49 protein-coding genes, 2 pseudogenes and 1 other annotated feature (1 of these 52 running past the window's edge) are annotated in these 57,288 nt (G+C 65.1%); of the genes and pseudogenes, 31 read left to right on the top strand and 20 right to left on the bottom strand.

Annotated elements, in window-relative coordinates; translation table 11 throughout:
• The 16 genes from ACFVVI_RS06585 to ACFVVI_RS06660 form a co-directional block, all read left to right on the top strand.
• Positions 1 to 2, top strand: partial view of a nickel-dependent hydrogenase large subunit gene (locus tag ACFVVI_RS06585; protein WP_379314902.1) — a 2-nt sliver only. The gene continues 1,795 nt to the left of window position 1, outside the view; only 2 of the gene's 1,797 nt are visible here; its start codon lies off the left edge, out of view; its stop codon straddles the left edge of the window (only 2 of its three bases are visible, at positions 1 to 2).
• 5 nt (positions 3 to 7) lie between these two features.
• On the top strand, positions 8 to 937 hold the full coding sequence (locus ACFVVI_RS06590; RefSeq protein WP_378987316.1) for a NifU family protein: 930 nt from the start codon (positions 8 to 10) through the stop codon (positions 935 to 937).
• The gene (locus ACFVVI_RS06595; protein WP_378987313.1) at positions 934 to 1,566 is read left to right on the top strand and encodes a DUF5947 family protein; all 633 of its coding nucleotides are present in this window, start codon (positions 934 to 936) and stop codon (positions 1,564 to 1,566) included. The genes ACFVVI_RS06590 and ACFVVI_RS06595 overlap by 4 nt, the downstream gene beginning before the upstream one ends.
• Entirely contained in the window at positions 1,566 to 2,213 is a 648-nt protein-coding gene (locus ACFVVI_RS06600) for a DUF6084 family protein (protein WP_378987310.1), read from the top strand. Before ACFVVI_RS06595 ends, ACFVVI_RS06600 begins: the two co-directional genes overlap by 1 nt.
• Before the next feature lie 8 nt (positions 2,214 to 2,221).
• Complete coding sequence (locus ACFVVI_RS06605) at positions 2,222 to 3,544, top strand: hypothetical protein (protein WP_387444480.1); 1,323 nt, start codon at positions 2,222 to 2,224, stop codon at positions 3,542 to 3,544.
• Between the two features lie 15 nt (positions 3,545 to 3,559).
• Entirely contained in the window at positions 3,560 to 3,679 is a 120-nt protein-coding gene (locus tag ACFVVI_RS06610; RefSeq protein ID WP_378987304.1) for a DUF6893 family small protein, read from the top strand.
• A gap of 1 nt (position 3,680) precedes the next feature.
• Entirely contained in the window at positions 3,681 to 4,202 is a 522-nt protein-coding gene (locus ACFVVI_RS06615) for a hydrogenase maturation protease (protein ID WP_387443744.1), read from the top strand.
• Between the two features lie 3 nt (positions 4,203 to 4,205).
• Positions 4,206 to 4,448 carry a HypC/HybG/HupF family hydrogenase formation chaperone gene (locus ACFVVI_RS06620; protein WP_378627973.1) on the top strand — a complete coding sequence of 81 codons (243 nt, stop codon included), beginning with the start codon at positions 4,206 to 4,208 and terminating at the stop codon, positions 4,446 to 4,448.
• Positions 4,445 to 6,793, top strand: coding sequence for a carbamoyltransferase HypF (gene hypF / locus ACFVVI_RS06625; RefSeq protein WP_387443747.1), 2,349 nt, complete (start codon positions 4,445 to 4,447; stop codon positions 6,791 to 6,793). The genes ACFVVI_RS06620 and hypF overlap by 4 nt, the downstream gene beginning before the upstream one ends.
• Before the next feature lie 17 nt (positions 6,794 to 6,810).
• A complete protein-coding gene (locus tag ACFVVI_RS06630; protein WP_378987292.1) occupies positions 6,811 to 7,155 on the top strand; it encodes a HypC/HybG/HupF family hydrogenase formation chaperone in 345 nt (114 codons plus the stop codon).
• A complete protein-coding gene (gene hypD, locus ACFVVI_RS06635) occupies positions 7,152 to 8,264 on the top strand; it encodes a hydrogenase formation protein HypD (protein ID WP_378987289.1) in 1,113 nt (370 codons plus the stop codon). The genes ACFVVI_RS06630 and hypD overlap by 4 nt, the downstream gene beginning before the upstream one ends.
• Positions 8,257 to 9,330, top strand: coding sequence for a hydrogenase expression/formation protein HypE (hypE, locus tag ACFVVI_RS06640; RefSeq protein ID WP_387443749.1), 1,074 nt, complete (start codon positions 8,257 to 8,259; stop codon positions 9,328 to 9,330). The genes hypD and hypE overlap by 8 nt, the downstream gene beginning before the upstream one ends.
• Before the next feature lie 29 nt (positions 9,331 to 9,359).
• Positions 9,360 to 10,082, top strand: coding sequence for a DUF6390 family protein (locus ACFVVI_RS06645; RefSeq protein ID WP_387443751.1), 723 nt, complete (start codon positions 9,360 to 9,362; stop codon positions 10,080 to 10,082).
• Positions 10,083 to 10,344: 262 nt separating this feature from the next.
• Positions 10,345 to 10,662, top strand: coding sequence for a GYD domain-containing protein (locus tag ACFVVI_RS06650; protein WP_378627985.1), 318 nt, complete (start codon positions 10,345 to 10,347; stop codon positions 10,660 to 10,662).
• Positions 10,663 to 10,858: 196 nt separating this feature from the next.
• A complete protein-coding gene (locus tag ACFVVI_RS06655; RefSeq protein ID WP_378987280.1) occupies positions 10,859 to 11,491 on the top strand; it encodes an HAD family acid phosphatase in 633 nt (210 codons plus the stop codon).
• Positions 11,492 to 11,568: 77 nt separating this feature from the next.
• Complete coding sequence (locus tag ACFVVI_RS06660; RefSeq protein WP_387443753.1) at positions 11,569 to 12,000, top strand: hypothetical protein; 432 nt, start codon at positions 11,569 to 11,571, stop codon at positions 11,998 to 12,000.
• Here ACFVVI_RS06660 and ACFVVI_RS06665 read toward each other — a convergent pair.
• Positions 11,987 to 12,337, bottom strand: coding sequence for an acyl-CoA dehydrogenase C-terminal domain-containing protein (locus tag ACFVVI_RS06665; protein ID WP_387444482.1), 351 nt, complete (start codon positions 12,335 to 12,337; stop codon positions 11,987 to 11,989). The genes ACFVVI_RS06660 and ACFVVI_RS06665 overlap by 14 nt on opposite strands.
• On the opposite strand from ACFVVI_RS06665, the gene ACFVVI_RS06670 reads away from it, so the two are divergent.
• From ACFVVI_RS06670 to ACFVVI_RS06685, 4 genes are all read left to right on the top strand, one after another.
• Positions 12,267 to 12,413 (top strand): hypothetical protein, encoded by a 147-nt coding sequence (locus tag ACFVVI_RS06670; protein ID WP_387444497.1) that lies wholly within the window; start codon positions 12,267 to 12,269, stop codon positions 12,411 to 12,413. The two genes, ACFVVI_RS06665 and ACFVVI_RS06670, sit on opposite strands and share 71 nt — an antisense overlap.
• Before the next feature lie 98 nt (positions 12,414 to 12,511).
• On the top strand, positions 12,512 to 14,668 hold the full coding sequence (locus tag ACFVVI_RS06675) for an elongation factor G-like protein EF-G2 (RefSeq protein WP_387443755.1): 2,157 nt from the start codon (positions 12,512 to 12,514) through the stop codon (positions 14,666 to 14,668).
• Between the two features lie 281 nt (positions 14,669 to 14,949).
• Entirely contained in the window at positions 14,950 to 15,183 is a 234-nt protein-coding gene (locus ACFVVI_RS06680) for a hypothetical protein (RefSeq protein ID WP_387443758.1), read from the top strand.
• A gap of 520 nt (positions 15,184 to 15,703) precedes the next feature.
• Positions 15,704 to 16,360 carry a nitroreductase family protein gene (locus ACFVVI_RS06685; RefSeq protein ID WP_056817616.1) on the top strand — a complete coding sequence of 219 codons (657 nt, stop codon included), beginning with the start codon at positions 15,704 to 15,706 and terminating at the stop codon, positions 16,358 to 16,360.
• 258 nt (positions 16,361 to 16,618) lie between these two features.
• Here the strand turns inward: ACFVVI_RS06685 and ACFVVI_RS06690 are convergent, their stop codons facing one another.
• Positions 16,619 to 17,035, bottom strand: a complete 417-nt coding sequence (locus ACFVVI_RS06690; RefSeq protein WP_378987268.1) for a hypothetical protein — start codon at positions 17,033 to 17,035, stop codon at positions 16,619 to 16,621.
• Between the two features lie 727 nt (positions 17,036 to 17,762).
• Positions 17,763 to 18,682, bottom strand: a pseudogene (locus ACFVVI_RS06695) (IS5 family transposase).
• 1,541 nt (positions 18,683 to 20,223) lie between these two features.
• Between ACFVVI_RS06695 and ACFVVI_RS06700 the strand changes: the two are divergent.
• On the top strand, positions 20,224 to 22,107 hold the full coding sequence (locus tag ACFVVI_RS06700) for a hypothetical protein (protein ID WP_387443761.1): 1,884 nt from the start codon (positions 20,224 to 20,226) through the stop codon (positions 22,105 to 22,107).
• Between the two features lie 102 nt (positions 22,108 to 22,209).
• Here the strand turns inward: ACFVVI_RS06700 and ACFVVI_RS06705 are convergent, their stop codons facing one another.
• Positions 22,210 to 22,473 (bottom strand): hypothetical protein, encoded by a 264-nt coding sequence (locus ACFVVI_RS06705; RefSeq protein ID WP_387443763.1) that lies wholly within the window; start codon positions 22,471 to 22,473, stop codon positions 22,210 to 22,212.
• Between the two features lie 1,335 nt (positions 22,474 to 23,808).
• Between ACFVVI_RS06705 and ACFVVI_RS06710 the strand changes: the two genes are divergently transcribed.
• Entirely contained in the window at positions 23,809 to 24,726 is a 918-nt protein-coding gene (locus ACFVVI_RS06710) for a TIR domain-containing protein (RefSeq protein ID WP_387443765.1), read from the top strand.
• Between the two features lie 952 nt (positions 24,727 to 25,678).
• Here ACFVVI_RS06710 and ACFVVI_RS06715 read toward each other — a convergent pair.
• From ACFVVI_RS06715 to ACFVVI_RS06725, 3 genes are all read right to left on the bottom strand, one after another.
• Positions 25,679 to 25,909, bottom strand: coding sequence for a hypothetical protein (locus tag ACFVVI_RS06715; RefSeq protein WP_387443767.1), 231 nt, complete (start codon positions 25,907 to 25,909; stop codon positions 25,679 to 25,681).
• Positions 25,910 to 26,005: 96 nt separating this feature from the next.
• Positions 26,006 to 26,371, bottom strand: a complete 366-nt coding sequence (locus ACFVVI_RS06720) for a hypothetical protein (RefSeq protein WP_387443769.1) — start codon at positions 26,369 to 26,371, stop codon at positions 26,006 to 26,008.
• A gap of 438 nt (positions 26,372 to 26,809) precedes the next feature.
• Positions 26,810 to 27,934 (bottom strand): TIR domain-containing protein, encoded by a 1,125-nt coding sequence (locus ACFVVI_RS06725; RefSeq protein WP_387443771.1) that lies wholly within the window; start codon positions 27,932 to 27,934, stop codon positions 26,810 to 26,812.
• Positions 27,935 to 27,940: 6 nt separating this feature from the next.
• Between ACFVVI_RS06725 and ACFVVI_RS06730 the strand changes: the two genes are divergently transcribed.
• Complete coding sequence (locus ACFVVI_RS06730; RefSeq protein WP_387443773.1) at positions 27,941 to 28,585, top strand: WD40 repeat domain-containing protein; 645 nt, start codon at positions 27,941 to 27,943, stop codon at positions 28,583 to 28,585.
• Between the two features lie 2 nt (positions 28,586 to 28,587).
• The gene (locus ACFVVI_RS06735; RefSeq protein WP_387444484.1) at positions 28,588 to 28,875 is read left to right on the top strand and encodes a hypothetical protein; all 288 of its coding nucleotides are present in this window, start codon (positions 28,588 to 28,590) and stop codon (positions 28,873 to 28,875) included.
• A 102-nt stretch (positions 28,876 to 28,977) separates the two neighbouring features.
• On the opposite strand, the gene ACFVVI_RS06740 is transcribed toward ACFVVI_RS06735, so the two are convergent.
• Genes ACFVVI_RS06740 through ACFVVI_RS06760 form a run of 5 tightly spaced genes read right to left on the bottom strand, consistent with a single transcriptional unit; the run spans position 28,978 to position 39,009 of the window.
• The gene (locus ACFVVI_RS06740; protein WP_387443775.1) at positions 28,978 to 29,871 is read right to left on the bottom strand and encodes a DUF4231 domain-containing protein; all 894 of its coding nucleotides are present in this window, start codon (positions 29,869 to 29,871) and stop codon (positions 28,978 to 28,980) included.
• 43 nt (positions 29,872 to 29,914) lie between these two features.
• Positions 29,915 to 32,767: a TIR domain-containing protein gene (locus ACFVVI_RS06745; RefSeq protein ID WP_387443777.1), complete on the bottom strand. Its 2,853-nt coding sequence runs from the start codon at positions 32,765 to 32,767 to the stop codon at positions 29,915 to 29,917.
• Between the two features lie 56 nt (positions 32,768 to 32,823).
• Entirely contained in the window at positions 32,824 to 35,568 is a 2,745-nt protein-coding gene (locus ACFVVI_RS06750; protein ID WP_387443780.1) for a TIR domain-containing protein, read from the bottom strand.
• Entirely contained in the window at positions 35,565 to 38,261 is a 2,697-nt protein-coding gene (locus ACFVVI_RS06755; RefSeq protein WP_387443783.1) for a WD40 repeat domain-containing protein, read from the bottom strand. The genes ACFVVI_RS06750 and ACFVVI_RS06755 overlap by 4 nt, the downstream gene beginning before the upstream one ends.
• 40 nt (positions 38,262 to 38,301) lie before the next feature.
• Entirely contained in the window at positions 38,302 to 39,009 is a 708-nt protein-coding gene (locus ACFVVI_RS06760) for a hypothetical protein (protein ID WP_387443785.1), read from the bottom strand.
• Between the two features lie 599 nt (positions 39,010 to 39,608).
• Between ACFVVI_RS06760 and ACFVVI_RS06765 the strand changes: the two genes are divergently transcribed.
• The 3 genes and pseudogenes from ACFVVI_RS06765 to ACFVVI_RS06775 all read left to right on the top strand — a co-directional run bounded on the left by ACFVVI_RS06765 (position 39,609) and on the right by ACFVVI_RS06775 (position 45,022).
• Positions 39,609 to 39,995, top strand: a complete 387-nt coding sequence (locus tag ACFVVI_RS06765; RefSeq protein ID WP_387443787.1) for a toll/interleukin-1 receptor domain-containing protein — start codon at positions 39,609 to 39,611, stop codon at positions 39,993 to 39,995.
• 12 nt (positions 39,996 to 40,007) lie between these two features.
• Complete coding sequence (gene fxsT, locus ACFVVI_RS06770) at positions 40,008 to 43,685, top strand: FxSxx-COOH system tetratricopeptide repeat protein (RefSeq protein ID WP_387443789.1); 3,678 nt, start codon at positions 40,008 to 40,010, stop codon at positions 43,683 to 43,685.
• Positions 43,686 to 43,780: 95 nt separating this feature from the next.
• Positions 43,781 to 45,022 (top strand): annotated as a pseudogene (locus ACFVVI_RS06775) (IS3 family transposase).
• Positions 44,067 to 44,195, top strand: a sequence feature (AL1L pseudoknot). (Overlaps the previous pseudogene by 129 nt.)
• 75 nt (positions 45,023 to 45,097) lie before the next feature.
• Here ACFVVI_RS06775 and ACFVVI_RS06780 read toward each other — a convergent pair.
• Positions 45,098 to 45,640 (bottom strand): hypothetical protein, encoded by a 543-nt coding sequence (locus ACFVVI_RS06780; protein WP_387443791.1) that lies wholly within the window; start codon positions 45,638 to 45,640, stop codon positions 45,098 to 45,100.
• Positions 45,641 to 45,981: 341 nt separating this feature from the next.
• Here ACFVVI_RS06780 and ACFVVI_RS06785 point away from each other — a divergent pair, with 341 nt between their 5' ends.
• Positions 45,982 to 46,122, top strand: coding sequence for a hypothetical protein (locus ACFVVI_RS06785; RefSeq protein ID WP_387443793.1), 141 nt, complete (start codon positions 45,982 to 45,984; stop codon positions 46,120 to 46,122).
• Positions 46,123 to 46,230: 108 nt separating this feature from the next.
• Here ACFVVI_RS06785 and ACFVVI_RS06790 read toward each other — a convergent pair whose 3' ends face one another.
• The 4 genes from ACFVVI_RS06790 to ACFVVI_RS06805 form a co-directional block, all read right to left on the bottom strand.
• Positions 46,231 to 46,875 (bottom strand): nuclease-related domain-containing protein, encoded by a 645-nt coding sequence (locus tag ACFVVI_RS06790; protein WP_387443796.1) that lies wholly within the window; start codon positions 46,873 to 46,875, stop codon positions 46,231 to 46,233.
• A 598-nt stretch (positions 46,876 to 47,473) separates the two neighbouring features.
• Positions 47,474 to 48,718 carry an RNA polymerase sigma factor gene (locus ACFVVI_RS06795; protein WP_387443797.1) on the bottom strand — a complete coding sequence of 415 codons (1,245 nt, stop codon included), beginning with the start codon at positions 48,716 to 48,718 and terminating at the stop codon, positions 47,474 to 47,476.
• Positions 48,715 to 49,107 (bottom strand): YciI family protein, encoded by a 393-nt coding sequence (locus ACFVVI_RS06800; protein ID WP_387443799.1) that lies wholly within the window; start codon positions 49,105 to 49,107, stop codon positions 48,715 to 48,717. Before ACFVVI_RS06800 ends, ACFVVI_RS06795 begins: the two co-directional genes overlap by 4 nt.
• A gap of 336 nt (positions 49,108 to 49,443) precedes the next feature.
• Entirely contained in the window at positions 49,444 to 50,313 is an 870-nt protein-coding gene (locus ACFVVI_RS06805) for a universal stress protein (RefSeq protein ID WP_378987250.1), read from the bottom strand.
• Positions 50,314 to 50,516: 203 nt separating this feature from the next.
• Here ACFVVI_RS06805 and ACFVVI_RS06810 point away from each other — a divergent pair, with 203 nt between their 5' ends.
• Positions 50,517 to 51,449, top strand: coding sequence for a CHAD domain-containing protein (locus ACFVVI_RS06810; protein ID WP_387443803.1), 933 nt, complete (start codon positions 50,517 to 50,519; stop codon positions 51,447 to 51,449).
• Positions 51,450 to 51,452: 3 nt separating this feature from the next.
• Here ACFVVI_RS06810 and ACFVVI_RS06815 read toward each other — a convergent pair whose 3' ends face one another.
• The 3 genes from ACFVVI_RS06815 to ACFVVI_RS06825 form a co-directional block, all read right to left on the bottom strand.
• On the bottom strand, positions 51,453 to 53,189 hold the full coding sequence (locus ACFVVI_RS06815) for a GAF domain-containing protein (protein ID WP_387443805.1): 1,737 nt from the start codon (positions 53,187 to 53,189) through the stop codon (positions 51,453 to 51,455).
• 41 nt (positions 53,190 to 53,230) lie between these two features.
• Entirely contained in the window at positions 53,231 to 53,875 is a 645-nt protein-coding gene (locus ACFVVI_RS06820) for a response regulator (protein ID WP_378987241.1), read from the bottom strand.
• A gap of 66 nt (positions 53,876 to 53,941) precedes the next feature.
• On the bottom strand, positions 53,942 to 54,355 hold the full coding sequence (locus ACFVVI_RS06825; RefSeq protein ID WP_387443808.1) for a hypothetical protein: 414 nt from the start codon (positions 54,353 to 54,355) through the stop codon (positions 53,942 to 53,944).
• A 127-nt stretch (positions 54,356 to 54,482) separates the two neighbouring features.
• On the opposite strand from ACFVVI_RS06825, the gene ACFVVI_RS06830 reads away from it, so the two are divergent.
• Both ACFVVI_RS06830 and ACFVVI_RS06835 read left to right on the top strand, forming a co-directional pair.
• Positions 54,483 to 56,189 (top strand): SulP family inorganic anion transporter, encoded by a 1,707-nt coding sequence (locus ACFVVI_RS06830; RefSeq protein ID WP_387443810.1) that lies wholly within the window; start codon positions 54,483 to 54,485, stop codon positions 56,187 to 56,189.
• Between the two features lie 90 nt (positions 56,190 to 56,279).
• Positions 56,280 to 57,179 carry a universal stress protein gene (locus tag ACFVVI_RS06835; protein ID WP_387443812.1) on the top strand — a complete coding sequence of 300 codons (900 nt, stop codon included), beginning with the start codon at positions 56,280 to 56,282 and terminating at the stop codon, positions 57,177 to 57,179.
• The last annotated feature ends 109 nt before the right edge of the window (positions 57,180 to 57,288 follow it).

A 57,288-nucleotide genomic window follows, 5' to 3' on the forward strand; every position in this document is an offset into this window, starting at 1 on the left:
AACGGTGATGCCGGATCGTCCGGGGGAGCACGACGAGGCGGCGTTCGACCCAGACCGGTGGCGCGGCGCAGGCGACCGGATCGAGACCCTGCTGGACGCGAGTTCGGCGGGTGGCGTCGTCGCTCGCGAGCGCGCCGAGCAGCTGGTGCGTGAGGTCGCCGACCTCTACGGTGCCGGGCTGGCACGCGTGCTCGAACTGGTCGATGGTGACGTTCGTGAGCAGCTCGTCGCCGACGATCTGGTCGCGAGTCTGCTGCTGGTGCACGGCCTGCATCCGCACGACGTCGACACTCGCGTCCGCGCTGCTCTCGACAGCGTGCGCCCCTACCTGGGCTCTCATGGTGGTGACGTGGAACTGCTCGGCGTGGCCGACGGCGTTGTCCGGCTCGAACTGTCGGGAAGTTGTCGCACCTGCCCCTCGTCGTCGGTGACCCTGGAACTGGCGGTGGAGGACGCGGTGCGTGCCGCCGCGCCGGAAATCGCGTCGATCGAAGTGGCTGCCGCGCAACCGGAATCGGCGGATGCCTTGATCTCCGCCGATTCGTTGTTCGCCCGGGTGCACGCCGACGCCCATCCGGTCGAGGCGCAGCACGGGAGCTGGATAGCGGTTCCGGAACTAGGGGAACTCGGTGCGGGCGAGGTCGGCGGCTTCGTCATCGGCGGGCAGACCGTGCTCGCCTGCCGGGTCGGTGATGACCTGTTCGTCTACCGCGATCACTGCCCCGCCTGCGACCACTCGCTCGCCGGCGCGGCACTGCATCGTCGGATGGGTTTCCCGGTCGGTGACGCCGTACTGCGCTGCCCGACCTGCCGGGCGCACTACGACGCCGTCCACGCCGGTGCCAGAGTCGACGGCGAAGGACACCTGGAACCACTGCCCGTGCTCGTACGCGCCGGGGAGCTCTCGGTGGCCGTGCCCGTGGGGGTGGCCGGATGAGTTCTGGGCTGGGAGTGCTGCGCCGCCTCACCGTCGACCGCAAACCCGCCGTCCCGGCGGGCGAGCGGTGTGAGATGTGCGCCGAGGCCATCGCCGAAGAGCATCAGCACGTGGTGAATGTCGAAGGGCGCCAACTGTTATGCGTGTGCCGGGGCTGCTACCTGCTGTTCACCGACCAGAACGCGGTCCTGCGGTACCGCGCGGTGCCCGACCGCTACCTGCGCTTCCCGACCTTCACCATCGGCCACGGTGAATGGGACGCACTCGAGATCCCGGTGGGCCTGGCGTTCTTCTTCGAGAACTCGGCGCTGGGCCGCACCGTCGCGTTCTATCCGGGACCGGCGGGCGCCACCGAATCCGAGCTGCCCCTCGACCAGTGGCGCACCCTGCTCGACCGGCACCCCGAGATCGATGTCGCGGTCCCCGACGTCGAAGCACTGATGATCCGGGTCCCCGAGCGGGGCACCGCCGAGGCGGCTTGCCTGCTGCTGCCCATCGACACCTGCTACGAATTCGTCGGCCGGATGCGGATGCTGTGGCGCGGATTCGACGGCGGTCAGGATGTGCACCGGTATCTCGACGAGTTCTTCGCCACGGTCTCGGCGCGTGCGCGACCAGGTGGTGCGTGATGTGCCCGGCCTACTCGACGACTTTCGCGGTGCTCGACATCGCGCCGGAGCCCTACGCCGCCACACCGACGCTGTCGGCCCGGATCGGCATCGCGGCGCTCGGTGAGGAACCGGTGCACGCCATCGCCCTGCGCGCACAGGTGCGGATCGAACCGCACCGCCGTAGCTATACCGACGAGGAGAGCGCGGGCCTGGTCGACCTGTTCGGCCCACGCGAACGCTGGCGCGACACCCAGCGCTCCTTCCTCTGGATGCACTGCGCCACCATGGTTCCCGGCTTCCACGGCGGTGCCCAAGTGGACCTGCCGATGCCGTGCACCTACGACTTCGAGGTGAGCGGCGCCAAATACCTGCACGCCCTACGGGAGGGAACAGTGCCGCTGATCTTCCTGTTCAGCGGCACTGTCTTCATCCGGGGCGCCACGGGTTTCGCGGTGCAGCAGATTCCCTGGGACCGGGAGGACAAGTTCGCGATGCCGGTCTCGGTCTGGGACGACCTGATGGCCACGAACTTTCCGAACTCAGGGTGGGTGCGGTTGCACCGCGAGACTCTGGACGCGCTCGCCGCGTACAAATCCAGCCACGGGATGCTCGGCTTCGACGACGCGGTACTGCGCCTGCTCGACACCGCCGAGGAGGACCCGTGAGCATCGAGCTGACCAGGTCGCAGGCCAGGGCGCGCGCGGTCGCCGACGCGGTGCTCTATGAGGGCTACCTGCTGTACCCCTACCGGGCGAACTCGCGAAAGAACCAGTCGCGCTGGCAGTTCGGTGTCCTCGGCCCCACCGGGGCGGCCGCGACCGGACTCGGCGAGGAACCGCAACTGTCGGCGCAATGTCTGCTCGACGCGGGGGAGTCCGCCTCGGTCACGCTGACCGTACGGTGCCTGCAGTTGCAGCGCCGGACCGTCGAGGATGCCGGGCACACACCGGTCGCCGAGCTCGTCGCCGAAGGCCGATCGTGGATCAGCTGGGACGAGGCGGTCGAGTGCGAACAGGTGATCGGTCCGCTGCCGCTGACCGATTCGACTGCGCGGCTGACGATTCCGGCCGGCACCGACCACGAGGCGATCCCCGGCCCCGACGGTGCACCGGCCGGACGACTGGTCCGACACCGCGCGCACCTCGACGGGGAAGTCGAGTTGACCGTGGACCGTGACAAGCGCTTTCTGCGCCTGAGTGTCACCCTCCGCAACACCGGCACCCCCGCGACCGACCAGCACGACGCCATCGCTCGCTCCCTGATCGGCGCGCACGTCATCGCCGAAACCGAAGGCGCCCGGTTCGTTTCCCTGCTCGAACCGCCGCCCGACGCCGAAGCGGCCGTCGCCCGATGCTCGCAGCACCGGTGTTTCCCGGTGCTGGCCGGGCCACCCGGTGACCACAGCATCGTGCTGATCTCGCCCATCATTCTCTACGACCACCCCGAGATCGCCGAGCAGAGCGAGGGGCCACTGTTCGACTCCACCGAGATCGACGAGATCCTCACCTTGCGCGTGATGACCATGACCGACGAGGAGAAGGCCCAGGCCCGCGCGACCGACGAGCGGGCGGCGCAGATCATCGACCGCTGCGACGCGATGACACCGGAGACATTGCAGCAGCTGCACGGTGTCCTGCGGAACCCGCACGCCGAGCAGGCCGCGCTGATCCCTGAGGTACCCGACGGTGTCGACTGGTGGGACCCGTTGGCCGACAACGCTGTTCGCCCCGATGCCGACGCGATCATGGTCGGCGCGATCCGGGTCCGCAACGGGACAAGGGTGCGTTTGCATCCGTCTCGGCGCGCCGATGCCCACGACCTGTTCTACGACGGGCGCACCGCCAAGGTCGTCTCGGTGCACGCCGATGTCGACGGGCAATCCCACGTCGGCGTGGTCATCGAGGACGACCCCGCCGCCGACCTGCACGAATGGTACGGCCGGTACCTGTATTTCGCCCCGGAGGAGATCGAACCGCTCGACAGCCCACGAGAATGAGAGAAGAGGTCGATCATGACGACGATAGGAATGTTCGCGGTGGCGGTGGCCGCCGTGGTGGCTGTGGCCGCCGCGGTGCTCGGCGTGCGTTCGATACCGGATGTCCAGCGCTATCTGAAGATCCGCCGGATGTGAGATGACGGCGCGAGTGCTCGTGGCGGGGATCGGCAACATCTTCCTCGGCGACGATGGTTTCGGACCCGAAGTGGTGCGGCGACTACCGCCGCACGGCGAGACCGTGCGCGTGGTCGACTACGGCATCCGTGGCATGCACCTGGCCTACGACCTGCTCGATCCGTGGGACGCGCTGGTGCTCGTCGACGCCGTCCCCGACCGCGGCGCACCCGGTACTCTCGCGGTCTTCCACGCCGAACCCGACCCAGCGGGCGCGGCGCAGCTCGACGCGCACGCCATGAACCCCGACGCCGTGTTCGCGAGCGTTCGCGCGCTGGGCGGAACCCTGCCACCGACCGTCGTCGTCGGCTGCCAGGTCGACTCGGTAGCAGAAGGCATCGGCCTGTCCGACCCGGTAGGTGCCGCGGTCGATCCTGCCGTCGAGGCGGTCGCAGCGGTTCTGGCGCGATTGGTCGCCGATCCGCCCCCGATGGTCGCCGACTCGCACGGGCCCGTCGCGCCGTCGAACCAATCGGAGGGGTGAACCATGTGCCTCGGCATCCCCGGACAGGTCGTGGAGATCCTCGACGGATACCACGGGCAACTCGCCCTGGTCACGGTCTCCGGCGAGAACCGCAAGGTGAACATCGGTCTGCTGGAAGAGGATCCGGTGCATCCCGGGGACTGGGTGATCATCCACATGGGTCTGGCGGTCGAGAAGACCGACCAGGCCGGCGCCGCCACCGCACTGGCCGGGCTGAATCTGCTCGGACGAGGCGAACAGTCATGACCGCCGACCGGCAACGTCGGCGCCTCGTGGTTCGCGGGGTGGTGCAGGGCGTCGGCTTCCGGCCCTTCGTCTACACGACCGCCGCGGAACTGTCCCTGTCCGGGTCGGTGGCCAACGACAGCGCCGGGGTGATCATCGAGATCGAAGGCGCCCCCGCCGATCTGGACGAGTTCGCGCGACGCCTGCGCGAGCGCCCACCGCCGTTGGCCGTCGTCGAATCGGTCGACCAGAGCATCGTCGCGTTGCGCGGCGGCACCGGATTCCGTATCGCCGACACCACCCGCGACGGTGGCGGCCGCACCCTGGCTTCACCCGATGTCGCGATCTGCGCGGACTGCGCCACCGAACTGGCCGATCCCACCGACCGGCGCTATCGCCACCCCTTCATCAACTGCACCAACTGCGGACCCCGATTCACCATCATCGCCGAACTGCCCTACGACCGGTCCCGCACGTCGATGGCCGACTTTCCGATGTGTGCCCACTGCGCCGCCGAATACACCGACCCCGCCGACCGCCGCTTCCACGCCCAGCCCATCGCGTGCCCGGACTGCGGCCCGCGTCTGTCCTACCTCGGTCCTTCCGGCTCATCGGCCGAGGGGCCGCTGGACTCGGCGCGAAACCTGTTGCGCGAGGGCGGGATTCTCGCGGTCAAAGGCATCGGCGGTTACCACCTCGCCTGCGATGCCACGAACGAGCGCGCCGTGGCCACCTTGCGGGGCCGAAAGCGGCGAGGCGACAAGCCTTTCGCCGTCATGGTTCCCGACCTCGGCACCGCGCGCACGATCGCGGAGGTCGACGACACCGCCGCGTTACTGCTCACGGGCCCCCAACGCCCGATCGTCCTGCTCGCCCGCAGGGCCCCCGTCCGCATCCCCGCCGAAGCGGCATCCGATGCCGACTCGCACGACATGCTCGATCGCGACACCATCGAACTGGCCCCTTCGGTCGCGCCCCGCAACCCCGACCTGGGCGTCCTGCTCGCCTATACACCGCTGCACCTGCTGCTGTTCGGCTTGTCGGGCGACCGGCCCGTCCCGCGGGTGCTCGTGATGACCTCCGGCAATCTCGGTGGCGAACCGATCTGTTTCGACGACGAGGACGCCCGCACCCGCCTGGCCGCCCTCGCTGACGGCTGGCTGTCGCACGACCGCCGCATCCTGACGCCCTGTGACGATTCGGTCGTGCGCGTGGTCGACGGTGTCGAGCTGCCGCTGCGCCGCTCCCGCGGGTATGCGCCGCTCCCGCTGACCCTGCCGGTCCCGGTGCCGCCGACGCTGGCCGTCGGCGCGGACCTCAAGAACACCTGCGCGGTCGGCGAGGGCCGCTACGCCTGGCTCAGCCAGCACATCGGCGACATGGACGACCTGGCCACCCTGCGCGCCTTCGGTTTCGCCGCCGAGCACCTCGCGGAACTGACCGGGGTAGCGCCCACCCAGCTCGTCACCGACGCGCACCCGCGCTACCGCTCCACCACCTGGGCGCGCACCCACGCCGAAGGCCGTCCGGTCCACACCGTCCAGCACCACCACGCGCACATCGCCGCGGTCATGGGCGAACACGGACTCGGCGCCTCGGACACGGTCACCGGGATCGCGTTCGACGGCACCGGATTCGGACCCGACGGCGCCATCTGGGGTGGTGAAGTCCTGGCCGCCGGCTACAAGGGCTACCGGCGTCTCGCGCACCTGAAATACGTGCCGCTCGCGGGTGGGGACGTCAGCGTGCACCGGCCCTACCGGATGGCGCTTGCACATCTGTGGTCGGCCGGACTGGACTGGTCGGACACGATCGCCTCGGTCGCCGCCTGTCCCGCCGACGAACGCGCGGTGCTGGCACACCAGTTCGGCTCCGGCTTCGGGTGTACCCCGACGTCGAGCATGGGACGGCTCTTCGACGCCGTGTCCTCGCTGGCCGGGGTTCGCCACGCCGTCGACTACGAAGCCCAGGCCGCGATCGAACTGGAGGCCCTCGCGCGCGCCGCGGATCCCGGCTCGCGCACCTACCGGTTCGGCCTCGATCACACCGCGGACCCGGCGGTGATCGACCCGGCCCCGGTCGTGGCGGCAGTGGTCACCGATGCCGTTCATGGCGTCCCGGCCGCCGTGATCGCCGCGCGCTTCCATCACGCCGTGGCGGCGCTGGTCCTGGACCTGGCTCTGGATTTCGCACCCCACCCGACGACCGTCGCGCTCTCGGGTGGGGTGTTCCAGAACGCGTTGCTGCTCTCGGCAGCACGCACCGCGCTGCGCGACAACGGATTCCACGTCATCACCCATCGCCGACTGCCGCCCAACGACGGTGGTCTCGCGTTCGGACAACTACTCGCCGCCGGTGCGGGTTGAGCGAAAGGAGAGCAGCGATGTGCCTGGCAGTCCCGGGAAAGGTGCTCAGCCTGCACGAACGCGACGGCACCATGATGTCGGTCGTCGACTTCGGCGGCGTGCACAAAGACGTGTGCCTGGAATACATTCCGGACGCGGCGATCGGCGACTACGTAGTGGTCCATGTCGGTTTCGCCATCCAGCGCCTCGACGAGGAATCGGCATTGCGCACACTGGCCGAATTCGAGCACCTCGGTGTGCTCAACGAGGAGTTCGGCGACGGGTTCGCCCTCGCCGCCAGACAATCCGGGCTCCCCGATCCCACGGCAGAACCGGCAGCGACCGACTCCGGCGCCGGCGACGACACGGAGGTGACGTCATGAAGTATCTCGACGAATTCAGTGATCCCGACCTGGCGAAGAAGTTGCTCGATCAGATCCGCGGGGCCACCTCCCAGCGGTGGGCCATCATGGAAGTCTGCGGCGGACAGACTCATTCGATCATCCGCCACGGCATCGACCAACTGCTGCCCGACGAGATCGAGATGATCCACGGCCCCGGCTGCCCCGTATGCGTCACCCCGCTCGAGGTGATCGACAAGGCGCTCGAGATCGCCGCGCAGCCCGGGGTGATCTTCTGCTCCTTCGGCGACATGCTCCGGGTGCCGGGAAGCGAACGCGACCTGTTCCGGGTCAAGAGCGAAGGCGGCGATGTGCGAGTGGTGTACTCGCCACTGGACGCGCTCACCATCGCCAGGCAGAACCCCGATCGGCAGGTGGTGTTCTTCGGCATCGGCTTCGAAACCACCGCACCGGCCAACGCGATGACCGTCTATCAGGCCAAACGGCTGGGCATCGAGAACTTCTCGCTGTTGGTCTCGCACGTGCTCGTTCCGCCCGCCATCGCCGCGATCATGGAATCGCCGAAGTGCCGGGTCCAGGGCTTCCTGGCCGCCGGACATGTCTGCAGTGTCATGGGCACCGAGGAGTACCCGCCGCTGGCCGACAAATACGGAGTGCCGATGGTGGTCACCGGCTTCGAGCCCCTCGACATCCTGGAAGGTATCCGGCGCACTGTGACCCAGCTCGAGGACGGCAGACACCAGCTCGAGAACGCCTATCCCCGTGCGGTCCGCGCCGAAGGCAATCCGGCTGCGAAGACGATGCTCACCGACGTCTTCGAAGTCACCGACCGCGCCTGGCGCGGCATCGGGGTGATCCCCGACAGCGGCTGGCGGCTCTCGGAACGCTACCGCGCCTACGACGCCGAGCACCGGTTCGCGGTCACCGACCTGCACACCGCCGAGTCCTCGATCTGCCGCTCCGGCGAGGTCCTCCAGGGACTGATCAAGCCGCACGAATGCGCCGCTTTCGGCAAACAGTGCACCCCACGAAACCCCTTGGGAGCCACGATGGTCTCCTCCGAAGGTGCCTGCGCGGCCTACTACCTGTACCGACGCCTCGACCTGCCCGCGGAGGTGGCTCATGCGTGAGGACAACGCGGCGACCGGCCTCGACATGGACAGCTGGGTGTGCCCGATGCCGCTGCGCGACTCACCGACCATCGTGATGGGCCACGGTGGCGGGGGAGCGATGTCGGGCGAGCTGATCGAGCACCTGTTCCTGCCCGCGTTCGGCTCCGCCGCCGAAGCGGGCATGGGTGATTCGGCGGTGCTCACCCTCGACGGCGTGCGCTTGGCGTTCTCGACCGACTCCTTCGTCGTCAAACCGCTGGCCTTCCCCGGCGGGTCGATCGGGGACCTGGCCGTCAACGGCACCGTCAACGATCTGTCCATGGCAGGCGCGCGGCCGATGGTGCTGTCCACGGCGTTCATCCTCGAAGAAGGCACCGCACTCGCCGAGATCGCCAGGGTCGCCGAGGCTGTCGGTACTGCCGCGCTCGCGGCCGGGGTCAAGCTGGTCACCGGCGACACCAAGGTCGTCGACTCCGGCCACGGCGACGGCATCTTCATCAACACCGCGGGCATCGGCATCATCGACGCCGGCGTCGACATCCGCCCGCAGCGCGCCCGTCCCGGTGACGTCGTGATCGTCAGCGGTGACATCGGGGTGCACGGCGTCGCCGTGATGAGCTGCCGGGAGGGCCTCGAATTCGGCACCACCGTCTGTAGCGACACCGCCCCGCTCAACGGCCTGGTCGCCGCGATGCTGGCCACCGGCGCCGATGTGCACGTGCTGCGTGACCCGACCCGCGGCGGGGTCGCGGCGACGCTCAACGAGATCGCGGGTGTCGCGAAAGTCGGTGTGGCACTGGATGAACGGAAGCTGCCCGTGCCGGACGCGGTCCGGGACGCGTGTGGGCTGCTCGGGCTCGATCCGATGTATGTCGCCAACGAGGGCAAGCTCGTCGCCTTCGTCGCCTCCGAAGACGTCGACCGGGTGCTCGCGGCGATGCGCGCGCATCCGCTGGGTGCTCGTGCCGAAGCCATCGGTGTGTGCGTCGAGGACCATCCGGGCATGGTGGTCGCCCGCACCGCCCTCGGCGGTACCCGGGTGGTGGATCTGCCTGCCGGAGAACAACTGCCGCGGATCTGCTGACAGGAGGCGCGATCATCGACGGGACCGAGATGTTCGCCCGCTACGCCTACGCGCCCAACCGGCTCGGCTACTGCGGTCCCGCCGACGCGCGGGCGCTGCACAACGGCTCGGCCGCCGATATCCGCGCGCTGGCCCGCCAGTTCTCCGGAGCCTGGCCCTACCTGCGGGCGATGTCGAGACTGACCGGCATCGCCGATCCGCTCGACGCGCGCCTCGTCGAGTCCTATTGGCTCGGTGGCGGGATCGGCGCCGACCTCGACGCCGGCGCGTTCACCACCGAACTGCTCGCGATCATCGCGCCGATGGCCGGACACTACTGGTCGTATCTGAACGCCGATCTCGCCGAGGAAGCCGCCGCCAACCACGGATTCCACGTGTTCGGCGTGTATCCGTGGACCCGCCTGCTGGGACGTGGCGCCGACGAGCACCCGATCCGCATCCTGGACAGTTGCCGTATCACCTGGGGCACCGTGGTGGCTCGCGAAGGCGGGGCTGCTTCCGTCCGCTGTCGGCGGTTGGTCTCGGACGGTCCGCTGCTGCGGTTGTCCGGTCCAGCGCTATGGCGCGCCGAGGTCGACGACGATCACCTCGCGACGGAGGTGGCCGTCGGTGACCAAGTCGCCGTGCATTGGGGGCGCGTGTGTGGCCGCCTCGATTCCGATCAGACGCGGGCACTGGCCACCAGTACCGCGCGGCAACTGCGGGTGACCAATCGCCGGTTGGCCGACACCGCGCGTGCCGCTCTGCGATAGAGAGCATCGACGGGTCGAATCGCATGCGGTGGCTACCGAGCTCGGGATCAGCCGAACGACCAGCTACCGAGGATCCCTCGTCCGCCTCGGCGGGAGCTTCCTGTACGGCAGTTGGTTCGGTTGCGCTCTGGATTTCCGATATCGCCTCAGTTACGTTGCCGCATCGTTGCGACGACGGCGTTCGTCCTGGACGGTTCGTGGGGCGGCGGACCCGTAGGGTCGGTCTCGCCGAGATCGTCTGGAGCCGAGGAGGCTGGTGGGTATGCCCAAGTACTTGTGGCGAGTCAGCTATCTCCAAGAGGGGGCACAAGGTCTATTGGCACAGGGCGGTAGTGCGCGCCGTGCGGCCATCACGGAGATGGTGGAGAGCGTGGGTGGTCGGGTGGAAGCTTGTTATTTCGCGTTCGGCGAGGACGACTTGTTCGTCATCGGTGATGTCCCGGACGATGTCTCAGCCGCAGCGCTCGCGATTCGAACTGCGGCCGCTGGTGCCGCCGTGTCGCACACAGTGGGTCTGCTCAGCCCCGAGCAGATCGACGAAGCGATAGCCAGGGACGTTACCTACCGGCCGCCGACGTAAGTTCCGCCGTGTGACGATCACGTTATGCTCAGCACGACCACGATGCTCCGGGTGGTAGCGGGAAGCATGATCTCAGCGCGACGTGCCGACCAGCCTTGTGCGCGTCGATGCCGACCAAGCGGGCGCGCCCGCGTAGCAGTCCCACTGCGCGAGACTTCGAAGCTGCGTGGCTCAGTCCGCTGTTAGCGTGCGAGAGATGAAACGTGTTACTGCATCGCTCGTCGTCGGTGTCGCGGCCGCGCTCCTAGCGCCATTGCCCGCCGCGGACGCCGACACCGGTTCGTCGTCTTTGTCCGGCGGCGGTTCGTCCTCGTTGTCAGGCAATCAGTCCGAATTGCCGCCGTACGCGCAGTGGATCGGCGAGATCACCCCCGTCGTGGCCGAGGCGAAGACCTACCTTGCCGGTCGGCTGCCCGGCGCGATACGGCCCGCGATCGTCTTCGACATCGACAACACGACGCTGGAAACCTCCTACAACACCGGCCTGATCATCCCGGCGATCCAGCCGGTGCTCGGCCTGGCGACCTGGGCGAAACAGAACGGCGCCGCGATCATCTTCGTCACCGGCAGGCCTGCCTTGGTCAACGCTTACTCGCAGGCGAACCTGACCTCGGTCGGCTACCCGGTCGACGCGCTGTACGGCAGCGCGCCGACCACACTGTCGGCGGGCAATTCCGGCTTGGCCGAGTACAAGACCGCGAGCCGGGCCGACATCGAGAGCAAGGGCTACACGATCGTCGCCAATTTCGGCAACAGCCCCTCGGACCTGTCCGGCGGGCATGCCGAGCGCACCTTCAAGTTCCCGGACTACAACGGCGCACTGAACTGATCCGCCTGGGTAGTCGTAAAAGCCACAAGTGGCGCGCTCGATGGGCCGTCAGGTGCGATCCCAAATCGGAAGGACCAATGTTCTCACTCACCAGCCCTTCGTCCGAGCGCCCCTCACAGCGCTTCACCCGGCTTGCACTCGGCGGTGTCATGTCGGTTGCCGGCGTCTCGCACCTGACATTCGCGCGCAGTGATTTCCAAGCGCAGGTGCCCGACTGGTTCCCCCTCGACGCCGACCTCACGGTGCTCGGCTCCGGTGTGGCCGAGATCGGATTCGGCCTCGCGCTGTTGGGCCTGCCACGCAAGCGGCGAATAACCGGGATCGCACTCGCCGCGTTCTTTATCGCCATCTTCCCGGGCAATATCGCCCAATACGTCGAGGGCACCACCGCGTTCGGCCTCGACACGGACGCCAAACGCCTGCTCCGCTTGTTCGGTCAGCCCGCGCTGATCGCCGCGGCGCTGTGGGCGGCCGGACTGCCGGAGCGCGCCGAGCTCAACCAGAAGTGACGGGCGCGCCGGACGTGGAAACGCGCAGCAGGCGGATACGGTGCGGACGGGCCGCGGGTCGCTTTCCAGCCGTGTGTAGACCTCGAATCGCGACGCATGCAACACAGCCGCGAATCGGCAGGTCCGTGCCCGAGACCACTGCCAAGTCGGCGGTGAGGTGGGGGAGTACGGAGGTGGTGAAGAACGAGGCCACCGCGACCTTGCCGGTGTAGAAGGCGGTGTTTTGTCCGGTTTCGATTGTGGTGTGGACGGTTTCAGCGGCGACAATGAGGCGCCACGGCGTCGACGTGCCCGGCCGAGTCCGTCTGCTCGCGATCCGGCACGACACCGCAGACATCAACGTCGGCACGGCGGGCTGTCGCGGTGTCGTCCACGACCAGCGCCGCTACGTGGGCTGCGTCAGCACACGCTGAATCGAGCGGTGCAGCATCGATCCCGGAAATCGTGGACGTGTCCCTACCTGCGGTGGGAAGCTCGAAGGAGCCGGATCCCGACCCGAGGGAGCAGCGACATGGTGGACCGGACAAACGCGGCGCAGCGACCGGAGAGCATCCGGAACGTAGCGTTGGTCGGCAGCAGTGGTGCGGGCAAGACGACGCTGGTGGAGGCGCTGGCGTTGGCGACCGGGACGGTGAACCGCGCAGGCCGCGTGGAGGACGGAACATCACTGTCGGACTACGACGAGGTCGAACGGCGACAGCACAGATCTGTGCAGGTGTCAGTGGTCCCGGTGACGTGGGGCGAGGTGAAGGTCAATCTGATCGATACTCCGGGATGCCCGGATTTTGTCGGCGAACTGCGGGCCGGGTTGCGGGCGGCGGACGCGGCCCTCTTCCTGGTGTCGGCGGCCGACGGAGTGCAGGGTGTAGCGGGGCCTACGCGGGAACTGTGGGCCGAATGCGCGCGGGTGGGGATGCCGCGGGCGATCGTGATGACACATCTGGACACGGCGCGGGCGGAGTACGCGGAACTGGTGCAGACCTGTCAGGCACTGCTGACCGGGGGAGCGAGCGACACAATCCTTCCCCTGCACCTGCCGGTCTACGGGCAGAAGACTCCCGATGGGCACCGGCCCGCGATCGGACTGCTGGAACTGCTCGAGCGACGTGTTGCCGACTATCGCAGCGGGAAACGGGTGCGCACCGAACCTTCCGCGGAACAGCTCGCGGTGATCGACCCGGCCCGCGATCGGTTGATCGAGGCGATCATCGCCGAGAGCGAAGACGAAACGCTCATGGACCTCTACCTCGACGGCGAACCCGTCGAAGTCGACACCCTGATCGGCGACCTGGAACGAGCCGTGGCGCGCGGAAGCTTCCATCCGGTGCTGTTCGCGGCACCGGCAGCTGAGGAAGCGGAGCAGGGCTTGGGCGTGCTCGAACTGCTGGAACTGATCACGGCAGGGTTCCCGACACCGATCGAACACCCGCTGTCGGCCGCGCCGCGCGGCGACGGCACCGCGCCCATCGCATTGGACTGCGATCCGGCGGCCGAACTCGCCGCGGAGGTCATCCGGACCTCGTCGGACCCGTACGTGGGACGGGTATCGCTGGTGCGGGTGTTTTCCGGCACGCTGCACAGCGAGGACACCGTCCGCGTCTGCGGACCCGAGCACGACGCCGACGACCGGGTCGGCGGGGTCACCGCGCCGTTGGGGAAGCAACAGCAGACACTGACCGAGGCCGTCGCCGGCGATATCGCGTTCGTGAGCAAACTCGGCCACGCGGAAACCGGCGACACCCTCTCCGGCACCGGGAAACCCCTGCTGATCGAGCCGTGGCAGCTGCCGGAACCGTTACTGCCTGTGGCTGTTCGGGCGCAGGGCAGGGCGGATGAGGACAAGCTCTCGCAGGGCCTGACCCGGCTCGTTGCCGAGGATCCGACCCTGCGGCTGGAAAACAACGAACACACCCATCAGTTGGTGCTGTGGTGTCTGGGGGAATCCCACCGGGACGTCGCTCTGGAACGGTTGCGCGGGCGGTTCGGGGTGCGAGTGGAAGTGGAACCGTATCGGGTGGCGTTACGGGAGACGCTCGCCGCGGAAGCCGAGGGGCACGGCAAATTGGTCAAGCAATCCGGCGGGCACGGGCAGTACGCGGTGTGCCGCATCCAGGTGGAACCGCTGCCTGCAGGGGCGGGATTCGAGTTCGTCGACCGGGTGGTCGGTGGGGTAGTGCCGCGCCAGTTCATCGGGTCGGTGGAGAAAGGGGCACGGGCGCAGGCCGCGCGCGGGGTCACTCCCGGATATCCGCTGGTGGATGTGCGAGTGACACTGGTGGACGGGAAAGCGCACTCGGTGGACTCCTCCGACGCCGCCTTCCAGACCTCGGGTGCGCTCGCCCTTCGTGACGCGGCGAACGCGTCCGGGACCCTGCTGCTCGAACCGGTTGCCGCGGTGCGGGTCACGGTCCCCGACGACCAGCTGGGCGCCGTCCTCGGCGACCTGTCCACCCGGCGCGGACGCATTCTCGGCACCGAGCAGGCCGATACCGGCTTCACCCATATCCGGGCCGAGGTACCCGAACTCGAACTGAGCCGGTATGTCATCGACCTGCGATCGCTCACCCACGGGGCGGGTTCGTTCGCCCGCGGGTATTTGCGGCACGAGCCGATGCCGACCGGGGTCGCCGAAAGGGCACGCAAGGAAATCGCCGAGGCGTCGGCCTGAATCGCCGGGGCGATCGTGCAGAGCGGGTGTCCTCGACGGGCGCCGCCGATTGCTAGATGCTCTCGAGTTCGGGCGATTTCGCTGGAGCCCTGAGTGCATAGGTCAGATGAGAAGAACCACCGAGCTCGGTCGGGGTTTCATCGCCGGTATCGACCTGGCGCAACGTGTGCGGCATGGTGCGGGCGGCATCAGCGATGATGTGGGCGTCACGGGCAACCCCCCGAAATCAGGGGGTTTCGATCCATGTCTAAATACTTGTGTTTCACACTAGGCTCGCTCGCATGCTCGTGAAACGCTTCGCTGCCCTTGCCATCGCGGTCGCCGCGTTCGGCGCCGCCTCCACCGGACTCGCCGTCGCCGTGCCCGAAACACCGACGCAGCCCACCATCAGCCACACCGCCGCAGCCGAACTGGTCGTCCTGCAGACCGGCTCGGCCGTAATCGATCTACTCGCGTACATCGCTGCGGGCTGCATCGGCAGCTGGAGCCCGGCCCCGCCCGCGCACTGCGTCTGACATCGACCAGGCGGGCCCGTCGGACGATCCGCGGGCCCGTTCCGCTGAACGCGCGCCCATGCCGACTATGTAATGTCGGGAAGGGCCTGCTCGAGCTGAGTCCTATGGTCTGGGGATGGCCCTCGATGCTCGGTACCAAGCAGTTCCTTACGAACCGCTGATCGAACGCGCGATGCGTGATCGTGAGGCCGCCGAGAACGCGATCCAGTTTTTCAGCAGCTTGGCTACGGCCTGAGGTCGTGACGAAAGATCAACGGCACGACATGATTTCGAAAGCCTGCATCGGTGGAACGTCCGCACTTGCCGAGTTGAGCGTGGTGTGACGGGCGGGAGGTGCGGTGCGCCGGATCGAGGCTTGGGCAAGATCTGGCCTGCGGAGCTGATCGCATCGGTGAACAGCGATTTCGTAGTGTGCTGGGGGATGGCGATGCCCGTGAAGGGATCTTCGCATACTTTGATATGCGCACCGTCGACTATATGACGGGGCGATCCTGATACCGAGCGCAAGATGGGAGAACGTATGACTGTCGAGTTCCCGCATCTCGACCTGTCCGCGGACGAGGTACTGACCACGACCCGGTCGGTGCGCAAACGTCTCGACCTGGATCGGCCGGTGCCGCTGGAGGTGGTCACCGACGCGTTGGAGGTAGCGCTCCAGGCGCCGTCGGGCAGTAACCTGCAAGGCTGGCATTGGATCGTGCTGACCGATCCCGAGCCCAAGAAGATCGTGGCGGAGTACTACCGCAAGTCCTACACCGCCTACGCTGCGGCGGGTGCGGCCGTGCGGCAGGCGAAGCCGCCGAAGGACGCCGATACCGCGGAGAAGGTGGCTTCGAGTGCGACCTATCTGGCGGAGGTGATGGAGCAGGTACCGGTGCTGGTGATCGGTGCGATCCACGTTCCGGGTGGGCAGATGCCGGAGGGGAACCAGGCCGGTCTGTGGGGTTCGCTGCTTCCCGCCGCCTGGAGCTTCGCGCTCGCACTGCGTGAGCGCGGCCTCGGGTCTGCGTGGACCTCACTGCATTTGGAGTACGAACGAGAGGTCGCCGAGGCGCTGGGAGTTCCCCCGAGTATTCGGCAGGGCGTGCTCTTGCCTGTTGCCTACACGAAGGGTACCGACTTCAAGCTCGCCAAACGCGCCCCGCTCGACACGGTACTGCACGTCAACAAATGGTAGTGCTGAGCCGATTCGCCCGCAGCTTCGTCTACGCCGGCGGTCGAGAAGCTCTACTCGGCAGCGGCGGGTAGATAGGTCTGTCTTTCTGGACTGCGCAACACGTTCACTCTTGCGGTCTCGGTCCGCTGTTCTGACACTGTTCGGTGGCGTTGACCTCGACGCTGTTGACTCCGGTGGCGGGGCCGACCCAGGCTCAAAACCCGTAGGCTCGATCGGTCCACGCCCCCTCGACCTCTGCGACGCCGTGCTGTGGTCGGGTCAGTGCGTCACGGCGTCGGCGGAGCGGTCACCGAAGGGATGTCGCCAGGTGCGGCGTGCGCTCGCACTACGCGGTGTCTTCGCCAGCACGGTCCCCTTCTCCTTCGGTTCGGCCGAAGGACGGAAGGTCCGCCCGCTCGTGCCGGTGCGACGGGCGAGCCGAAGATCGGCCTTGGTCTGACGCAGGCGCTGCGACGAACGGTGCGCGCCGGCGGTGAGCAGGACCAGGCCGAGCATGCCGAGGGCTCCGAGCACGACCGCGCACAGGAACAACGTGCCCGACGTTGCGGTGATGTGGTAGCCGAGCAGGCTGAAGTCGTCGCTGAGCGTGTGGGCGGGTCCGCTGTTGCTCAGCACGCCCGCCGTGCCGATCACCACCGCGGCGATGAGCAGGACCAGGCCGAGGAAAACAATCATGAGAGTCTCCGAATCCGGTTACACCGGTATACGTGTGGTGCCGCCCGCCCGCCGGCCGCGTGCGAGTCGAGCCGATGAGCGGACCGACGATCGTGATCCACGGTGCACAGCGACCCGGCGTCACCGCCCTTCACCCCGTGGAATACCCCGATCCGAGCGGGCGACGCAGCTGCCGGGGCGCGATCGTCGAGTTGTCACCGCTGGCGACCGGAAGGCCGGTCGCCGAAAGCCTCACCCCGGGTCCGCGATTCGGGGTGGTTCCGGCAGGGTGGGTCGGCGAACCGCCGCAGCACAAGTACCGCGATGAGCCCGTTCGGCCTGAGCCCCTCGCAGCTGATGCTCAGCTTCGCCGCGCGGCGACGACCCGCGCACGTTGCTGCTCATAGCGCCGGGCTGGGTGAAGACCGATCTGGGCGGCCCCAGCGCACGCCTGAACATCGACGAGTCCATGCCACTCCATGGGTGCGGGCTCGGATTGCGCCCCACTGAAACCCCGCACTTTTGACTGGAATCAACGCGAATCGATGGGAATCGTTGACAACGGTCTTTTCGTGAAAAAGCCTGGTGCTGAGTACTATTGGGCGCTGATGGGTAAGTTCTGGACAATTGGAACCCGCGCCAGGTTGCCGCAGGTTCAAATCCTGTGAGTCTGATAGGGCAACACTTCTGTTCGGGTCAGGGCTGTTGTCCACCATTGGGTTGCCTATTGGCCCGACCGGCACCGTCGCTAGGTCATGTCTCCCAATAGCTTCAGCCATTCGACCATGAGAGCCATGACGATCTCGGCCCGGTAGGTGCAGGCCAGCTTGTCCTATCGAGTAGCGACACCACGCCAATGCTTCGCTTTGTTGAACGCCCGCTCGACCACATTGCGCCCCTTGTAAGCGTCTGAATCGAACCCGGGCGGGCGCGCCCACCGGCACGACCGCGGCGTTTCCGATTGGCCACCTGATCAGACCGTTGCGGAATCACCGCAACGATCCGTCTGCTGCGCAACACCTTTCGGTTCGCTGCCAAGGAATACGCTTTGTCAGCGTGTACCCGATCAGGGTTGCGTCGCGGTGGGCCACCGAACAGCCTCGGGACCGCGATCACGTTGAGCACCGCCGGCATCCTCGGCGAGCCACCGGCCTGAGCCGCAGTGATCAATACGGTCAACTCGCGTGCGTTGCCGTCGGTGGCCAGATGGGCTTGGTAGTCAAGCCGCCCCGGGACCGGCCGATCCCGTTGTCAGCCGGCTCATAACTCGCCATCCGGGTCGGAAACCGCGCCGCCGCTGCGACGGGTGTTGGCGCCGTGTTGATGAACCCGCACGATCGTCGAATCGATCGAGACCGCCCAATCGAGGTTGCCAGCTGCGTTCGCCAACGCGGTCAACGCGACCAGCACCCGATCCCAGGTGCCGTCGGCGGCATAGCGGCGGTGCCGTTTCCATACTATCTGCCACGGACCGAATACCTCGGGCGTGTCGCGCCAGGGAATCCCGGTCCGCAACCGGAACAGAATTGTTTCCACGACCTGGCGATTGTTGGAGAAGTTACGGCCCACGCGGCCATCGGATTTCGGTAACAGCAGCTTGAGCAGTCCACACTGGTTGTCCGTCAGAACCTGATGCCGATCACCGGCAGTCTCCGCCACGGCGAACATGATGCCCGACCCGACGGTCTGCCGGCGGTGAACCAAAATTCCGATTGGGAGACATGGCCTGGAGCGACGCGGTCGATATGACATGGTTGGCTTTGCATCCTGCGGCAGGAGAACGACTCGGGTGGCGACATGAAACACAGAGCTTGTTCATCTGGACCGGGCGCGATGGAGGTTGGCGCGCGCGTTCAGTTCTTTTCGCGCAGGGGGAGATCACCCAAACGCCTTATGGAGAAGGCGTCACCACACATACCTGGCAGGTGCAGCTCAGCGACGCCGGTTATTCCGAACTGGTAGGGGTGTGGCCGTTACTTCGCCGGGAGCTTAAGGTAGCCAGACGACTGCCATCCAATAGACGCGGCGGCCGCGCGGATGAGCAACACGGCACTTCCCGAGCGATTCTTGCTGGCCGGTGAACACTTGATCCAAGGGCGGCACAGCCGGTACTCAGCGGGCGTCGCGTCGGGCCCTACGGAACACCGGCGCATGCGCGGCTCAACCGATCAAGTGGTGCGTGTTGGCCGCTGCTCCAGGCACGGTGACTGTCAAGTTCTGTGAACACAACGGCGGTATCGCGGTGTTGGTGCAGGACTGCAGGTGGTGGTACGTCGGCGGGGTTCGATGACGAGCAGCGGATCCGCAGATCCTGTTCAGGCCGCGTTGAGCAGGGAAGGGCGGCGGTAGATCGCACGGCGAACGAAAGGACGGCGCAAGCGACCGGAGTGACGCTCGTGTGGCGATCGCCCTCAACCGCCGTGGTAATCGCAGCCGACAAGTGGTTTCGCCAGACTGAGACGCGGGGGATACCCGAGTACGGAGCATGGAGACGGGTTGTAGCGGGACCGGCACTGTTCGTCTATCAACCAGGACGGCGGGTTCGGCGCTGGGCGGCGGATCGGCGCGGTGGCCACGGCGAGGGTTCGGCAAGCCGCACGGCTTGGCACCCCGCATCAGCCTGGGGGCGGTCGTGCACGTACGCATCACTCACCTGCCGCGCATCGAGGCGTAGGCCTGATCCGAGTAGTGGAGGATTGTGACGTACGCGCGGATCGAGAGCACCTTCTATACTGCTTCATGCCGTCCATTGACGGTTCGCAAGGCCTATCGGAGGGAAATAAGTAGGTCGATCAGGCACTTGTCGAGGTATCCCACTCCCGCATGTTCACGGTGATGGGCTCAGTATCCCCGCGAGTTGTCGCGGTGACAGATCGACGCGGCTAACCAGAGCTTGAGCCGAGACAACCGGTTGTCCCCGAAGCACTTCCGGGCTTGCGCTCGTCTGCTAATGTCGCTGACCACGCTACACATCGTCAATTCGCTGGTTCCAGTTCGGTCGCTGCTCGATCCAGAGCCCGTCCGGGCCAAGGCTCCATCCGTCACTGTCGGCGGATGTCCTGAAGGAAGATGCGGATTCGGTGATGTGCCACACCCTGGACGGCCGTTCGGCCGGGAGGGACAGGTGGGGGCACCACGCTGAGTCTGGCCCAGGCCCTCGCTTTTCGATCGCCACCGCGGCGGTCGATTCGAGTGCATTAGGAGACTCAATGATCTACCCCTCCGACGCTGTTGCCGCATTGGATTCGTTCGAGACCGACACGCTCGATACCGTCGATCACCGCATGATCGGCACGCGACTGCGTCCACCGGCATCCGTTGCGGTGATCGAGAAATCCATAGCGGTCGGCGAGGCAGCCGGAATGCCCCATCAGCTCGCTCAGGCCCTGGCCTTCTCCGCGGCCAACCAGCAGCAACTTCGGCATGCTCTTCGCTTCCCGAAGATTCAGCGGTTCGGCGCCGAGGAGTTCACCTACATCGAGTTCGACGTGCTGACATGGCGAATCATCCCCTCGCCGGACAACATTCGATTCGAGGGCGATCACGCTCGCGGTGCGATTGATATGCCCCGTTTCGGTGCCGTGGATGACGGACGGCCCGTGCTGACCTTCCACATGGATTCGATCGAGGCGATCATCGACGCGATGGGCCCACGGATCGAGGACATGGTCGAGAATAATCCGCATGTGCCCTCGATCCAGGAACGTGGCATCGAGACAGCCGGGTGGCTCAGTTTCTTGGAGCTGAGCGCCGGTGATGTCGGTCCGGTGATCGGGCTCGAGTCCACCGACGGATTCGGCCGAACGGTCGCGGCCCACAAAGGGCTAGGCATCACCTTTAAAGATGCGGTGTGGAACCTGCAACCAGGCGGACGCCGCGCCGGGTCTTGGCACCATGACCTCGCCGAGTGTGCAAGGCGCGAGGACGTGTCCGAGGTCCAAGCTCGCAAGGTTCGCTGCTCGATCATGCCGAACGCGAAGGTGATCATCGGCTACACGGGTGGGCGCCGATTCGACCGTGCTCGCCGACGGTTCGTCGCACACCTGCACATGGCTCCGCCGATGAGTTTCACCACCGCGACCACCCTCAACGCCAAGGCCAATGCCGCGGTCGACCGCCTTTTCGATCGCGGATTGCTGCCGGTGCCAACGGGTATGACCGCGCATGAGGTACGCGAGGTTTTGGAAGGGAGCAACCGCTCTACCGATCTGCTTGCTGATGAGGTCGCCGTGCTCGCCTGCGGAGCGCTCAATCCGCAGCCCAATACGCGTCGGGCGCGCACAGTCAACGATGCCATCGCTGATCTGACCGGCACACGGCCCAAGCTCGAGGACCGTACCCAATTGGCCGCAGAGGTCGCATTGCGCGGGTTCCCGAACGACAAGCGCCTTACTGCTTTGCGTGCGGCGCTTGAGCGCGGGTGGCGGTGGGTGCCGTTGCGCGGTGTCGGCCTGACTCGTCGAGAGCCTCTGGATCTACTCGCTGAAGCGATTCGTGAACTCGTGCAGGCGGGCACCAACACCGGCCCGGCTACCGCTGAGCTGGTCACGCTGGCCAGCTATCACATGGTCAGTGGGCGTATTCCGCTGCTTACGCGCTCAGAGTTCGGCCGCGGCAACAATACTGAACCGCAACAGATACTCCAGCGTCTGGCCAGGTCCGATTCAGGGCTGCGGCAGCTGTGCCAAGTCGTGATGGACTGCCGCGCCGGCCGTGACCCGCAGCAACTGCCCGAAGGCGACGAACCGGCAAATGTGTGCTTCGTCGGCACTCGGTCGCTGGATTCTGACCGCCTGCGGGAGCTCGCCGGCGCGTCCGAAGACGGCATATCGCACGAGAGCCCCGAAGACCGGTTCGCCGCAGCCATCGAGCGCTTCCGTAACAAGCTTGATGAACTACACACCATCGCAACAGAAGTCGCCGCAATAACCGATCACACCGGCGTTGCACTCGCGGATAGCCGCGGGTTCGACCACCCTGTTGTCAAGGCCACGTTCAATGAAATCGCTGATCAGGTGTCAGAGTGGCGCAGCGTCCATCGCCGGTTGGCTCGGATGCGCGCTGACGCTGACTTCGTCGACGCTATCGAATAATTCGCAGTTCCGTCTCGAATGTCTCGCCTGGCCGCTGCCCTCGACCACGTCATCTCCCATACACAATCGAGCAGATAGGCGATTCGACGCGCCGATCAAGCCTCACGGTACGGCAGTCGTGTCCTCCGTCGGTTTAGTTGTGTAGGTGCCGAGTGACGCATACACATCGCGGGCGCTGGCGGCGACCGGCGCGGCGGCTGCGGCAATCATTCTCGCCGGAGTTTCGGGGGCCAAGGCGAGTCGAAGGTCCTGGCCTGACAGGACACCAAACGCCTGTCGCAGCGTGGCCGCCAGTTCTGCGTCTTGGCCTTCGGTGGCGGGGCAGAGGGCCTTGAGAACACTGGCGACAGAAATGGATGAGTTCACGGTTCGCCTCCTGGTCGGACTTTCACGCCTACTGGACTGAACGGCAGGTATCGGTATGGTCTGACACGCCTGGTCGCTGTGCTTCCACTGATGCTGCAGATGAGTCTCCGTTCGCAGGTATCTCCTACGATCCCCGGAGATGTGGAGCCGAACTGGAGGCTGCCGGTCCACCAGTCGACAATGGCGGAGCGTCCCGCGTGTGCGGGTCCGACAGACCCGAGCCATCCCAAGAGCCCCACAGGAACTCCACACTTTTGACCGGAATCAATGGGAATTCATGCGAACCGTTGAGAAGAGTCGTTCCTCGAAAAGGACTGGTGCTGAGCATTATTGGGCACTGATGGGTGGGTTCTAGACAACTGGAACGCGCGCCAATTGGTCGCAGGTTCAAATCCAGTCGCCCAGCTCCGCCGGGGTAGATGCCAGTGAATCCGGCACAGCAGTTCGGTGTCGACTTCGCCACCGCATGGGACCTTCAGCGGACCGTGTCAAAGTGTCTCTAAGATTCATTAGATGGCGGTCGGTAGCACAGGAGCGGGGCATGGGAGCATCGGTGGCGCATCCGGCGACGCGGGCACGGAGTCTCGGCGCGGCGTCGCCGCATATGTTGTGGTCCATGGTCTGGCAGGAGTGCCCCTGCCAGGAGTCGAACTCGGACTCGCGCACGCCCGCGTCGCATCGGTGTCACTGGAGACCGACGATGCGGTCGACGACATCAGGATCGATCTCGAATCAGGCCATCGGTCATACCTTCAGGCCAAGTGAACCCTAGATGCCGGCGCGGCGCTGAAGAAAGCTGGTGCCCAGTGGATTCGGCGGTCAAGGCAGGGCTCCGCCTCGATATTTACCGACTGGTGATCGTCACGGGAAAATCCAGCGGCTCGATGACGAATCTACAACGCGTCCTGAACCGTAACCGGGCAACTCTTCTGGGGCCGCCTACCGATGCCGAAGCGACGATCCTCTCGACTGTCGATGGAGGGCGCCCATTGCAGCCCAGTTCTGCGGGGCACCGATGGTCGCAGGATGGACCGACATTGCGCCACGCACAGCCAGCAGCGGCGGCTGGCGCAACTGGCTGTGGTGCGGTTCCCTCGGATTCATCCGCACACGGCCTATATGGCCTCGGGCACATGACATCTCGACCGTGCGGTACTTTGTCACTACAGCGCGTGCGCAGTGGTGCTGTCGGTCCAATCTAACGGCTGCCCGTGCGCGCTTGCGGATGGTGGTGAGCAGGTTGCCGGTGCGGTGTACGAACCGAGTGGTCAATCCGAAGGACGCGACGCGGTTTCTGGGGCTCGCTCAAATATTAGAATTCGGAAGGGGCATGAAGTGGCGATTTACGATATTGCAGTCTCTTTTGCTGGAGAGCAGCGACAGTTCGTCGCTGCAGTGGTTGCTGCAGCTAAAGTGCGCGGGCTCAGTGTCTTCTTCGACGAAGACAAGGGAAACGAGTGGTGGGGAACGAATTTTATTCGTCAGCAGCGGACCGTATACGGATCACAGACACGCTTCTTTGTGCCGTTCATCTCTAGGGAATACTTGTCGAAGGCCATTCCGATGGACGAGCTTTCGGCCGCCATGATGACCGCTGTCAGGCAAGGGGATGGATACATTCTCCCGGTGCTTATGGATGACGTGGAGGTGCCTCCAGAGCTCCTACATCCTCAAATCCACTATCTGCGAAGTGGTGATTTCAGTCCAGAAGGGTTGGCGGAGCAGCTCGTGCAAAGGGTGGGTGTGGCTACGTCCGCCGGACAGGAGCCGCGCGACGTCGGCGAGGTGGTGCAAGAAGCTATGTCGTACCGTATGCCCAGGGTGATCCCGCCTGACTTCAGCAAATACGAGCTGCTGGATGCGGCTTTCGAGTATCTCCGGTATCAGTTCGACCAAGCGTTGCCGCAACTGGAATCGTCCGGCTTTGTGGGCTGGACTCGCGTGAGCGGTGAGATGCTAAAGGTACGGATCGAGCGTCAAGGTAAGACCGCATACGCCATCGACATCGACAAGAACGGCTTCAACAGCGATGATCAGCTCAACTTCATAATCGGCGGGAACAGTACGGGCAGCGTGAATAGCAGCAATGGCTATGCCACGCCGTATTTCGACCGGGATGCCGGTATTCCGAAGCTCAAAATGATGGACTTCTCTGTGTTCGGATCGATGGGCGGGAGTGGTCAAACGTACACGAAGGAGGAACTGTTTAACAAGCTATGGAACAGTATCGTAGACCGCTTAGAGCGTGGCTGAAGGGGTCGCGCCGCGCACTTTGCCGCTCTTCTATTGTTCTAATCGCATAGAGCTCCTAATAGGGTATGACAGGTGGCAACGAGTTCGTTTGTATTGCAGATGTTGGTCGATTGGAGAGCAGTCAAATGCCCACTCACGCTCGCCTGCTTCGCCGGCGTCGCAGAGATAGACGCGTTGCTCCGGATCAATAGGCGGTGTGTGCTGGAGGGTCGGTGGAATCATGGGCGGATGTACCACCCTCCGCGCGAAACGTAGAACAGGTAAGATGCCAGGCTTTCGCGGAGCATCGAGAACCAGTAGCGCGCTGGCGTTTTGCCGCGAGGCCAACGTTTGGTACGGAGTCGATTGTGCGATGCGATCGCCGAAAGCGGAATCGTCCGAACCTCGTGCCAGCTGGACGGAGGGGCGCGGGATCACAATGCAGGCCGACCCAGAACAGGGCCACGCGGCTACCAGTCGCGATACCGTTCACATCACGAATGTCAGTCAGGTAGAGATCGGTAATCCTCATTTCCTCGTGCACAGCAACTGAGTGCAGGCTCCCCCCCGCCGAAGCCATCTGATTCATCACCGCTGACGCTGCGCCTACCTCTACTGGGCCGGGCGCCGACGACCTATTTTCGCGGACTCGAATCATCTTGTACATGAGGTCAAGCATATGGATCTACCGCGGATTCCGTTCAGCAAAGCGAGCCGAGCAGGGCGACCCCGAATGGCACAGGAGGGGCCGAAAGTCGTCAGGGCCTGTGTAGGTGCGCCCGGACTGTGGCGTCGTGTTCGAGGATGTGATCGATGGCGTCCCAGTACAGCGAAAGCCATGGGTGCTGGCGGGCTCGGTCGGGTTCGAGCTCCTGGCCGTAGAACGCGGTGTTCGAGGCGACGGACGCGCCGGGGACCAAGGAGCAGGTATTGCCGGAATGGGCTTCGAAGGGGCGGACACGGCAGCCGAACGTCACCCGGTCCGGGCTGCGATGTTCACCGGATCGTCAGGGTCCCAGCAGTTGTCGAAAATGACGTCGATGTAGGTCTCGTGGGTGCCTTGGTGGTGCAGGCACGAGGCGTGATAGATCGCGTAGGCGCCGTTCGCGGTGTTGATGACCCCGTTTGCACGGTCGTAGGGAGTCTCGCAGCAGTCGCAGATAGCGCAGTAGATGTTGCGTTCGGGGTCGATCGTCAGGTGCACCCGTCGATTCTTACCGCCCGGCGATGCCCGACGTCAGTCAGGTCTGCCTCGGACAGCGAGTGTTGAACAGTAGGAACGGCGCAGCCGGGGTCGGCTCTATGTCCGCGGGGACTCGCGTTCGGCGAGGAAGGTATCGAGTAGATCAAATAGCACGGTGAGGACGTGTGTCTCCTGTTCGGCGGTGAGAGACGCCGCAAAGTCCCAATCCGGCAGGGCGATTTGGTTGATCTGTGCCGCCCAGACAAGGTCTGGCACGACCTGGTAGCGCTGTATCAGCCATTCCCGCCAACCCTGCAGGCCCGGCTGACCGGACCGGCGCGACGCCATGTCATAGCCCTCGATGTCGGTGACTACTCCTCGTAGATCGGTGTAGCCGATGTACATCCCAGTCCTCTTGGCGAACAACGTGAAGAACTCACGATTGCTCACGTCGACCAGGTCCTTGACCGGTAGATCGTTCACCGGTCAGTAGGTTTTCTTCATTCGTAGATCCTGCCGTAGGCGATGGTGGCCACCTGTCCAAGGGGTAACGGGACTGAGCTCGTCCGTCGAGCAATTCCTCGGTGCGCCCCAACCCGTCGATCTCCCCCGCCCCGCCTCGCTTCTCGGCACCCCCACGGCTGAGAAGCACCGTCGCCTCGATCCCGTTCTTCACTACGGCTCGCGCCGCCGAAGCCCCATCCGCGCATGTCCCTCGACCGGACACCCTCCACCAGGTGTGGGCGGATCGACCCAGAACAACCGGTCGGCCCCCACGGTCGCCCGCACCACCGCCTCCGAATCCCTTTGATCGACCTCCACCACATAGACCACCAAGGTTGATCGGTTGCCGGTGGTCCTTCACGTGTAGGTCGATCAATCTGTATCCCGGTCGTGCATTGGGGTGTCCGGCCTCGGGTTCTATAGAACCCCTTCGCGCTTAAGTACCTCCTGTACGCTGTGGAACTCGGCGCTGATGCGGCCGGCGGGGAACCGGAGTTGCGTAAGACCGTTGACATTCGAGAAGTCTTCGCACCCCTCCTCGAGCAGAATGATGGCCTTCTCAAATCCGAGTCGGCCCTGGAAGAGGCCGACTTCGTGAATGACATTGGCGCGTGCCCTCAGCTTCCCGTCGGCAGTCTCGTCCTCAGCGGTCATCACCAGGAAGGCAAATGCAGCGTTGTCGAGCATGTCGGTTAGTCGGGCCACGGTCGTAATCCCTGCCATCTGCACCTTGTTGAACTCATCAACGGGTAGACCAAGAGTGTCCTGGACATAATCCTTCAGTTCACGCCAGAGCGGTGAACGACCGTGTCCGATGAACACTCTCGTACCCAGCTGCGGCACGGACGCCATCGGCGGGATGGCCTTACTCCGAGCGATGTGCGACACAGCACTCTCAGCTAGTTCGGCTAGTTCGGCTGCAGCAATGTAGGGTGCGCGTAATTCCATGCAAAGAGCGATAGATTCCTGATGGGGGGCGCTTTGCCAACCACCATCAAGGGCAACGGAGTCTCTGGACACAGTTGAGGGGGTCAACATCTGTGCGCGGGTAAGCGTGTTGAAGCTCGGAATCGACACCTCCGAGATTTTCTCGATCTGGTCAGTGATGTATTTGTCAGAATTCGTCGAAAGGTAGGTCGTCAGGATCGAAACCGCCGACTCCTTCAAGCGGAAAAATCGCCGTTTTGCGTCTGTCGCTGCATCGGCATGGTGGTCGAGGTTTGCGATGCCAGCACGCCTGTTAATTTCGGCGAGCGTCGCATCGCGGTCGTATTGTTCCCAATCACCATTGGTGCCTTGGAACATGCCGATGAAACCCCACTCGCGACTAAAATGGGCGCCGGCCGGTGGCCTGCTGTATCCCTGGTAGTACACCCGGGACTGGTAGCCGAGGTTCGAGCCTGACCAAGCATCCTGGACCTCGCGGGCTGCCTTCTCGACAATGCCGACCTCGCGTTCGAGTTGAGACTCCGTTAGCTCGTCAGCGAGTTTCTGCAAATTGTCCGCGACCGTTCGCAAGTCGTCGGCAAGGTCCTGACTCATACCCAGATGATCGCATACAGTACCGACACCAATCGGCAAGACTTCTCGATGCGCGTGCTCAGTGCCCACCAGTCCGCGTCGGGAACCCACGACAAACGCGATGGCCATATCGTTGGTCACTGGGCCCTGCGCGTGAGTCACGAACCGCACCAACAGCTTTTGGCCATCCTTCTCTCGGACCCCATCACCAAGCGGCCCCAGCCCGAGGCATCGAGCAGTCGCTTCTCCCTCTACCTGATCGGTCACCCGTCGCCGGGTCCCATATGCGCGCAGTTCCGTCTTCGCTCGACGTTAGCCGAGTCCAAGGTACCTAGCCGACCGGGTCAATCCCTTCCGACCAAGCTTTCCGAGGTGGCCTTCAATGCCGACGGCTCGAAGATCGCGGTGGGTGCGCACGATGGCAAAGTGCGCATCTGGGATGTCGCGCGTCTGAATCAGCAACCGCAGACGATCGATGCGGATCGAAATGCGGTATTCGCGGTCAGATTCTTTCCCGACGGCCGTGTGGTGCCCGGTGGCAAAGAGGGAATCGTCCGGATCTGGGGTGCTCACGGCGGCAAGATCGCGGAACTGCCGTCGGGCAAAGAGGTGGCCTCACCCGACGTGTCGCAGAAGGGGGCTGATAGTCCCAGGCGCACGATGGATTCTTGACTTTGTCGGACTCGCCGGTCCGTGGCTCGAGTCCTTGGTTATCGAACCCTCCCTTTGTCGCATCCGTACGCTTCACTGCGGACGGTTCTTACATCGTGTCAACGAGCGATTACGGAACTGTGCGACTATGGAGAACGGACAACCCGCATCGGCAGGTCGGATTGGTACTGCTCGGCTTCGGTCCGAAACACATCCAGGGCATGACCCTTGACGGAACAGGACACCGGATCGCGGCCGCGTTCGACGACGGGACGATCCGCCTCTTGCACAGCCCCGATTCCGGGCGCTAACTCCTTTGCTCGATACTCGTAGAACCCGAGAAGGCCACCGAGCGGTGGAACCAGGTCATCTCCTCGAACATCGATCGCCGACAGCTGTGCCCCTGATCTCGGCTACAACCGGTGTCGGGTCGCTAACCAGACGACATGCTCACGACTGATCGCCTCCTCCGCGTCGTCGACCTCCCTGGACCAGGCCTCTTCGGTGTCGGCGAGTCTCAGCTTCGCGTCCGCGTTGGAGAGATCGGTACACGCGGCGGAATAGGCGCGGGCGAGCGAATCATGTTGTTTGGCCTCGGTCCAGGCGATCGCGGCTCCGGCGATCATGGCAAGCGCCGGGCCCAACATGAACTCGGTCTTGACGACCGCGGTGATCAGGGAGGCCACCGCGCCGGACAGTTCCAGGACGACGAGGCCGGTGCGCCATCGCGCGGATTGCCGCTTGTTGTATTTCGCCTTGGTCTCGTACCAGCGTTGCTGGTCCTGGATTCGACTGATCAGGTACAGCTGTTTGCGGTCGGCGAGTGGGGTTGATCGCTGTGCGATCATCCAGTCCGAGACCTGTGGTGCCGCAACCGGAGACAGCTCGAGGTCAGCGAACTGCTGTTGTAGTCGGGCGAACTTGTCGATCAGTCCACGCGTGGCGTCCTCGCGGGACATCGTGATGGGAAACGGGAGCGCGCCGACGGAGAACTTCCACGCCAGTGTTTTAGCGGACTCCGCCACCGCGCGACCGTCATACCAGGTTCGGTCGGGCCGCTGCCGCCACAGGGAGGCCTCGACGAGTATCGCTCCGATGAACGCGACCACGCCGACGAGGCCGAGGATGTCGATCCTCCCGCTTCCGACTCGCCAGGTCACGATTCCGGTCACCGCGGCGGCGACCAGCAGCAGCAGGCGGCGGCGAATGCCACCGACATATGCGTGCTGGGCCGCTACCGAGGCGGTATCGGCAGCAAGGAACAACTGCGGCATCGCCGAGGCTGGAACCATTGGTACGGAAGCCATCTCGTCATTTTTTCCTACGCGAGTCCATGGCGGGCGTAGAGCCTCAAATTTCGCACACCTCCATATCGCGGCCGGGGATGTAGGCCTCGCGCTCTTGGGGCGTGATGGAACGGCCTACCTGTGCGCAAGTGTTTGTTATCAGGTCGCCGGTCAGTGCACCGATGTCCCAGGAGAAGATCGTTGCGTCGTCATCGACTGTCAGGAGTGTCCGGCCGTCGGGACTGACTACCGCATCACGAATCGTTTTCTGATGACCCGCAAGTTGTTCCGTGAGGGACTGCCCGGTTCGGACATCCCATAACCGCACGATGTGCTCGTGGTCGCCTGTAGCGAGAATCGCGGAGTCGCGGCTGAAGGCAACACCGAATATATTGCCCGCGTGGCCGGTAAGGAGTTTGGAACCACCTGTCGGTAGCTGCCAGAGGCCGATCACGCGACCTTCGGAGGTTGCCAGAACGGTTCCGTCGGGGCTGATCGCTTCGATGCTTCCAATATTCGACTGTCCGCTGAGCGAGTGCCGCAACGTTCCGGACACAGAATCCCGGAACATGATCTCATGATTATCTTTATCGATTGACATCAGTGTGGCCCCGTCGACACTGAATTGAGCCCGTGAGTACAGTGCTGCGGGATGTTCGTGCACCAGCGCCCCGGTTTTGGTGTTCCACAGCCGAATCGATCCTTGACCCGATGTCGCGATGGTCGCGGCGTCGCTGGTGAAGGCATTGAGGCTCGAAGCGCCGAATCGGCCTGTCGGGATGTCGATCAACAATTTTCTTGATTCGATATCCCACAACTGTACCCAATCGCTGTCGTCGGTTCTGGTCGCAAGAATTTCACTGTTCGGACCGAAAAGTTCTGCTCGTATATTACCGGGGTGGCTGAACCGGATCGCTGCTCGCAACTGGCCGGTGGCCGTATCCCACAGGCGCGCCGGGCGGCCACTTGTCGCGAGCAGGCGTCCGTCGGGGCTGAACGTCGGCCCCAGGGATTTTCCTTTTCGTAGGTCATCGGCGATCGCATCGGCGGCGGCTCCGTGCAGCGTAGTCGGTCGTCCGATCATCGGTCGCCACAGTCTGACCGTGTTGTCGTCGCTCATGGATGCGAGGACAGTGCCATCGCCGGTGAATGCGACGGTTTTGACCTGTCCGGTGTGGCCTGCGAAGTCGGCCAGCCGCTGTCCGGTCGCCGTGTCCCACAGCCGGACATGTCCACCGTTGTCGCCAGTGGCGGCGGTCGTGCCCGCACCGAAGGCAATCGTTTCGCCGGTGAGGGTGGTACGCAACTGGCCGGATGTGGTGTCCCAGAGCCGGACGGTTTGCGCGACGTCGCTTCCCGTTGCGATGGTCTGTCCGTCAGGGCTGAACGTTTGTCCCCACGCCGCTGAACCGTTGTCGAGGGTATGGATCAGCTGATGACTGCGCGTGTCCCAGAGTCGCACCGTCGGGCCGAGTACTCCGACCGCCAACAGTCCGTTGTCGGGACTGAACACCAGGCGGTGCACCCGATTGGTGTCGCCGGTGAACTCTGCGAGTTGTTGCCCGGTGTCAGGGGCCCAGAGGCGGACGACGCCGTGTTCGGTGCCGGTCGCGATCAACGTTCCGTCTGGGCTGAATTCAGCGATCTTACTATCGTCCAATACTGCTCGTTGTCTGCCGGATTCGGCGTCCCAGAGGATCACGGTATTGTGGCCGGTGCTCGTCGCCAGCGTTGACCCGTCGGGGCTGAAGGCAGCCTGGTAGAAATTGCCTGCACCTCCGCTCTCGAGTGTGTGCAGCGGGCTCCCGGTGGAGATGTCCCACACGACGGTTGTGTTCCCGGTGCTGCCTGTCGCGAGCTTTCGGCCGTCGGGGCTGAATGCCAGCACGAAATTGACGCTTGCCGTCCCGGTGAACTGACGAGTTTGTCGGCCTGTGTATACGTCTGTCAGCCGCACCGTTCCGTCGTTGCTGCCCGTGGCGAGGGTGCGGCCATCCGGGCTGAGGCTCGAGGCCATCAGTTGCTGATGCCGGATCACATGCCGAAGCGGGTGCAGAAGCGCGGTGCGCAGCGCGACCTGCGTGCTGTCGGCCTCTGGTTCCGCATCGATCTTCGCGGCGGCGACAGCAAGGAGTCTGGCCAGTTCGGGATCGGTGTTCGCCAGATTCCGTGACTCCGCTATCAACTGGCGAGTGGCTGCGACATCTCGCTGGTGACGGGCGTCGTTACGTTGCGTCAAGAATCCGATGCCGGTGGCGATCGCGACTACAAGTAGCGCGACGAGGCCGATAATCGCGGCGGTACGCAGCCTGGTCACCGTCCGCTGTTGACGGACGTCCTCGCTGTCGAGCACTCCTTTGGGCACTCCATGCACGGGTGCGGCGAGAGTGGCGACCGCACTACGGAACCCGCTGTGCCGCAGCGATAGCTGTTCGCTTCCGCGCGCGAACCGAAGGTCTTCCCAAACCGGTTCCGCAGAGAAGTATCCGGCAAGGATCTTCGGTATGGCGGTCGTTTCGGTTTCCGCCCAGTCGAAGTCGCCGCGAGTCTCGTCCCAAGCAACGATGCCGTCGGTGACAGCGATGAGAAACGTATCAGCGGTCTTGTTCTCCTGCCAGTATCTGATCTCCCGCCCAACCCATTTCGACTTGGCTGATTCGGGTGATGCCAGAAGCAAGAAGTAGCGGGCTCCTTTCAATGCGTTCTCGATTTGCGTAGGAAGGCCCTCGGCGGCGGACAGGTCGGTCTTGTCACGAAACACCCAGAGCGCCCGCGCCTTGTTCCACGGTTTGGTCAGACGGGCAAGACCCCGTTGCAGTGCAGCTGCCAGGTCGCTGTCGGCCGCGCGACTATAGGAGAGGAAGATGTCGTAGTCGGGCGTGCGTGGCGACATGCTGTCAATGACAGGTATCGGCATGTGCTGATCCTCCGTAGTCCTTGGGGCTTGCCCCGATGGGTCGACGTCTGGTGGAACTATTCACACACCGGCAGCGTCGAACGTCCTGGCAGAAACGAGGCCCGTTCAGCGGCAGTGAACGAGCGGCCAACCAGCCGGCACGCGGCCGCGACGGGGTCACCGGCGAGCAGGGTGGTGTCCCACAGGCGGGTACTGCCGTCGATGCCCGCTGACGCGAGCTGATGTCCGTCCGGCCTGAATACTGCCCCGAAGAGTCCGCTTTCGTCGGCGGTCACCGGGGCTCCCAATACTTGCCGGGTAGCGAAGTCCCACATCCGAATAGTCCCATCAGTACTGCTGGTGGCCATGACAGTGCCATTCGGACTGAAGGAGACCGAGCGCAGTTGGTCGGTATGGCCGATCATCGGCGAATCGATCGCCTGGCCGCTGTGTGTATCCCAGAGCCGCAAACTGTAATCGTTTGCGGCGGTAGCCAAAGTGGTGCCGTCAGGGCTGAACGTCATCGACTCCACCGTGCCGTTGTGGCCTTGCAATCGGGCTCGTAGCCGTCGATCGCGATCCCATATCCGCAGTTCCGTTCCGCCAGTGGCCAGCAGGTCGCCGCGAGGCGAGAAGGCCACCGCCCCACCGGTATCCGTCCACGGCGGTCCTAGTTGCACCAGCTGCTGGACGTCCCACACTCGCACCTCGCCGTCACTACCGCCCGACGCCAGAGTGGCACTATCGGGGCTGAATGCCACGTCGACAATGCCGGTGCGGTGGCCGGTGAGTGGGGCACCGCGAGGTTGCCCGGTTTTGATGTCCCACAATCGAATAGTGTGATCGGCGCTCCCGGTAGCCAGGATTTTGCCGTCTGGGCTGTAGGTGAGGGCATAGATGGCCCCGGTATGTCCGAGCAAGGCGATATCGAGCGGTGTTCGGGTCGCGACGTCCCAGAATCGTGGGACAGGTTGGTCTCCCGCACTGACGACCGTGCGTCCGTCCGGGGAATAGGCGACGGCGAGTATTCGCGATTTCTCACCTGACGGTGTGCTGCGGACCAGTTGTTCACCGACGGTGAGATGCCACAATCGGACCGTGTGATCGTTGCCCGCGCTGGCCAGGATCGTTCCATCAGGGCTGAATGCGAGTCCGGCCACACCGGCCTCATGTCCGGACAAGGGTTCACGCAATGCCTTACGCGTGGCCATGTCCCATAGCTGGATGGTGGAGCGTGTGCCTCCTGTCGCCATTATTCTGCCGTTCGGGCTGACTGCCGTCGACATGGCCAGCGCCGGTTCATCGATGGCGTCACCCGAAATCATGTTGGTCGTGAGGTCCCAGAACTGGGTCTTTCCCCCGTGTCCGGTGGTGATCAGGGTGGTGTTGTCGGGTGTGAAGGCCAACCCGAAAACCATGCCACTGTTGGCCTGCGACGGTGGTCCGAGCATGGCTTCCGTGCGCGCATCGAACAACGCGATATGTCCGTCGAGTGTGCCGACGGCGAACTTCGTGCCATCAGATGAAAAGGCGACAGTTCGTACTTCTGTGCCCATGTCGAAGGGTTCACCCCTCGGTTCACCGCGTTGCAGGTCCCACGAGCGCACCGTTCCGTCGTCAGCCACACTGATCGCCCACCCACCATCGGGGCTGACGGCGACGTCGTAGACAGCCCCGGAATGCCCGGTCAACGCCTGGCCTCGTGGTTGACCTGACGCGACATCCCAGATGCGGACCACATGATCGCTACCGGCTGTAACCAGGGTTCGACCATCCGGGGTGAACGCGACGGTCTGCACAGTACCGGTATGGCCACGCAGCGGCTCGCCGATCGCCAGACCGGAGCGGGTATCCCACAGTCGCACTGTGTGATCGGCGCCGGCACTGTCCAGCATCGTTCCCGACGGGCTGAAGTCGACAGCACGTACCCATCCTTCGTGGCCGCGCAGAACCAGTGAACCACGAGCGAGCAATGCCGAACGGACCGCTGACATGGCTTCGTCGCGCGCGTGCGCCGGAACCACACGTACAGCGGCGACCGATAGTAGCCGGGCCATGCGTGGGTCGCTATCGGCCATTTGCCGTGATTGCGCGATCAATTGCCGTGTCAACGCGAGGTCGCGTTCAGCGCGCACGGTGTCTCGCTCGAGCTGTACCATCCGGGCCGCGACCGCGAGTACGAGGAGTAGGATTACCCCGATCACCAGCGCGGCGTTTCGGAGAAGGGTTCGCTTGCGCTGGGATTCGATCTCCGCGGCAACGAGCTGTTGTCTCGGCTGCCCGCGGATCGGTGCACTCAAGGTGGCGAGGGCATCTCGAAAAATGCTGTGCCGCAACGACAGTTGCTCGACGCTTCGCGCCCACGCCAGGTCGACTATGGTCGGTTTTGCCGGGAAGAATCCATCCAGCACCCGCGGCACTGCGTCGCTCGCGCAGAGATCGAAGTTTTCGCTCGCCAGATCCCAAACGAGCGTTCCGTCGATAGCGGCGATCAGCAAGTTGTTGTGAGGCTTATGTTTTCGCCAGAGTTCTATTTCCTGTTGGACCCAGTCCGAGGCAGCTGCTGCCGGCGAGGCGAGCAGGAGAAAGTAGCGCGACCTTTTCAGCGCTTCATCGATCGCCTTCGGCAGTGGTTCGCCCAGAACAAGACTCGTCGTGTCTCGAAATATGTGGATCGTCTCCACGCGCCCGGGTGGCTTGGCCAGTCTGGCGAGGCCGTTCTGGATCGCGGTGACCCGGCCTTTGTCCGAGGAGTGTGCGTAGGAGATGAACAGGTCATAGTCCGGGGTCTGGCTCGCGTGCGTCGCGTTGTTCTCGGTCATGGGCATACGGCAAGTTCGTCGTATCCAGCGAGATGTCGTGAACGTTCCGCCGCGAGAAGATCCCATCGCGCCGTCCGGCAGGCCACGGCCACCTGGTCCTCGGCGAGGACTCCGAGGTTCCGAGCAAGGGGACCCTGCTCACCGTTGGATGTGAACAGATGACGCCCTGATCGATCGAAGGAGACGCCTTCGCTCCCGGTCAGCGGGTCACCGATCTTTTGCGCCGTGGCGATATCCCACAGCACGGTGGTATCAGAACTCGCGGCCAGCAGGGTCCCGTCTGGGCTGAACGCGAGCGCGCCGACACTGGTCGACGTCCCTTTTAACGGTTCTCCGACAAGATCACCGGTCGCCACGTCCCACAGGCGTGTGCTGCGGTCCGCGCTACCGGTGGCGAGAATTTCGCCGTCAGGACTGAAGGCGATGGCTTGGACGATATTGGTGTGTCCGGTCAGTGTGGCTCGGGGACTGCCCGATTCGATGTTCCACAACACCAGATGGTTTTCGGCGTCGGCGACGACGAGTGTGTGGTTGTCGGGGCTGATCGCGAGAGCTTCGACTATGCGGGCACCGTTCGCGGTGAGCTCCGCCCTCTTGGTTCGTGATCGCGTGTCCCACACCGTTATCGACGGACCACGACCGCCGATGGCGAGCATAGAACCGTCTGGGCTGTATGCCAGGGCGCACCTGTCGTCGGTGAGTACGTCCAATTCCGCATCCTCACGTTCGATGAGGTCGCCCTGCCATAGGTGTACCCTGCCTGCGCGATCGGCTGTGGCATACCGTGTTCCGTCTGAGTCGGCGGTGAGACATTCGAACCGCACCTCTGGCGGCCCGATCTGTCTGTGCTTACCCGTAGATGTGTCCCACCGGGTGATCGAGCCGTAACGCCCGAGTACCACCAGTGTTCGATCGTTCGGGCCGAGGACGATCCGTTCGGCGTCGTTGTCGGCATCGGGTGCGTCGCCGAGGATTTCGGTGGTGGGCGTCGCGTCCCACATGCGAATGGTGTGATCGGTGCCAACACTGGCCAGCATCGTGCCGTCCGGACTGGCGGTGAGGTCGTCGATCATCCCGAAGTGGCCTTGCAGTTGCGGGCCGCGACGGTGGCCGGTGCGAGTATCCCAGAGCTGGATCGTTCCCGGCGCGCCCGCGGAGGCGAGCAATTCGTTTCCCAGGTAAGCGACGGCCGAGGTCCATGGAGTCTCCTGGATGCGGGGGCCGGTGCGTTGGCCGGTTGTCAGATCCCAGAATCGGGTGCGTGCGAGACTGCTGGAGCAAGCCAGGGTCCGACCGTCGGGGCTGAACGCAAGCGAGGTCACGATTCCGCCGTCCATGGCGAGGGGTGTACCGATGGTCGCGCCACTTTCATCGATGAGCCGGGCTGTGCTGGTGTCGTCGCCGATGGCTATGTGCCGTCCATCGGGCGCGAAAGCGACTTCGAGAAGTTCGTGGTCGAAGCTCGATGGCGGTCCCGACGCAGCGCCCGATTCCACGTCCCACATGCGCAGCGTGCGGTCTTCGCTCACCGAAGCGAGTCTGCGTCCGTCGGGGCTGAATGACAGTGCGGTGACGTTGTCGGTGTGCCCGGTCAGTGGTTGACCGCGCATGGTGCCCGCGGCGACGTCCCAGATACGGACTGTCATGTCCGCGCCGGCGGAGGCCAGTAGTCGTCCGTCACGGCTGTAGGCAAGATCGTTGACCCCTTGCGTATGTCCTGTCCACGAACGGGTCCGGGGCGCCCCGTGGGCGAGGTCGAGGATACGGACTGTCCCGTCGCCGCCACCGGCCGCCAATGTTCGTCCATCGGGGCTGAAGGTCACAGACCAGGTTCGTTCGGTATGCAGGACATGCAGTCGTGGGGACATATTGATGGATGACAGCGCCGCGGCCGCGTTGGCTCGTTCGGGTGCGGGCGCAATGCGTCGTGCCGCGACCGCGAGCAGCCGGGACAGGCGAGGGTCCGACACCGCGAGGTTGCGCGACTGTGCGATCAGCTGTCGGCTGGTGACCAGGTCGCGTTGGTACTGCGCGGTGCCGCGTTGCTCGAAGAAGACCAGGAAGAGCACAAGCGCGAGCACCGTGAGCAGGGCGATTACGGCCAGCGCACTGTTGCGGACGATAGCGAGTCTGCGGTGGTGGCGAACATTTTCACTGAAGAGTTCCTCTTTTGTGCAGCCGCGGATCGCTGCGGCGAGAGTCGCTGTCTTGCTGATGAATTCAGGATCCCGCGTCGACACGACAGTCTCGCGAAGATCGACCCACAGCGGTTCTTGGGCGAAGTAGCCACTGAGGGAACGCGGGAGGGCAGTGGTCCGGCCCCAGACGAAGTCGCTTGCGGCGCGGTCCCATTGCACGTCGCCTGACGTCACCGCGATCAAAAGGGTGTTGCTCGTGCGGTGGGTACGCCAGTACTCGACCAAGGGGCCGACGGTGGCCGATTGTGCTGATGATGGCGAGCCGAGAAGCAGGAAGTAGCGCGCGGTAGTGAGGGGGTGCGCCGACCCATTCGGCTCGCGTCCATCGCGGTCTCCCGGCCCACGAACGACGTTCAGCGAATTCCGGCGCTCCCGCGCGGGAGCGAGCCGCCGCAGACCGCGGATCAGCGTGCCTGCGGTGGTTTCGTCATCGCGGCCTGTGAACACGTACACATCCGCGGCGGTATCGGGGATACGACGGGACGTCGCGGTCACCCTGCCACCGATTCGTCACGGGTGGCCGATCCAGCTCGAATCATGTTGTCGGCCAGATACCGATTCCGTGACCGAGCTCGCCCGCGGTGGCTTGTATCAGGGCGATGACGCTGACAACCGGCTGGGCGAGCTTTCCGCTGAACGTGCCGTTGTCGCCGGTATCGAAGCTGCCCGCGTGCATGCCGATCAACGCGCCATCGGCACCGAACCAGGGTCCACCCGAATCGCCGTAGGTGCCATAGGCGGTGCCCCACAGGACCGACAGATCATGGGCGAGGGGATGGATGAGTACACCGAGGATCTCGCCGTGGGTGAGGCCCGTGGTCCTACCGTACTTCGTCATGGCCTCGCCGGAACCAGGTATCGACACGGCCTTGAATCTGGTTGTCACGTGGACGTATTCAGCGAGGTCGAACAGTGTGTAGCCGCGGGCTGCGCCGATACCTCCCAGGCCCCCGTCCTGGTCGTCTCTTCGGGCGACAACATGTCCGATGATCGCGTCCTCGGTTGTCACCGACTGGCCTACTGTGTCCGAACAGTGCCCCGCTGTCACTCCGAAGCGGGATCCGGCCGAATTGATGACGAAGAACCCCAGGGTGCAGCCGTGTGAACCGCCGATAGTAATCGCCTCACCCGCATGAAGGTCCAGGTTTGCCGCTGTAGCGGGCATTAGGCTCGACATCACCACGACGATCGCAACTGTCGCCGTGATCGCCAGGCGGGCAGGCCCTTTCAGCCAAGTGTTCACTGCTCTCCCACATGCACTGGATCCAGATCTTCGCCGAAGGCGCACAATCGGTTTCGGCATAACACCGCGACCTGGCTGCCCGCACGACGTATCTCGCAACGTGGGTTGTACGGTGCCACCTCTCGTCGTGGTTGTCATCGAAAGTTCGTTGGTGTAACGACCGGAAGGGCGGCGAATCCGATTCCCGGCCATCGCGCATCACTCGAGTTCGCGATGGATCATCAAGCGGTTTTTTCATGTATCGGTCGTTTGGTTCAACAGCCCTCATGTCGGTCTACGTCGTGTAATCGGCTGCATCGCAGAAAGTTTCTTCGCGCCGGCAAGTCTCGACACATCGGAATCTCTTGCCAGGAGGTGGCTGGTCGACGCCGTCAAGGGGGATTCCGTAGGATGCTCCATCCCGGCGCACATCAGTCGTGTCCTCGACGGGTTGATCGGACCAACTCAGCGAGTGCCTGGTCCCGAGCGTGGAGTCGACGGCGCTATCGCTTTCCTCGCGCCGAACTCAGGGTGACACCATGGATCGATCGGATAGACTGACGCACCGCGAGCCATGACCGAGCTATCTTATTGCGAGGCTGCGGAGTTCGGGAGGACCGATGAGCAACGTCTTCGTGAGCCATCGTGGGGCCGATTCGGTAGCAGCGGAGCGACTCGCCAACGATCTCCGCGATCGGGGCCACACTGTATGGCTCGATGTCTGGATGATCGGTGTCGGCGATTCGATCGTCGCGAAGATCAACGAAGGTCTGGCGGGGACAACCTATCTGGTGCTGGGGTACTCCGCCGCCGGATCGGTGAGCCCGTGGATGAGTCAGGAATGGATGTCGGCCTTGGCTCGCCAACTCGACGGGGCCGACATCAAAGTGCTGCCGGTGCGACTGACCGGCGGTGAACCGCCTGCCATTCTCGCCGGTATCAAGTATGCCGATCTCGTCGCCGACTGGACTGCGGGAATCGACGCCTTGTGCGCCGCAATGAGGTGAAACGGTGAAACGGTGAAACGGCAAGAGGTTTATGTCCTGTGCGCCGAGGGAGAGGAAAACTTCGCCGAGCAACTCGCGGGTCCGTTGCGCGAGGCCGGCTACGGCGTCACACATGCGGGCACCGTCGCCGTCGGCGAGTCTCAAATCTCGTCGGTGAACAACCTGTTGATGACAGGCGCGCCGTTGGTCGTATGCGGCACCATGAAAGCCGTCGGCAGCAATTGGGCGAACAATATCGCCCATGCCGCACACTCGAACGGCAGTAATCGGGTGTTCGTGGTGCAGATGGACGGCCGGGCACATGTCAAGCAGCTGGCTGTGGAAACCAAGGTGGCCAGATTCGACTTGGATCCCGCCCAGGGCGTTCGTGAACTGCTCAGCGCGCTCGCTCAACGGTTTCCACCGAACCCCACTGTCCTCGAATCGATTCCGAGATCCGATAGTCAATACACCGATCAGCTTCGGACAACGACCGGTTTCGACTTCGACGCACTGCGGCGTTTCCGCGGCGACCTGCGGCCCGAGGTCGAAGCCCTTTATCCGGCGATCCTGACTCCGCGCGAGTTCCTGGAGCGCGCCGCGCTGATCGATCAGGGACAGCTCACCGGCACCGGCGTCCTGCTCTTCGGCGACCGAACCACGCTGATGTTTCCGGCGGCGCAGGTGCAGTGCATGCGGTACTACGGCCTCGACCGAGCTTCGCCGCGCGAACGCGAGCGCTTCGGCGGCACAGTTACCGACCAGATCGTCGCCGCGAGGGAATTCGTCGCTCGGAACGTGCGACGCGGCGAACTTCCCAGCAGAGAACAAGCGGCCGCACTACCAGTCTACGAGTATCCGATGCTCGCGGTCCGCGAGCTCATCGCCAACGCGGTGGTGCACCGCGACTACTCGGCCATGGATGCCTGGGTACACGTCCGGATTTTCCAGGACCGGCTCGAAGTATCAAGTCCCGGTGTATGGATCGACCGGGATCTCACCGATGGGGTGCAGCGCGAATTATCGACTCTCGTCGGACAATCCAAGAAACGTAATCACCTGCTGGCAAGCATTGTGTCGTGGATCAGCTTGGTGGAAGCCGATGGCAGCGGAATCCCGACGGTTCTGCAGGACTGCGCCGAGATCGGAGCGCGGCCTCCACTCGTCGAACAGGACCAGGGCTTCATCACCGTCACACTGTGGCCCCGGCCGGATCCGACGCACATGGCCCGCGAGGCGAGCGAGAAGAGCATCGTCGTCGGAAAGTTTCCGGCCGCACCACCCGCGTTCATCGTGCGATCGACGGAAACTCGTCTAGCCGAAACACTGTCAGCTTCCCCGACTGCGGTGGTCTGCGCGGTCACCGGTATGCGCGGCGTCGGGAAGACTCATGTGGCAGCGGCCTACGCACGGTCCTGGATTCAGGATCGGCGCGGTTTGGTCGGCTGGGTGAATGCAGAAAGCGTCGGCACTGCCGTCGTGGATCTCGCCAGAATCGCCGCGGCCGTGGGGGTTCAGGATCCCAAGGGTGATTCCATGGTGTCCGCGGCCAGACTACGCGAATGGCTGGCGTCGTGGCCGGGGGATTCGTTGATCGTGTTCGACAATGCGGCCGGTCCGGATCAACTACTGCCGCTCTTGCCCATGCTGGGACGCACCCGGGTGGTGATCACGAGTACCGACGCTGCCTTCACCGAGCTCGGTGAAGTCGTCGAGATCACCCAGTTCATGCGTGCCGAATCGGTGGAATACCTGCGGACGCGGACCGGCCTGGACGACAAGATCGGCGCTGCGGGAGTGGCGGCCGAGCTGGGTGATCTGCCGTTGGCACTGGCCGCAGCGGCGTCGAACATCCGCCAGCATCGCACCCGCGACTATTCGCGCTACCTGGACGAGTTGCGACGATATCCGGTGCGGGAGGTACTGCTCCGAGTTCCCGGTCACGAGTATCGGAATTCAACGGCCGCGGCGTTATTGATGTCGGTGGATGCCGTTATTTCCGGCTCCGACCGGCTGGTCCCCCGGTTGATCGCGGTGCTGGCGGTGCTGTCGCCCGATGGCGTCCGACTCGATGTGCTCAGCTCCCTGGACGATCGGCACGGAAGTTCAGGAACGCCTTCACCAGCTCTGTACGGCGCGATAGAACATTGCCAGCGCAGTTCGGTGCTGTCCTGGTCGGTCTCCGGCGACATGTTGACCATGCATCGGCTGCTGGCCCGCGTCGTCCGGGAACGGGCAGGCGCCGATGAAACGCTCCGCGAATGGCATGCCGATGCGTTGCATATCCTGGAACCACACATGTTCGAGGAATCGCATGCGTGGAATCGCAAAGAGCTCGGCTTGCACCTGATTTCCCAGATCGAAGCTCTCTGGGCCTCGGGGATCGGGGACGCGCCGAGGGAGACGGTCGAACGCGCCGCGGCCGCACGGTCGTGGGCGGTACGTCAGCTGAGCGCATCCGCGGATTTCACCCGGGCCGCCGATGTCGCCCGACAGGCGGTCGCCGACTTCACGCGAACCCTTGGCCCCGACCATCCGCAGACGTTCACAGCGCGCAGGAACCTGGCCGGAGCCCTTCGGCAGCGCGGTCGCTTGAGCGAGGCGATCGCGCTCTACGAGCGAACTGTCTCGGACTGCGAACGCGTGCTGGGGCCCCGTCATCCGGATACGTTGACTGCGCGGAACAGCCTTGCCGGGGCGTATCAGGCGGCTGGGCGGCTGGCGGAGGCGATCCAGTTGTTCGCGTACACGCTGTCGGAACGGGAGCAGGTGCTCGGACCGGACCATCCACATACTTTCGTTTCCCGTGACGAGCTGGCAGGCACATACCGTACGGCGTTGCGCGACAGCGACGCGATTCCGTTGTACGAGAGGACACTTGCCGACCGGGAACGTGTATTCGGCGAGGATCACCCGGACGCGTTGGCCTCGCGGAACAACCTCGCGAGCGCCTATTGGGCGACCGGACGTCTCAGCGAGGCGATCCCGCTGTTCGAACGGACTCTGGCCGATTGCGTCCGAGTGCTCGGACCGGACCACCCCGATACGCTTACCGCCCAGAACAACCTTGCCGGGGCTTACCGATCTGCGGGGCGATTGCCCGCCGCGATCACGTTGTACGAACGGACTCTGGCCGATTGCGTCCGAGTGCTCGGACCGGACCACCCCGACACCCTGTCGTCTCAGAACAACCTCGCCGGGACCTATCGATCAGCAGATCGACTCACCGACGCGATCGCCCTGCACCGACGCACGCTCGACGCACGTCTACGGATTCTCGGACCGGACCACCCGGACACGCTGACCTCACGCAACAATCTGGCCGGTGTATACAAGTGGGCCTTGGCGTTCAAGGACGCAACCGCGGAATACAAGCGAACATTGGCAGACCGGGAACGGGTTCTGGGCCGCGATCATCCCGAAACTCTCCGCACGCGCTATGATCTCGCATCCACCTATCGTGCGGCTCGCCGGTTCGACAAAGCGATCGCGACCTTCGAGGTGGCGCTGGCGGATCTCGAGCGGGTGTGCGGTCCGGACTACCCGCTGTCGATCGAAACGCGGAAGAAACTCGAAGACGTCCGACGGTTGGCGGCACGACCGGAAAGATCAGGCATGGGGGTTCTCGACCTTGATCTAGGCGAGGAGCCGCAGGGCGAACCCACCCAGATCGTGCCGATCGTCGATTTCGGCCAGTCCAACCCGATGTGATCCGCACAGTAGGCACCGGTATCTGCCGTTGCCAGAGCAACTTGAACCGTCTCGGGTTGGAAGCCGCTTCTTCCTAGTGGAAGATGGTTCTCATCATGACGAAGCGTTACCCGCCCGAGGTTCGCGAGAAGGCCGTCCGCCTGGTCTTGGAGCGCCTCGATGAGTTCGAGTCCCCGTATGCTGCCGCCCGCGCGATCGGCCCGCTGGTGGACGTGCATTACGAGACGTTGCGGGTGTGGGTGAAGAAGGCGCTCGCCCAAGGCGCCTCGCTGGCCGGCAGGGCCGGCGCGGGGTTGTCGGTAGCCGAGCGTGAGGAACTGGCCAGGTTGCGTAGAGAGGTCCGAGATCTCAAGCAGGCCAACGACATCCTGAAAGCGGCCTCGGCTTTTTCGCGCGGGAACTCGACCCGCGACACCGCTGATCGTCGGGTTCATCGACGAATACCGTCAGGTCTTCGGCGTCGAGTCGATCTGCCGTGCGCTCACGGCGCACGGAATCCAGATCGCGCCCCGGACTTACCGCAAAGCTCGCCGCCGACCGGCGTCGGCACGCGATTACGCGGATACACACGTGGAGAACACATTACGTGTTCTGACCGGCCAGCCGGAGGATAGGTATGGCCGCAGGAAGATGACCCGTTATCTGCGCCGCCGCGGCCACGACGTGGCCTTCTGCACCGTGGATCGGTTCATGCGCGAACTGGGCATGAACGGGTGGTGCGAGGCCGCAAGCTGCGCACCACGATCCCGGGCAAGGACGGCGTGCGCGCCGGTGACAAGCTCAATCGCGACTTCACCGCCGCCGCGCCGAATCTGGTGTGGGTCGCCGATTTCACCTACGTGTCGACCTGGACCGGATGGGCGTATGTGGCATTCGTATTCGACGCCTACTCCCGCGCGATAGCCGGCTGGACCACGGCCACCACGAAAACGACCGCGCTGGTGTCCAAGGCACTCAACATGGCCGTGTGGCGGCGTGATCATTACGGGCACCCGATCGAGCTCGGACTGATCCACCACAGCGACGCCGGATCGCAATACACGTCGGTTTAATTCACCGAGTCACTTGCACTGCAGGGACTCTCAGCATCGATTGGATCAGTTGGGGATGCCTATGACAACGCTCTGGCGGAATCGATCATCGGCTTGTTCAAGACCGAGGTCGTCAACCGGCACGGCCCGTTCAAGACGCTCACCGAGGTCGAGTTCGCGCTCATGGAGTGGTGCGACTGGTACAACAACGCCCGGCTCCACTCCCGGCTGGGCTATCTGAGCCCGGCCGAATACGAAGCCGCGTACTACTCTCAACAATCGCCACGCCGACCGGCGCTGGTCTGAAACCGAAGCCGGTCCCTAACTCGTGACGGTTCAGTTGGGCCGTCAACGGCCAGTCGAGCAACGGTCCGGTGAGTGTCACGGAGCCACGGCCAGCCGTTCTGCGGGGAAGAATGCCGCTGGCCAAGTGGCGGGAACCTTCTTGTGTTCTTTGCGGGCAGCTGTGTCGAGGCGGTCGAAGCGTCGGAGTACCGCGATGCCATCCCGGACGGTCTGGCCGTGAACTTCTATCGCGGCATCGAAGGAGACAGCGGGGTCTTCGGGCCTGAAGATCCGTGCTATGCCGTGCATTGCGTCGTTCCGGCAAGAAGCCCAATTACGGATCTCGGCCGTCACATCGCGGAATTCGGTGTCGTGCTCGATGCCGGAGGCTTTCTCGTTACCGATGAGCTTGGTGCAGAGCGGGCCGATCGCAGTGACCTGAACGGTGTCGGTGCCTTGCAGATGGCTGAGGCGGCTCGCGAGGCGATCTCCGATCAGCGAGTCGAGAATCGCAATCGCCTCGAGGTGATAGCCTTGACTGGCGCACCGCTCGACGCGATCGAACGCCTCTGCGTAGCGCCGCCAGCGCTTGGTTCCGAGACCGTTTCCGTGAGACTTTTCACGCTTGGGCTTGTCCATCGTTCCCCGTCACAAGTATGCGGAGCTAGGTGTTGCACCGCACCGCGATCTTAGAGTGAGGCACGGTTGACCCGCGCGTCTGCCTGGATGCGGCCGGGCAATCACGTGTACCGGAACACAAGATAGAGCTCTATAACGCGTTTGAGCTCCAGGTGCGCTTTGCACACCTGGAGCATCGTGCAACTGTTAGTGCATCCCTGTGTGGGGATAGCACTGGTGTCCGGAGGGGGTATCGACCAGTACACCAACCTATTACAACCCAGGAAGGTGCTGGTCATCGGCGAATAGCGGTGCGGTCGATGTAGTGGGTCGTTGAGGTCAAGATCGTAGCGAACAAGGCTGTGCTCGCCGCCGATACTGTCGCTCAGTACCTGCTGGCCACTGTCGCTGTGCCGACGTGGTGGCGAACGTGGATCAGCCCGATAGTACTGCTGCTGGGCATCGGTCTCGCGTACGCGTCGACGATGTTCGCCGTGCGCTGACATGGGCGGGTCTCGCCGCCCGTCACGCTCGAGGAAACGCTCTCGAACTGCAGCCCACCGAACTACCGGGGCCGACCACAGCGCACCGCAGTCGGCCCAACGTCCGGGTTATGCGCGCGTGCGGATCGGTTCGCCGAGCGCGTCGGCAAGGATGGTCGGGTTGTTCTGGAACAGCGGGCCCAGGCCGAGTCTGGTCAGCACGCGCGCGACCTGGTCGCTGTCCCAGCGGGCTGGTTCGGCGTGGTCCAGGTGTAGGTAGTAGCGCCATACGTCGTAGTCCTCGATCACGATGTCGATCATCGGTGGGGTGTGAGCGCAGTCCAGGCGCGGAACCTGCTGCCTCGGAAGCAACATCACCAGTGCCATCCCGTGGACGAGACACTGTTCGCCGGTCACCTCGGTGATCCAGTTCTTGGTGGCCAGGCTCGCTGCGCGGGCCTGCTCGGCCGGGTTGTGGCCGGTGTCGTTGCCGTACAGGTCTGCGACACGACCGTCGTCCATGAGCCACGGCCCGTTCGGTGGCACCACCAGCACTCCGTCCTGGCGTCGGCGAAAGCCCTTGATCTCGGTGGCGATACAACGTTGCGGTGTCCAGACCAGAGCGTCGACCTGACGGGAGCGGCGGCCGCGGCCGGGGACCTCGACGTTGAGTATCGCGACACCGGGCTGGTTCGGGCTGGCCTGGACCCAGTTGGCGAAACGCAGCGCGGCACCGGACAGATCCCGGCGCCGGTTGTTGACCAGCAGCAGCATGCCTCTGCACCCCCGTTCGGTCCCCGTCGGCGAGCCACTCCCGCCCGGCTACGTGGAACCTGTCGCACCAACAGTATCGGCTGAGAACGGCTGCGCTGGTGGCGATTTCGGCTACGGTGAAGCCGCAGGAGTCGAGTATCCGGGCGCCGCGAGTCGGTGGCGGTGCACGACCACGGCTCGCTCTCGGTGAGGCGGTGGACATGCTGCGCATCGTGGAGGAATACGACAAGGGCTACTACGCGCACTTGCGCCGATCGAGCGCAGCGATCAGGTCGGGAACCTGTGGCTCGATCTCGGCGCTGACCAACGCCAAAGATTCTCGGAGTTCGCCGCCCAGTTCGATCCGGCGACACTCGGCGCCGAGCCTGCTCGCACTGCCGGCGAGCTGTTACTGCCGGAACCCCGTATGTCTCCGGTCCAGGGAGGGATCGGGCAGGTCGACGATCTCGAAAACCTCCGGGCCGCCGAAGCGGCTGAACTGCGCTGCGCGCTTGACGCACTCCTTCCTCAGAAGAAGTAGCGGATCCGTCGATACCGCGTGTGTGGGCACCCCTGTCCGGCCCATGGCACGTTTCGACTCCATTACCTCAACCCTGCGTCATTCTCGGCCGGCGAGGCGACGCATCCGATCGTTGAGGTACCGCTGTTCAGGGACGCTGGTGGCGAGTTGAGCGGCCCTCCGATAGCTTTCGACGGCGCCGGTCCGGTCGCCGATCATTTCCAGGAGGTGTGCGCGTACCGCGTGGGTTCGGTGATGACGCCGCATCGACGGGTTGTCGAGCAGGGGAGCGATCAGGTCCAATCCCTGCTTCGGGCCAAAAGCCATGCTGATGGCGATGGCCCGGTTGAGCGTCACCACCGGGCTGGGTCCCACTCGGTCGAGCATGTCGTAAAGGATGCTGATCTGCCGCCAGTCCGTGCTCTCCCACGTGGGCGACTCCGCGTGCACGGCAGCGATCGCCGCCTGCAACTGGAACCGGCCGACGTGGCCGCGGGGCAGGACCCGCTCCAGGATTGCGACACCTTCCGCAATCAGGTCCCGGTCCCACCGGGAACGATTCTGTTCCGCCAACGGGATCAGGTTGCCGTTCTCGGTGCGGGTCTCCGCTCGCGAGTGGGTGAGCAGCATCAGCGCCAGAGCGCCCGCAACCTCGTCGTGATCCGGTATCGCACAATGCAATTGACGGGTCAGCCGGATTGCTTCACCGGTCAGACTCCAATCCACCAGTGCGCCACCGGCAGAACGGGTGTGACCCTCGGTGAACAGCAGGTGGCACACATCGAGTACCGACGTTACGCGCGAGGGCAAGTCCTGTTCGCTCGGGAGCTCGAACACAGCACCGGCCGACCTCAGGATCGACCGAGCCCGGGTGAGACGTTGCGTCATGGTCCGGTGCGGAACCAGGTAAGCGGCAGCGATCTCGCGGGTTCCCAGTCCACCGACGGCGTGCAGAGTCAACGCAACCTGCGAGGAGCGGCTGAGACTCGGGTGACAGCACAGAACGAACATCTGCAGCATGTCGTCGCAGTCGCCGGCAGTCGCCTGATCCGCCGACGGCGCGATGTACGCGCCGCCGGGCTGTGCGACGGCCACCGCCTCTTCGCGCCCAGCCCGTGCGCGGTCGGCCCGCAACCGATCGATCAATCGCCGCGACGCCACGGTGATGAGCCAGCCGCGTGGATTGGCAGGCACCCCGTCGCGACACCACTGCACCGCCGCCGCCTCGGCTGCTTCCTGGGCGGCGTCCTCGCAGTCTGCGAAGTCACCATGCCTGCGCAGCAGGGCAGCGAGGACGTGCGGCGACTCGTGCCGCCACACGTCCTCCACCACCGGGTCACTCACTGGTCGTCGCCGCCCGGCCACATCGTCGGCCGCAGTTCGACGGTTTCGCCAGGGCCAGCGAATTGCGCGGCGATCTCCTCGGCGCGGGTGCGGTTTTCCACATCTATAAGGAAGAACCCCGCCAGGTGCTCTTTGGCCTCCGAATACGGCCCATCGGTTACCAGCGGTTTGCTGTCACTCCACCGATACAGCCGCGATGATTCGGGCGCCCCGAGGGCTTCGCCCGTCAGCAACTCGCCCTTCTCCTGCATCTCGCCGAGCAGCTTCTCGAAATCGGAGTTCATTTGACCCCGCTGCTCCTGCGACATCGTCTGGTACTCGGGCAGGTAGTCACCCGTCGGATGTCCCCAGGGCTGCGGATTGGAGTGAATCAGGATCACGTATTTCATCACGACTCCTTCGCGATCGCGGATGCGCCGGATGACCCATCCTTACCTGAACGTCGGAGTCCACGCCCTGATATCGACATCCCAGTTGCGTTCGCCTACCCGCCGTGCGAGGGCGAGGTTCTGCGGCGCGGGCGGAGTACGTCTTGCTGGTCCACTGCCGCCCTCCTCGCCCTATGTCCGTGGTTGCTTGATGCCCGGAGTTGATCCCGAGCGCTGGGGGTGACCGGATCGGCGGGCCTGAAGACCGCTGGCCCTGCCCGGCGAAACGACCTACTGCTATGTGGTCGCCGAGGATGGTGCCAGGTACCGGATTCCGCGTCGAGCAGCGCACGTAGTTCAATTGCAGGTGGTGGGCCTGGCGATGATGAGCGGGCATTCGGCGCTGTGCAGTACCGCCTGGGAGACCGAGCCCAGAGTCATGCCGGCGAATCCGCGACGGCCGTGGCTGCCGACGACGACGAGTTGTGCGGCTGCGGAGGCGGTGAGGATCGCTTCGGCGGGCAGCTCCTCTGCGACGACGCGCTCGACCGACACCTCGGGGTACTTCTCGGCGTAGCCGGCCAGGCATTCCGACAACACCGCTTCGGCCTCGGTCTGCATGGTCGTGCGCGCTTCGTAGCGGTAGAACTCCGACCAGGTATGGACTGCCACCAAACCCGCACCGCGTTGTGCGGCCTCATCGAACGCGATCGCGATCGCGTCGGCGCTGCAGGGCGAACCGTCGACACCGACCACCACCGCGCCGGTGTCGGCTACCGTTTCCGGAATCACCGCGACGGGGCATTCGGCGTGGCAGGCGAGTGATGTGCTGACCGAGCCGAGCAGGGTGCGACGCACTGCGCCGAGCCCACGGCTCCCGACGACCACCAGCCGCGCCGATCTGCTGCGCTCGCGCAGCACGGAAACCGGGGAACCGGACACCGCGCCAGTGGAAATGACGGTCTGGGCGATGAGGGGGACCTTCGCGGCCGTTGCCGCAGCCGCGGCGACGATGGATTCGCCGTGGGTGCGCAGCTGTTCCGCATCGTAGAGTGGCCCGACGAGGCCCGGTCCGTAGTCGACCGGGACATCGATGGCGTAGACGAGCTGCAGCGGGGCGCGGTGCCGCGCGGCGTACTCGGCAGCCCAGCGCAGGGCGATGCGGGACTGCTGCGATCCGTCGACGCCGACGACGACCGGCCGGTTCGGATGTCCAGGAGTGAACATGATGTGGGCCTTTCTGTTTCCTCCACTGTGAGCCGGGCTTTCGCAGCGCAGCAGGGTCAGATGTCCCGTGCGGAGAGGCACTAGGTCGTCGGCGAGAACACCCCGATCGGGGACCTGCGGGGGCGAACGACCCTGGGCGGGTGACGGTGTTGCGAGCAGGGTGGAGACAGAACCGTTCACCCACTCAGCAAGGCAGGTTTGCGATGAAGACCGAGAGCCCTCTCACCGTCGATGTCCGCGAGCCCGCGTCGGTGAGCACGTTGCTGGCCGGCTACCTGCACACTCAGCGCGAGACGATCCTGGATGGTCAGATCACGGTCGAGGCGCACGACGATCCGGATTCGGTCCCCGCCATGGTGATCGCGGCGCGGCGGGCCCGTAGCGTCCTGAGCGCACACCGGCGAACCGTTCATGCCGAGCCGGAGGTGCGCAGACTGATCGAGGAACTGCGCTGGTTCGGTATCAGCGTCGGCGCGGCCCACGAGCTGCGGACACAGTCGGCGCGATTGCACGCCGCCGTTGATGTGCTGCGTCCGCGCTATGTCCGCGGACCGGTGCGCGCCAGGATCAGCGAGTACTTCGGGGAACGAACCAGACTCGCCTGGATGGCCGCCTGTGACCTGCTCGGATCGGCCCGGTTTCCCGCGATGATCGAGGACCTGATGGCCGAGGAACGATTGCTGTGCGGCGGCGTTGTCGCGGGGATCGACGATGTCGACAACACCGTGGTGCTCGGCGCGTTGCTCGATCGGGTCAGGTCGCGCATGCGTGCGGTCGATTCGGCGGGGGAGGAAGATGCCCGCGACGCCGCGATCCACGCATTGCGCAAAGCGATTCGGCGCACCCGCTACTACCTCGAGAGCGTGCGCAATCTCGCGCCGGCGCGCACCGCGCAGGCGTGCGGGGGCATGACCGCCATACAAGATCTGCTCGGCGAGCACCAGGACGCGGTGGTGGCCAAACACCACCTGGTCCAGATCGCCAGGGAAGCTGAGAACGCCGACGAACCGACATTCACCTACGGGTTGCTGTTGCAGCGCGAAATCGACCGGACCGAGCAATGCTCGGCGGACTTGCCGTCGGCCTACTGGCGATCACTGCGTGATGCCCGGGTGATGGCGGACGTGCACGCGTAGAAATCAGTCCAGCGGTGCCGTCCAGCGCATGGTGGTTCCACCCTGGGGCCTCGGCGCGATGGTGAAGGTCCCGCCCATCTCCGCGGCGCGGGCCGCCAGATTGGCCAGGCCACTGCGGCGGCCGATCTCGGGGTCGATACCGGTCCCGTCATCGGTGACCTCGATCGACACCTCGTCGCGCACGGTGAGCTCCACCGCCACCGTGCTCGCCTTCGCGTGCCGCACGACATTGCTCACCGCCTCGCGCAGGACGGCTTCGACATGATCGGACAGCGGTGGCTCGAGCACGGTGACCGGCCCGGCCAGCCGGACCGTGGTGCGCAGACCGATCTCGTCGGTCATATCGGTGATGATGTCGTGCAGGCGTTTGCGATAGGTCGAGGAGTCGGTGGTGGTGTTGCTCTGCAGGTCGAAGATCGAGAAGCGGATGTCCTGCACGATCGCCTGAATGTCGTCGATGGTCTCGTCGAGACGCCCGCGCACCTCGGTCGACCTGGCTCGCTGCATCGTGCCCTGCAGTGACAGGCCGACCGCGAAGAGGCGCTGGATGACGTGGTCGTGCAGGCCGCGGGCGATGCGGTCGCGGTCGGCATAGACGTCGAGTTCGCGCATCCGGCGCTGGGTGTCGGCCAGCTGCAACGCGACCGCGGCCTGGTCGGCGTAGGTAGTCATCAGCGCCTGGTCGATCGCGCTGAGCTGCGCCGCACCGGCGGGAAACACCGAGGTCAGGACGCCGGTGACCGAGCCGTTCGCACGCAGGGGCAAGGTGAGGACCGGCCCGAAATCGTCGACCGAGTCGAAGATCGGGGTCTGGGTGGGGGAGTCGGCGGCGACGGTGCGCCCGGACCGGAACGCCTCGGCCGAGTGCGAATCCTCGAGTGGGATGTGCTTGCCGATCAGGCTGTCGGCATCGATCCCGGCGGCGGCGACCACGACCAGTTCGGTGATCTCGTCGGGGGGAACATCCGGGTCTTCGGGCAGCGCGAGAAACGTGCAGGCCGAATCGGTGAGGGCGCGTCCGCGTTCGGCGACCAGGCCGAGCACATCGGCGGACGGGCTGCCCGCCAGTAGTTCGGTCGCCACATCGCGGATGGCTTCGAGCCACTGCTGGCGGACGCGCGATTGTTCGTAGAGCCGGGCGTTCTCGATCGCGATGCCCGCGGCGGCGGCGAGCGCCTGCACCACCACCTCATCGTCTTCGGTGAATTCTTGACCGCCCGCCTTCTCGGTCAGATACAGATTGCCGAACACCTCGTCGCGCACCTTCACCGGCACGCCGAGGAAGGTCCGCATAGGTGGGTGGTTGGCGGGGAAGCCGACCGAGGACGGGTGGTCGGAAAGATTGGACAGCCGAATGGGTTTCGGGTCGGCGATGAGCAGGCCGAGGACGCCGTGCCCGCGGGGCAGGTCGCCGATCAGCACCCGGGTGCGATCGTCGATGCCCTCGTAGACGAACTCGGCGAGCTGATTGCTGTTCTTCTCGGTTTCCCGCACGCCCAGTGCGCCGTAGCCGGCGTCGACGAGTTCGATCGCGGTGTGCACGATGGTGCGCAGGGTGTTGTCCAGATCGAGCCCCGCGGTGATCACGAGCATGGCTTCCATCAGCCGGTCCATCCGGTCGCGCACATCGACGATCTGGGCGATCCGGTCCTGGACTTCGGCGAGCAGTTCACGCAACCGCAGCTGGGACAGGGTCTCGGTCACCGGCGCCCGGCCACTGGCCCCTGACGTGTTGTCCATAGGGCGCATTCTTCCACGCCGGGGGTGGGTGGCGACGGCTGTTACCTGCGCTGTTCCCGATTCAGGTCGGCCGCCATGACCGCGGCCTGGGTCCGGCGCTCGACACCCAGTTTGGTCAGCAACCGGGACACATAATTCTTGACGGTTTTCTCGGCGAGGAACATGCGCGCGGCGATCTGCCGGTTCGTCAGACCCTCACCCAGCAGCGACAACAGCGTGCGTTCCTGTTCGGTCAGGGTCGCCAGCGGGCCGGTCTTCTCCTCCGCTTCCGAGCGCAGCTTGGCCATCAGGGCGGCCGCGGCCCGATTGTCGAGCAAGGACTTGCCTTCGCCGACCTCGCGCACGGCGCTGATCAGTTCCAGGCTTCTGATGTCCTTGACGACATAGCCGCTCGCACCGGCCAGAATGGCGTCGAGCATGGCCTGTTCGTCGGTGAACGAGGTCAGGATCAGGCAGCGCAGCTCGGGTTCGGTCGAGAGCAGTTCACGGCACAGTTCGATGCCGTTGCCGTCGGGTAATCGGACGTCGAGCACGACCACGTCGGGGCGCAGTGCCGGGATGCGGGCGAGGGCTTGCGAGCAGGATCCGGCCTCGCCGATCACCTCGAGATCGGGTTCGAGGGCGATCAGGTCGCCCACGCCGCGCCGGACGATCTCGTGGTCGTCGACCAGGAACACCGTGATCATCGCTGACTCGCTCTCGCCTCGGTCGGGCTGTCGTCTCCCATCTTCGCGCATCATCGTCGGCTCGGTTCAGCGTCGAATCGCGGAGCGGTGGGTGAGCGGTGGGGCGCCGAGGGTGGCGATCGTGATGGCCAGGACCACACACAGCGGCTGCAGCCAGCTGAATTCCCGCAAGATCAACAGCTGCAACAGGATCCAGCCGATCAGCGCGCAGGCGGCGATCATCGCCGTCTGCGCGGTGCGCTTGTCCTCGCGGGCGGCATCGAGGGTGACGACCGTCATCGGCAGACCGACCACGAGTGCCAGCAGCACCCCGGCCAGGATCGGGCTCTGCCACGGCAACCGGTCCTCGGCTGTCGGTCCGAGCGTCAGCGCCCCAGTGATCAGGGCGAGCGCCCCTGCGAGCGCCCACGTGGCCAGGAAGCCGGTGATCAGGCACAGGACGGACCGACGGGGGTCGAATCGTCGCAGGTAGGTGGACATGGGTAAAGCCTCGCGCGTTCGGGCCGGTCACTGGCAGGGCCGAAGGTCACGCGGAACAGGGACCCGGGTCCCGATCCGGTGACGTTCAGCTGTCTCGGCACCGGGTTCGGCGCACAATGCTGGGACGGTGTGGACACGTGTGCTGCCGGGTCTTCGGCAATTCCAGGGTTATCGACGGGCGTGGCTGCGTTCGGACGTGGTCGCGGGCGTGACGGTCGCCGCGTACCTGATCCCGCAGGTCATGGCCTATGCCACGGTCGCCGGACTGCCGCCGGTGGTGGGGCTGTGGGCGGCGGTCGCCCCGCTGGCGGTGTACGCGCTGCTGGCGACCTCACGACAGCTGTCGGTCGGACCCGAGTCGACCACCGCACTCCTCACCGCGGTGACCTTGGCACCGCTGGCCGCGGGCGACCCGGAACGGTATGCGGCGCTCGCCGCGGCGCTGGCGCTGCTGGTCGGGCTGGTGTGCCTGCTGGGAGCACTGATGCGACTCGGGGTGCTCGCGGATCTGCTCTCGTATCCCGTGCTGGTCGGGTATCTGGCGGGGACCGCCGGGCTGATGATCGTCGGCCAGCTGGGGCAGGTCACGGGTGTGCCGGTCACCGGGACGTCGGTCACCGCGCAATTGCGCTCGTTCGTCGCCGAAATCGACCAGTGGCATCCCGCGACCGCCGCGGTGGCGGGTTCGGTGCTGGTCCTGCTCCTGGTGATGGCGAAATGGGCACCGCGCGCACCGGGCCCGCTGATCGCGGTACTGGCCGCGACCGTCGCGGTGGCGGTGATCTCGCCGCAGCGGCTCGGGATCAGCGTGATCGGCGCGGTTCCCGCCGGTCTGCCGACGCCGGCGTTTCCGGGTGTCGGTGTCGATGAGGTGTCCGCGTTGCTGCTGCCCGCCGTCGGCATCGCGGTGGTCGCCTTCTCCGACAACGCACTGACCGGGCGGGCGTTCGCGGCGCGCCACGGCACCCATGTGCAGGCCGATACCGAGCTGGCGGCCCTGGGGGCGACGAATGTGGCCACCGCGCTGACCAACGGATTTCCGGTGAGCTGCAGCGGGAGCCGCACCACCATCGCCGACCTGCTCGGTGCGCGCACGCAGCTCTACGCGCTCGTGACTCTCGCCTCGGTGCTGGTCGTACTGTTCGGCGCGGGCGGCGTGCTGGCCGGATTCCCCTATGCCGCGCTGGGCGCGCTGGTCGTCTACGCGGCGCTTCGGCTGATCGATGTGGCCGAGTTCCGCCGGATCGCCCGCTTCCGGCGCAGCGAACTGGTGCTCGCGCTGGGAACCGTGCTCGCCGTGCTGGTGCTCGGTGTGCTCTACGGCGTTCTCGTCGCGATCGCCCTGTCGGTGTTCGACCTGCTACGCCGCCTCGCCCGCGCGCACGACGCGGTGCTCGGATTCGTTCCCGGTCTCGCGGGCATGCACGACGTGGACGACTACCCCGACGCGAAACCCGTTGCGGGACTGGTGGTCTACCGCTACGACGCGCCACTGTGCTTCGCCAACGCCGAGGATTTCCGCAAGCGGGCGCTCGCCGCCGTCGGGTGGTGGCGCGAGCGAAGCGGGGAACCGGTGCGCTGGTTCGTGCTCAGCGCCGAGGCCAATGTCGAAGTAGATCTCACCGCGCTCGACGCGGTCGAACAGGTGCGTGCCGAGCTGGTCTCGCGCGGAATCGTCTTCGCGATGGCGCGGGTCAAGCAGGATCTACGCGAGGAGCTCGATGCGAGCGGGCTTACCGAACGCATCGGTCCCGATCGGCTGTTCCCCACGCTGGCAACCGCGGTGGCGGCGTTCCGATCCGATCCGGGGCCGATCGGCCCGGTCGCGCGATGACCTTGTCCCCTGATACGGCGGGCCGGACCCGACGATGCTCGATGTCGAGAGCGCGATCGTCACGCGATCGCGATGACGAGAGGAGCGATGATGAGCGACGAGCACCAAGCCGAACACCGGACCAGGTCGGTGCTGGCGGCGGTCGACGGTTCCGCGAGCTCGTATCAGGCCGCCGCGTGGGCGGCGGCCGAAGCCGCCCTGCACCACCTGCCACTGCACATTCTCACCTCGGGCGCGGTCCAGACCGGGTTCGGGCCCGGGATGTCACTGGGTGAGGCGGACCTGGAGTGGCTGCGCGTCGACGCCGAGCGGGTCGTCGGGGAGGCCGAACGCGTCGCCCGCGCCGCGGTGCCCGACGAGGACCTCGCGATCACCACCGAGGTGAGTTTCGAGCTGGCGGCGCCGCTGCTGATCGAGCGCTCGACCTCGGCGCAGATCCTGGTGGTCGGCAGTCGCGGGCTCGGCGCGTTTCAGCGCGGTCTGCTCGGCTCGGTCAGCCGCGCCGTGGCCCAGCACGCGCATTGCCCGGTGGCGGTGATCCACGGCATGGCCGGGATCGATCCGGTGTCGGCGGCGCAGCCGGTACTGGTCGGCGTCGACGGCAGCGCCAACAGTGTGCCCGCGGTGGAACTCGCCTTCGACGAGGCGTCGCGGCGCAAGGTGGAGCTGGTCGCGTTGCACGCGTTCAGCGATTCCAGCGCGCTGGATCTGCCCGCGTTCGGGTGGGAAATGGGCAGGCAATCGGCTGAGGCCGATCTCGCCGAGGCACTGGCGGGTTACGCAGAGCAGTATCCCGACGTGCCGGTCCGCCGCATCGTGGTCGCGAACCGGCCGGTGCGCTCGCTGCTCGACGAGTCGGCTTCGGCGCAGTTGCTGGTGGTCGGCAGCCACGGTCGAGGTGGCTTCTCCAGCATGCTGCTCGGGTCGACGAGCAACGCGCTCCTGCATTCGGTGGAGATCCCGACGATCGTGGTCCGCAGCAGGCTGTGACCAGCGAACGGCTCGGCGAAATACTAAGGCGGCCACCGGAATCCGGTGGCCGCTTTCGCCTGTGTCGTCGTGGTCTGGTCATTGCACCGTGAGAATCTCGGCGAGTGAC

This window comes from Nocardia sp. NPDC058114 (genome assembly GCF_042884695.1).
Taxonomy (GTDB): Bacteria; Actinomycetota; Actinomycetes; order Mycobacteriales; family Mycobacteriaceae; genus Nocardia.

What these genes read in the sequence shown, in the direction of transcription:
- ACFVVI_RS06675 (WP_387443755.1), top strand. Translation starts at nt 12,512, where the DNA reads ATGGTGGACCGGACAAACGCGGCGCAGCGACCGGAGAGCATCCGGAAC.
- ACFVVI_RS06660 (WP_387443753.1), top strand. Translation starts at nt 11,569, where the DNA reads ATGTTCTCACTCACCAGCCCTTCGTCCGAGCGCCCCTCACAGCGCTTC.
- ACFVVI_RS06685 (WP_056817616.1), top strand. Translation starts at nt 15,704, where the DNA reads ATGACTGTCGAGTTCCCGCATCTCGACCTGTCCGCGGACGAGGTACTG.
- ACFVVI_RS06790 (WP_387443796.1), bottom strand. Translation starts at nt 46,875, where the DNA reads ATGCTGCTGCTGGTCAACAACCGGCGCCGGGATCTGTCCGGTGCCGCG.
- ACFVVI_RS06650 (WP_378627985.1), top strand. Translation starts at nt 10,345, where the DNA reads ATGCCCAAGTACTTGTGGCGAGTCAGCTATCTCCAAGAGGGGGCACAA.
- ACFVVI_RS06740 (WP_387443775.1), bottom strand. Translation starts at nt 29,871, where the DNA reads ATGGCTTCCGTACCAATGGTTCCAGCCTCGGCGATGCCGCAGTTGTTC.
- hypF (WP_387443747.1), top strand. Translation starts at nt 4,445, where the DNA reads ATGACCGCCGACCGGCAACGTCGGCGCCTCGTGGTTCGCGGGGTGGTG.
- ACFVVI_RS06820 (WP_378987241.1), bottom strand. Translation starts at nt 53,875, where the DNA reads ATGATCACGGTGTTCCTGGTCGACGACCACGAGATCGTCCGGCGCGGC.
- ACFVVI_RS06630 (WP_378987292.1), top strand. Translation starts at nt 6,811, where the DNA reads ATGTGCCTGGCAGTCCCGGGAAAGGTGCTCAGCCTGCACGAACGCGAC.
- ACFVVI_RS06825 (WP_387443808.1), bottom strand. Translation starts at nt 54,355, where the DNA reads ATGTCCACCTACCTGCGACGATTCGACCCCCGTCGGTCCGTCCTGTGC.
- ACFVVI_RS06725 (WP_387443771.1), bottom strand. Translation starts at nt 27,934, where the DNA reads ATGAGTCAGGACCTTGCCGACGACTTGCGAACGGTCGCGGACAATTTG.
- ACFVVI_RS06765 (WP_387443787.1), top strand. Translation starts at nt 39,609, where the DNA reads ATGAGCAACGTCTTCGTGAGCCATCGTGGGGCCGATTCGGTAGCAGCG.
- hypE (WP_387443749.1), top strand. Translation starts at nt 8,257, where the DNA reads ATGCGTGAGGACAACGCGGCGACCGGCCTCGACATGGACAGCTGGGTG.
- ACFVVI_RS06600 (WP_378987310.1), top strand. Translation starts at nt 1,566, where the DNA reads ATGTGCCCGGCCTACTCGACGACTTTCGCGGTGCTCGACATCGCGCCG.
- ACFVVI_RS06645 (WP_387443751.1), top strand. Translation starts at nt 9,360, where the DNA reads ATGTTCGCCCGCTACGCCTACGCGCCCAACCGGCTCGGCTACTGCGGT.
- ACFVVI_RS06805 (WP_378987250.1), bottom strand. Translation starts at nt 50,313, where the DNA reads ATGTTCACTCCTGGACATCCGAACCGGCCGGTCGTCGTCGGCGTCGAC.
- ACFVVI_RS06615 (WP_387443744.1), top strand. Translation starts at nt 3,681, where the DNA reads ATGACGGCGCGAGTGCTCGTGGCGGGGATCGGCAACATCTTCCTCGGC.
- ACFVVI_RS06745 (WP_387443777.1), bottom strand. Translation starts at nt 32,767, where the DNA reads ATGCCGATACCTGTCATTGACAGCATGTCGCCACGCACGCCCGACTAC.
- ACFVVI_RS06690 (WP_378987268.1), bottom strand. Translation starts at nt 17,035, where the DNA reads ATGATTGTTTTCCTCGGCCTGGTCCTGCTCATCGCCGCGGTGGTGATC.
- ACFVVI_RS06670 (WP_387444497.1), top strand. Translation starts at nt 12,267, where the DNA reads ATGAGGCGCCACGGCGTCGACGTGCCCGGCCGAGTCCGTCTGCTCGCG.
- ACFVVI_RS06730 (WP_387443773.1), top strand. Translation starts at nt 27,941, where the DNA reads ATGATCGCATACAGTACCGACACCAATCGGCAAGACTTCTCGATGCGC.
- ACFVVI_RS06595 (WP_378987313.1), top strand. Translation starts at nt 934, where the DNA reads ATGAGTTCTGGGCTGGGAGTGCTGCGCCGCCTCACCGTCGACCGCAAA.
- ACFVVI_RS06655 (WP_378987280.1), top strand. Translation starts at nt 10,859, where the DNA reads ATGAAACGTGTTACTGCATCGCTCGTCGTCGGTGTCGCGGCCGCGCTC.
- hypD (WP_378987289.1), top strand. Translation starts at nt 7,152, where the DNA reads ATGAAGTATCTCGACGAATTCAGTGATCCCGACCTGGCGAAGAAGTTG.
- ACFVVI_RS06810 (WP_387443803.1), top strand. Translation starts at nt 50,517, where the DNA reads ATGAAGACCGAGAGCCCTCTCACCGTCGATGTCCGCGAGCCCGCGTCG.
- ACFVVI_RS06610 (WP_378987304.1), top strand. Translation starts at nt 3,560, where the DNA reads ATGACGACGATAGGAATGTTCGCGGTGGCGGTGGCCGCCGTGGTGGCT.
- ACFVVI_RS06750 (WP_387443780.1), bottom strand. Translation starts at nt 35,568, where the DNA reads ATGACCGAGAACAACGCGACGCACGCGAGCCAGACCCCGGACTATGAC.
- ACFVVI_RS06815 (WP_387443805.1), bottom strand. Translation starts at nt 53,189, where the DNA reads ATGGACAACACGTCAGGGGCCAGTGGCCGGGCGCCGGTGACCGAGACC.
- ACFVVI_RS06700 (WP_387443761.1), top strand. Translation starts at nt 20,224, where the DNA reads ATGATCTACCCCTCCGACGCTGTTGCCGCATTGGATTCGTTCGAGACC.
- ACFVVI_RS06590 (WP_378987316.1), top strand. Translation starts at nt 8, where the DNA reads ATGCCGGATCGTCCGGGGGAGCACGACGAGGCGGCGTTCGACCCAGAC.
- ACFVVI_RS06665 (WP_387444482.1), bottom strand. Translation starts at nt 12,337, where the DNA reads ATGTCTGCGGTGTCGTGCCGGATCGCGAGCAGACGGACTCGGCCGGGC.
- ACFVVI_RS06780 (WP_387443791.1), bottom strand. Translation starts at nt 45,640, where the DNA reads ATGGACAAGCCCAAGCGTGAAAAGTCTCACGGAAACGGTCTCGGAACC.
- ACFVVI_RS06835 (WP_387443812.1), top strand. Translation starts at nt 56,280, where the DNA reads ATGAGCGACGAGCACCAAGCCGAACACCGGACCAGGTCGGTGCTGGCG.
- ACFVVI_RS06800 (WP_387443799.1), bottom strand. Translation starts at nt 49,107, where the DNA reads ATGAAATACGTGATCCTGATTCACTCCAATCCGCAGCCCTGGGGACAT.
- ACFVVI_RS06680 (WP_387443758.1), top strand. Translation starts at nt 14,950, where the DNA reads ATGCTCGTGAAACGCTTCGCTGCCCTTGCCATCGCGGTCGCCGCGTTC.
- ACFVVI_RS06620 (WP_378627973.1), top strand. Translation starts at nt 4,206, where the DNA reads ATGTGCCTCGGCATCCCCGGACAGGTCGTGGAGATCCTCGACGGATAC.